At 36.3% G+C, this 57,671-nt stretch carries 52 protein-coding genes (1 of these 52 running past the window's edge); 28 read left to right on the plus strand and 24 right to left on the minus strand.

Annotation, left to right across the window (positions count from 1 at the left end; all coding sequences use genetic code 11):
* Window positions 1-119: 119 nt before the first annotated feature.
* A complete protein-coding gene (locus tag H6F62_RS12385; protein WP_137908670.1) occupies window positions 120-566 on the minus strand; it encodes an SRPBCC family protein in 447 nt (148 codons plus the stop codon).
* A gap of 346 nt (window positions 567-912) precedes the next feature.
* On the opposite strand from H6F62_RS12385, the gene H6F62_RS12390 reads away from it, so the two are divergent.
* On the plus strand, window positions 913-1,224 hold the full coding sequence (locus tag H6F62_RS12390) for an RNA-binding protein (protein WP_137908671.1): 312 nt from the start codon (window positions 913-915) through the stop codon (window positions 1,222-1,224).
* 810 nt (window positions 1,225-2,034) lie between these two features.
* Window positions 2,035-2,877: a tetratricopeptide repeat protein gene (locus H6F62_RS12395; RefSeq protein WP_137908672.1), complete on the plus strand. Its 843-nt coding sequence runs from the start codon at window positions 2,035-2,037 to the stop codon at window positions 2,875-2,877.
* Between the two features lie 114 nt (window positions 2,878-2,991).
* Here the strand turns inward: H6F62_RS12395 and H6F62_RS12400 are convergent, their stop codons facing one another.
* From H6F62_RS12400 to leuC, 7 genes are all read right to left on the minus strand, one after another.
* Complete coding sequence (locus H6F62_RS12400; protein WP_028084734.1) at window positions 2,992-4,164, minus strand: TRC40/GET3/ArsA family transport-energizing ATPase; 1,173 nt, start codon at window positions 4,162-4,164, stop codon at window positions 2,992-2,994.
* Window positions 4,165-4,207: 43 nt separating this feature from the next.
* Window positions 4,208-4,600 (minus strand): DUF2358 domain-containing protein, encoded by a 393-nt coding sequence (locus tag H6F62_RS12405; RefSeq protein ID WP_137908673.1) that lies wholly within the window; start codon window positions 4,598-4,600, stop codon window positions 4,208-4,210.
* Between the two features lie 41 nt (window positions 4,601-4,641).
* Window positions 4,642-5,127, minus strand: a complete 486-nt coding sequence (locus tag H6F62_RS12410; protein ID WP_137908674.1) for a hypothetical protein — start codon at window positions 5,125-5,127, stop codon at window positions 4,642-4,644.
* Between the two features lie 215 nt (window positions 5,128-5,342).
* Window positions 5,343-5,906, minus strand: coding sequence for a hypothetical protein (locus H6F62_RS12415; protein WP_137908675.1), 564 nt, complete (start codon window positions 5,904-5,906; stop codon window positions 5,343-5,345).
* Between the two features lie 141 nt (window positions 5,907-6,047).
* A complete protein-coding gene (locus H6F62_RS12420; RefSeq protein ID WP_236097154.1) occupies window positions 6,048-6,515 on the minus strand; it encodes an EVE domain-containing protein in 468 nt (155 codons plus the stop codon).
* Between the two features lie 128 nt (window positions 6,516-6,643).
* Window positions 6,644-7,252, minus strand: coding sequence for a 3-isopropylmalate dehydratase small subunit (gene leuD, locus H6F62_RS12425; protein WP_137908676.1), 609 nt, complete (start codon window positions 7,250-7,252; stop codon window positions 6,644-6,646).
* Window positions 7,253-7,719: 467 nt separating this feature from the next.
* Entirely contained in the window at window positions 7,720-9,123 is a 1,404-nt protein-coding gene (gene leuC, locus H6F62_RS12430) for a 3-isopropylmalate dehydratase large subunit (RefSeq protein ID WP_190372179.1), read from the minus strand.
* Between the two features lie 129 nt (window positions 9,124-9,252).
* Between leuC and H6F62_RS12435 the strand changes: the two genes are divergently transcribed.
* The 6 genes from H6F62_RS12435 (at window position 9,253) to H6F62_RS12460 (ending at window position 15,314) form a co-directional block, all read left to right on the plus strand.
* A complete protein-coding gene (locus tag H6F62_RS12435; protein WP_028084741.1) occupies window positions 9,253-9,933 on the plus strand; it encodes a response regulator transcription factor in 681 nt (226 codons plus the stop codon).
* A gap of 105 nt (window positions 9,934-10,038) precedes the next feature.
* Entirely contained in the window at window positions 10,039-11,349 is a 1,311-nt protein-coding gene (locus H6F62_RS12440; protein WP_242025998.1) for a HAMP domain-containing sensor histidine kinase, read from the plus strand.
* 118 nt (window positions 11,350-11,467) lie between these two features.
* A complete protein-coding gene (locus H6F62_RS12445; protein WP_190372181.1) occupies window positions 11,468-12,442 on the plus strand; it encodes a sodium-dependent bicarbonate transport family permease in 975 nt (324 codons plus the stop codon).
* Between the two features lie 62 nt (window positions 12,443-12,504).
* Window positions 12,505-13,128, plus strand: a complete 624-nt coding sequence (locus tag H6F62_RS20540; protein WP_199306429.1) for a hypothetical protein — start codon at window positions 12,505-12,507, stop codon at window positions 13,126-13,128.
* 70 nt (window positions 13,129-13,198) lie between these two features.
* On the plus strand, window positions 13,199-13,873 hold the full coding sequence (locus tag H6F62_RS12455) for a carbonic anhydrase (protein ID WP_028084745.1): 675 nt from the start codon (window positions 13,199-13,201) through the stop codon (window positions 13,871-13,873).
* A gap of 148 nt (window positions 13,874-14,021) precedes the next feature.
* A complete protein-coding gene (locus H6F62_RS12460; RefSeq protein ID WP_190372182.1) occupies window positions 14,022-15,314 on the plus strand; it encodes a proton extrusion protein PcxA in 1,293 nt (430 codons plus the stop codon).
* Between the two features lie 31 nt (window positions 15,315-15,345).
* Here the strand turns inward: H6F62_RS12460 and H6F62_RS12465 are convergent, their stop codons facing one another.
* Together H6F62_RS12465 and H6F62_RS12470 are read right to left on the minus strand one after the other, a co-directional pair.
* Window positions 15,346-18,681, minus strand: coding sequence for an Eco57I restriction-modification methylase domain-containing protein (locus tag H6F62_RS12465; protein WP_190372183.1), 3,336 nt, complete (start codon window positions 18,679-18,681; stop codon window positions 15,346-15,348).
* A 68-nt stretch (window positions 18,682-18,749) separates the two neighbouring features.
* Entirely contained in the window at window positions 18,750-19,331 is a 582-nt protein-coding gene (locus tag H6F62_RS12470; protein WP_137908700.1) for a Uma2 family endonuclease, read from the minus strand.
* A 253-nt stretch (window positions 19,332-19,584) separates the two neighbouring features.
* Here H6F62_RS12470 and petE point away from each other — a divergent pair, with 253 nt between their 5' ends.
* Both petE and H6F62_RS12480 read left to right on the plus strand, forming a co-directional pair.
* Window positions 19,585-20,004: a plastocyanin gene (gene petE, locus H6F62_RS12475; RefSeq protein WP_137908679.1), complete on the plus strand. Its 420-nt coding sequence runs from the start codon at window positions 19,585-19,587 to the stop codon at window positions 20,002-20,004.
* 141 nt (window positions 20,005-20,145) lie between these two features.
* Window positions 20,146-21,027, plus strand: a complete 882-nt coding sequence (locus H6F62_RS12480; protein WP_190372184.1) for a TauD/TfdA family dioxygenase — start codon at window positions 20,146-20,148, stop codon at window positions 21,025-21,027.
* Between the two features lie 41 nt (window positions 21,028-21,068).
* Here H6F62_RS12480 and H6F62_RS12485 read toward each other — a convergent pair whose 3' ends face one another.
* On the minus strand, window positions 21,069-22,577 hold the full coding sequence (locus H6F62_RS12485; protein WP_137908681.1) for a UbiD family decarboxylase: 1,509 nt from the start codon (window positions 22,575-22,577) through the stop codon (window positions 21,069-21,071).
* Between the two features lie 167 nt (window positions 22,578-22,744).
* On the opposite strand from H6F62_RS12485, the gene H6F62_RS12490 reads away from it, so the two are divergent.
* The gene (locus H6F62_RS12490; RefSeq protein ID WP_190372185.1) at window positions 22,745-24,112 is read left to right on the plus strand and encodes a hypothetical protein; all 1,368 of its coding nucleotides are present in this window, start codon (window positions 22,745-22,747) and stop codon (window positions 24,110-24,112) included.
* A 133-nt stretch (window positions 24,113-24,245) separates the two neighbouring features.
* Window positions 24,246-24,764 (plus strand): DUF29 family protein, encoded by a 519-nt coding sequence (locus H6F62_RS12495; protein ID WP_137908683.1) that lies wholly within the window; start codon window positions 24,246-24,248, stop codon window positions 24,762-24,764.
* A gap of 74 nt (window positions 24,765-24,838) precedes the next feature.
* Here the strand turns inward: H6F62_RS12495 and H6F62_RS12500 are convergent, their stop codons facing one another.
* The 4 genes from H6F62_RS12500 to H6F62_RS12515 all read right to left on the minus strand — a co-directional run bounded on the left by H6F62_RS12500 (window position 24,839) and on the right by H6F62_RS12515 (window position 29,784).
* Window positions 24,839-26,206 (minus strand): DUF2330 domain-containing protein, encoded by a 1,368-nt coding sequence (locus H6F62_RS12500; RefSeq protein ID WP_190372186.1) that lies wholly within the window; start codon window positions 26,204-26,206, stop codon window positions 24,839-24,841.
* A gap of 9 nt (window positions 26,207-26,215) precedes the next feature.
* Window positions 26,216-27,031, minus strand: coding sequence for an RnfABCDGE type electron transport complex subunit D (locus H6F62_RS12505; RefSeq protein WP_137908701.1), 816 nt, complete (start codon window positions 27,029-27,031; stop codon window positions 26,216-26,218).
* A 205-nt stretch (window positions 27,032-27,236) separates the two neighbouring features.
* Window positions 27,237-28,478, minus strand: coding sequence for a murein transglycosylase A (locus tag H6F62_RS12510; protein WP_190372187.1), 1,242 nt, complete (start codon window positions 28,476-28,478; stop codon window positions 27,237-27,239).
* Window positions 28,471-29,784, minus strand: coding sequence for a proton extrusion protein PcxA (locus H6F62_RS12515; protein ID WP_190372188.1), 1,314 nt, complete (start codon window positions 29,782-29,784; stop codon window positions 28,471-28,473). The genes H6F62_RS12510 and H6F62_RS12515 overlap by 8 nt, the downstream gene beginning before the upstream one ends.
* A gap of 58 nt (window positions 29,785-29,842) precedes the next feature.
* On the opposite strand from H6F62_RS12515, the gene H6F62_RS12520 reads away from it, so the two are divergent.
* Complete coding sequence (locus tag H6F62_RS12520; protein WP_190372189.1) at window positions 29,843-31,984, plus strand: recombinase family protein; 2,142 nt, start codon at window positions 29,843-29,845, stop codon at window positions 31,982-31,984.
* Window positions 31,985-32,294: 310 nt separating this feature from the next.
* Here the strand turns inward: H6F62_RS12520 and H6F62_RS12525 are convergent, their stop codons facing one another.
* Window positions 32,295-33,611, minus strand: a complete 1,317-nt coding sequence (locus H6F62_RS12525; RefSeq protein WP_137908687.1) for a tellurite resistance TerB C-terminal domain-containing protein — start codon at window positions 33,609-33,611, stop codon at window positions 32,295-32,297.
* 65 nt (window positions 33,612-33,676) lie between these two features.
* Entirely contained in the window at window positions 33,677-35,023 is a 1,347-nt protein-coding gene (locus tag H6F62_RS12530; RefSeq protein ID WP_137908688.1) for an ATP-binding protein, read from the minus strand.
* A gap of 598 nt (window positions 35,024-35,621) precedes the next feature.
* Here H6F62_RS12530 and H6F62_RS12535 point away from each other — a divergent pair.
* The 3 genes from H6F62_RS12535 (at window position 35,622) to H6F62_RS12545 (ending at window position 38,606) form a co-directional block, all read left to right on the plus strand.
* The gene (locus tag H6F62_RS12535) at window positions 35,622-36,860 is read left to right on the plus strand and encodes a phosphotransferase (protein ID WP_190372190.1); all 1,239 of its coding nucleotides are present in this window, start codon (window positions 35,622-35,624) and stop codon (window positions 36,858-36,860) included.
* 65 nt (window positions 36,861-36,925) lie between these two features.
* Window positions 36,926-38,026, plus strand: a complete 1,101-nt coding sequence (locus tag H6F62_RS12540; protein WP_137908690.1) for a T3SS effector HopA1 family protein — start codon at window positions 36,926-36,928, stop codon at window positions 38,024-38,026.
* Between the two features lie 130 nt (window positions 38,027-38,156).
* A complete protein-coding gene (locus H6F62_RS12545) occupies window positions 38,157-38,606 on the plus strand; it encodes a thioesterase family protein (protein WP_137908691.1) in 450 nt (149 codons plus the stop codon).
* Between the two features lie 51 nt (window positions 38,607-38,657).
* Here the strand turns inward: H6F62_RS12545 and H6F62_RS12550 are convergent, their stop codons facing one another.
* The 3 genes from H6F62_RS12550 to menA all read right to left on the minus strand — a co-directional run bounded on the left by H6F62_RS12550 (window position 38,658) and on the right by menA (window position 41,946).
* A complete protein-coding gene (locus H6F62_RS12550) occupies window positions 38,658-39,980 on the minus strand; it encodes a 2-succinylbenzoate--CoA ligase (protein ID WP_190372191.1) in 1,323 nt (440 codons plus the stop codon).
* The gene (locus H6F62_RS12555) at window positions 39,965-40,942 is read right to left on the minus strand and encodes an o-succinylbenzoate synthase (RefSeq protein ID WP_137908693.1); all 978 of its coding nucleotides are present in this window, start codon (window positions 40,940-40,942) and stop codon (window positions 39,965-39,967) included. The genes H6F62_RS12550 and H6F62_RS12555 overlap by 16 nt, the downstream gene beginning before the upstream one ends.
* A 104-nt stretch (window positions 40,943-41,046) precedes the next feature.
* A complete protein-coding gene (menA, locus tag H6F62_RS12560; RefSeq protein WP_190372192.1) occupies window positions 41,047-41,946 on the minus strand; it encodes a 2-carboxy-1,4-naphthoquinone phytyltransferase in 900 nt (299 codons plus the stop codon).
* A gap of 365 nt (window positions 41,947-42,311) precedes the next feature.
* Between menA and H6F62_RS12565 the strand changes: the two genes are divergently transcribed.
* On the plus strand, window positions 42,312-43,727 hold the full coding sequence (locus H6F62_RS12565; RefSeq protein ID WP_137908695.1) for an isochorismate synthase: 1,416 nt from the start codon (window positions 42,312-42,314) through the stop codon (window positions 43,725-43,727).
* Window positions 43,728-43,836: 109 nt separating this feature from the next.
* Here the strand turns inward: H6F62_RS12565 and H6F62_RS12570 are convergent, their stop codons facing one another.
* On the minus strand, window positions 43,837-45,162 hold the full coding sequence (locus H6F62_RS12570) for a glutamate-5-semialdehyde dehydrogenase (RefSeq protein WP_137908696.1): 1,326 nt from the start codon (window positions 45,160-45,162) through the stop codon (window positions 43,837-43,839).
* Window positions 45,163-45,347: 185 nt separating this feature from the next.
* Window positions 45,348-45,614, minus strand: a complete 267-nt coding sequence (locus tag H6F62_RS12575; RefSeq protein WP_137908697.1) for a hypothetical protein — start codon at window positions 45,612-45,614, stop codon at window positions 45,348-45,350.
* A 564-nt stretch (window positions 45,615-46,178) separates the two neighbouring features.
* Between H6F62_RS12575 and gvpA (H6F62_RS12580) the strand changes: the two genes are divergently transcribed.
* The 8 genes from gvpA (H6F62_RS12580) (at window position 46,179) to H6F62_RS12615 (ending at window position 51,660) form a co-directional block, all read left to right on the plus strand.
* Complete coding sequence (gene gvpA / locus H6F62_RS12580; RefSeq protein WP_015080752.1) at window positions 46,179-46,394, plus strand: gas vesicle structural protein GvpA; 216 nt, start codon at window positions 46,179-46,181, stop codon at window positions 46,392-46,394.
* 95 nt (window positions 46,395-46,489) lie between these two features.
* Window positions 46,490-46,705, plus strand: coding sequence for a gas vesicle structural protein GvpA (gene gvpA / locus H6F62_RS12585; RefSeq protein WP_015080752.1), 216 nt, complete (start codon window positions 46,490-46,492; stop codon window positions 46,703-46,705).
* A gap of 201 nt (window positions 46,706-46,906) precedes the next feature.
* The gene (gene gvpC, locus H6F62_RS12590; RefSeq protein ID WP_137907518.1) at window positions 46,907-47,587 is read left to right on the plus strand and encodes a gas vesicle protein GvpC; all 681 of its coding nucleotides are present in this window, start codon (window positions 46,907-46,909) and stop codon (window positions 47,585-47,587) included.
* Between the two features lie 333 nt (window positions 47,588-47,920).
* The gene (gene gvpN, locus H6F62_RS12595; RefSeq protein WP_137907519.1) at window positions 47,921-48,979 is read left to right on the plus strand and encodes a gas vesicle protein GvpN; all 1,059 of its coding nucleotides are present in this window, start codon (window positions 47,921-47,923) and stop codon (window positions 48,977-48,979) included.
* Between the two features lie 234 nt (window positions 48,980-49,213).
* A complete protein-coding gene (locus H6F62_RS20995) occupies window positions 49,214-49,951 on the plus strand; it encodes a gas vesicle protein (RefSeq protein ID WP_236097093.1) in 738 nt (245 codons plus the stop codon).
* Between the two features lie 122 nt (window positions 49,952-50,073).
* A complete protein-coding gene (locus tag H6F62_RS12605) occupies window positions 50,074-50,541 on the plus strand; it encodes a gas vesicle protein K (RefSeq protein WP_137907520.1) in 468 nt (155 codons plus the stop codon).
* 46 nt (window positions 50,542-50,587) lie between these two features.
* Window positions 50,588-51,346 carry a GvpL/GvpF family gas vesicle protein gene (locus tag H6F62_RS12610; RefSeq protein WP_137907521.1) on the plus strand — a complete coding sequence of 253 codons (759 nt, stop codon included), beginning with the start codon at window positions 50,588-50,590 and terminating at the stop codon, window positions 51,344-51,346.
* 11 nt (window positions 51,347-51,357) lie between these two features.
* On the plus strand, window positions 51,358-51,660 hold the full coding sequence (locus H6F62_RS12615; RefSeq protein WP_137907522.1) for a gas vesicle protein GvpG: 303 nt from the start codon (window positions 51,358-51,360) through the stop codon (window positions 51,658-51,660).
* A 224-nt stretch (window positions 51,661-51,884) separates the two neighbouring features.
* Here H6F62_RS12615 and H6F62_RS12620 read toward each other — a convergent pair whose 3' ends face one another.
* Window positions 51,885-52,229, minus strand: coding sequence for an Atg14 domain-containing protein (locus H6F62_RS12620; protein ID WP_242026000.1), 345 nt, complete (start codon window positions 52,227-52,229; stop codon window positions 51,885-51,887).
* 130 nt (window positions 52,230-52,359) lie between these two features.
* Here H6F62_RS12620 and H6F62_RS12625 point away from each other — a divergent pair, with 130 nt between their 5' ends.
* Genes H6F62_RS12625 through H6F62_RS12635 form a run of 3 tightly spaced genes read left to right on the plus strand, consistent with a single transcriptional unit; the run spans window position 52,360 to window position 56,879 of the window.
* Complete coding sequence (locus H6F62_RS12625; RefSeq protein ID WP_137907524.1) at window positions 52,360-53,040, plus strand: GvpL/GvpF family gas vesicle protein; 681 nt, start codon at window positions 52,360-52,362, stop codon at window positions 53,038-53,040.
* A gap of 40 nt (window positions 53,041-53,080) precedes the next feature.
* Window positions 53,081-54,955, plus strand: a complete 1,875-nt coding sequence (locus H6F62_RS12630) for an ArsA family ATPase (protein ID WP_174782814.1) — start codon at window positions 53,081-53,083, stop codon at window positions 54,953-54,955.
* 58 nt (window positions 54,956-55,013) lie between these two features.
* Complete coding sequence (locus H6F62_RS12635) at window positions 55,014-56,879, plus strand: AAA family ATPase (protein WP_137907525.1); 1,866 nt, start codon at window positions 55,014-55,016, stop codon at window positions 56,877-56,879.
* A 375-nt stretch (window positions 56,880-57,254) separates the two neighbouring features.
* Here H6F62_RS12635 and mazG read toward each other — a convergent pair whose 3' ends face one another.
* Window positions 57,255-57,671, minus strand: the 3' portion of a protein-coding gene (mazG, locus tag H6F62_RS12640; protein ID WP_190372193.1) for a nucleoside triphosphate pyrophosphohydrolase. The gene runs 384 nt beyond the window's last position; 417 of the gene's 801 nt are visible here — the last part of the coding sequence; the start codon falls outside the window, past its right edge; its stop codon occupies window positions 57,255-57,257.

Below are 57,671 nucleotides of genomic sequence, written 5' to 3' on the forward strand. Positions count from 1 at the left end.
TAGATTTGGCTGCTGCTGATGTTGCTCCTGTTGCTTTAACTGCTCCTGCAATCAACGGTTAATAACTAGAGTCTAGTTAAATAAAAAACGCTCTCCGCAAGGAGGGCGTTTTTTTGTGTTCACTTTTCACATTCGCGTTTAGTTATATAATGACGATAGCGAAACATGACTTCTAACTGTGCTTGTACTAACCAACCACTCATAAGTTCCACTCCATTACCTCCAGGCATGGCATAGGTAATATGATCAGTTAATCTAGTTTTGCCGTTTTCCTCCGTAAATTCATGACGATGTATCCAGGACTCAAAAGGTCCAGATATTTGTTGATCACTAAACAGACGATATTTTTCATAGTCTGTGTGACGTGCTAACCAAGTTAAGGGTAAAATGCCCAGAAAAAGACGAAATTCTGTAATTGCACCGGCTTCTAGTCCTCCTTCACGTCTGACTACTTGTACAGGTTGCCAAGGTGGGGTGAGTAACTGTATTATGTCTGGCCTTTCATGAAATTTCCAAACTACTTCTACTGGTGCGTTAATGATTGAGGAATGTTTAAAGTGCAACATGAACAAAAAACCTAAAATTTAGCCTGTAGCCTAAACTGCTGAAAATAACGAAAATAGATGGTTATTGTGGCTCTAAATTCATTAAAATAAGTATAATGAGAGAATGCTCAGAATATCTTATGCTGCGATCGCTAATTGTGAAGTGAAAAAATCTTTGATAAATTTCTTTGATAAATTTTTTTAATTTTCTGAGCTAAATATCCATTTTTTATGTGATAATGGGACTTGAGAAGTAATTCGGTAGACCACGTTTGTTTTTAGTATTGATAGGATTTTTACCTTTGGTATTTACAGACTTTTCTCCGAAATCTAAATCTCTACACTCTTATGATTTTGGAGACAGTCTATGTCGATTTATGTGGGTAACCTCTCTTATGAAGTTACCGATAACGATTTAAACGGAGTTTTTGCAGAGTATGGCACTGTAAAGCGTGTCCAAATACCTACCGACAGAGAAACAGGCAAGGTTCGTGGTTTCGCTTTTGTAGAAATGGGTACAGATGCGGAAGAAACAGCAGCCATTGAAGCTCTTGATGGTGCTGAATGGATGGGACGTAATTTGAAAGTAAACAAGGCTAAACCCAAAGAAGATCGTGGTTCTTTTGGTGGTGGTGGTCGTGGAAACTATGGTGGTGGTGGTGGTCGTAACCGCTACTAGTATCTATAGAGTTCAGTTAGAAAAATATTCCCCTCTAGGATAATTAAGTTTACCATTAGCTCAGGTATTTATTCCTGAGCTTTTTTAATGGAAAATTTTCTAGTTAGCTGTTTTGAAACCATTTTACCGAATAGGGTACAGAAATAATTTCCCTATTTGGCTGAAAATTGCCGTTAAATGATATAAAAAGGGGTATTTTGGCACATTGGCAGCAGTTATTAACAAAAGTCATTATAATAATGAGCAGCACTTGCTGTGCATTATTGGTAACAAAATGTTACTAGCGATGTAATCACAAAATATTTTGGAAACATTATTCTGTAAACTGACTAGCTATGAAAAACTGTCAAGACTAAGTTTCAAGAATTGGTAGATTTGGTAAAAAATCAAGGGATTGATTTAGTTAGATTTGACAATTATTTTAACGTAAAATATTCGGAAAAATTTGAGAGTAAATATTGATGAAAATACCTAAGGGAAAATAAACCCTAAAAATTAAGAATATTAAGAATGTGAGGAGGATTAATATTAATAATATTCAAATATAAATACTTGTACTGGTATGAAATTTTTTCTAAAAATGCTAATAAAATTGACAGAATTATCAGCGATAGTTTAGTAATACTATAAATGTAGATATAAAGGATAATATTGTCAACATTTATTAATATCGGGTGATTAGCTGAATAAAATTATTTACCAATCTGATCATTTAGATTTCATTTCATCAAAAAGCTAAAATATTGCAGAAGTAAGTAAGCAATTTAGTAAATGATTTACTCCAAGTAAAATGGCGATTTATAGTAAATTATGAAATGGCAGTTATTGACACATAAACAGCGACAGATAAACCGAGCATTGACTATAGCAATGCTTACGATTTTTAGTGGGATAATTTGCCTTGCTTGTAGTAATAATCAAGATATTTTAGTGACAGAAAGAGCAGCAACTACCCCAAATCCAAAGATAGGAAAAACATCCAAATATGCAGAATTTTATGTTCAGGGACAAACTCAACACCTGAAAGGTAATTCTCAAGCGGCCATTGCTGCCTATAGTAAATCAATTAGTCTTAATCCTGAATATGCACCAGCATTTAAAGGTCGGGGATTGGTTTATTTTGATACTGGTAATAAAGAGGGAGCGATCGCCGATTATAATCAGGTATTACGTTTAAATGCTAATGATGCGGAAGCTTACAATAATCGTGGCAATGCCTTTTCATCTATTGGGGATTATAGAAGAGCGATCGCCGATTATAATCAAGCTATTAGTATCAAGCCTAAATCTGCGGAATTTTACAACAATCGAGGTAATGCTCGTGGAAACCAAGGTGATAAAAACGGAGCTTTAGAGGACTATACTCAAGCAATTCGGATCAATCAAGAATATGCTGTAGCTTATAACAATCGTGGCAATGCTTACGCAGCCAGGGGAGAACAGCAAAAAGCAATATCCGATTATAATGAAGCAATTCGTATTAATCCTAATTTTGGTTCTGCTTTTAATAATCGCGGTAACGCCTATGCTGCAATTGGAGATAAACGGGGGGCATTAAAAGACCTACAACGGGCAGCAGCTATTTTTGACAAAGAAGGAAACAAAGACTTATATCAACAAGCAATGAAGAACATTGAAGAATTGGGACGATAATTGAGATTTCAGGACTTACGTAAAACAAAAGTAGAGATAACTCATATTTTTATTGGATAAATAAACAGATACCCGACTTATTTAAAGAGTCGGGTGTCTAAAAATTTAGACGCTTCAAGCAAAGCGAATTTTTAGATAATCATCTTCCATTTTTGCCCCTGCTGGTTGCAGTGCGGCCAAAGCTTGAGGTAATACCAAATTACGGCGATGATTACCAATAGTGATGTTTAACTCATCTCCAGTTTTTTTCAGTTGAATTTGACTTTTAGGAATGTTAGGTAAATACAGTTCTAAACTGTATTGGTTTTTGTCTTGGACAACTCTGATTGTAGTTTCTTGATAATAAACTTGAGTTGGATCTTCATCTTTGTAGAGGGTTTCTTTCAGCCTTTCCAAAGCTGGTAAACCACACAATTCTTCAGAGTATAGAGGTACTTCTTTGACTGGAAGAGGTAAGAAATTATCATGAATTTCTTGACGGTATTGTTCTTGATTTTCCTTCCACCGTTGGAAAAAAGGATCTGTTACTTCTTGGGGAATAATTCGGTTAGCAATCACTAAATCTGTGGCTACATTATACAAACTTAGATAGGCGTGAGCGCGAAGAGATTCTTTAATTACCATTTTTTCAGGATTCGTCACCAGACGCACAGAGGTTTGAGTATTGTCAGTTAAAACTTTTTCCAAAGCTTCAATTTGCTCATAAAATTCATAGGGTGCGTCCATTACCTCTTTATCTGGTAAAGAAAAACCAACAATGGGTCTAAAAATAGGTTCTACAAGTGGTCTGAGGGCAACGGAAATATTTTGGAAGGGTTTGTAAAAACGACGCATATACCAACCACCAACTTCCGGCAAACTTAACAGTCTTAATGCTGTACCAGTGGGGGCGGAGTCAATAATTAAAACATCATATTCTCCTTCATCATAATGACGTTTCATTCTCACCAAGCCGAAAATTTCATCCATGCCCGGTAAAATCGCCAATTCTTCCGCTTGTATGCCGTCTAAACCCCTGGCTTGTAAAACTTGGGTGATATAGCGTTTCACAGCCCCCCAATTACCTTCTAATTCTTGCAGTGCGTCTAATTCCGCACCCCACAAATTAGGACGCACGAGACGGGCATCATGTCCTAATTCTATATCAAAGCTGTCGGCCAGGGAGTGGGCAGGGTCTGTACTTAAAACCAATGTCCGATAGCCCAGTTCTGCACAACGGAGTCCAGTGGCTGCGGCCACGGAGGTTTTACCCACGCCACCTTTCCCTGTCATTAAAATTACTCGCATCAATGATTCCTTACTGCCTGAAGTTTATTTACATTTATTTACATTATGATGGTTTTTTCAAAGAAATGAAATGCTGCTTAATTACGTCTAAACGAGAGCAGTACCAATAGTCAATATGAGAAACAATTAAACCGTCAGCATTCAAACGTAATTCACTCCAGCCAGAAACGGAAATATAAGGCTTCCAAGGTAGGGGAGAATTCCAACTCATAGTCCATTCAGTTTTAATAATTTCTTCCTGAGATTGGATGTTATGTAAATCCAGTTTAAGATTGAGGAAAAAAGTCTGAATAAATTTAATCATCCATTTGTAAAGTTCCAGTCCTCGAAACTTAAAAACAGCATCTTGAAAATAAACATCTTGGGCATAAATGCTGTAAGTTTGATTGACAGGAAATCTTTGATAATCAGCTTTGAGGGTTTCTATAATATCCATAAATTGATGTTGTGCTGGTGTTGATCATAGAAAATGGTATATTACTTGTTGATGAAATTACCGATTACAGACTGTAGTTTTACTCTAGCATAATCTCTTTCTTCCACGGGTAAACGGGATAAAGCAAATTCAAAATCATCCAGTTTCTCGGTAATAGCATTAACCAGTTCTTTTTGACCTTCTGCGATACTAAATCCAGATTTTTCTAACTCAATTTTTCCATTCCCTAAAGTTAAACTATTTTGGTTATATTCTTCTAAAGATTTTAACTGATTTTCTGCTTCAGGGCTGATCATTTCTGATTTAGTGATGTCTATGATCTCTTCAGTTGTATACTCTAAATCAGCCTGTGCTGCTTTTAATAACTGCGCTGCTTCTTTAATCTTTTTATATGCCACTTGTTGCATGATTTTTTTCTGTTCTAAAAGCAAAGATAATTCTTTTTGAGAATCGAATAAAGCTTGTTGCTGCTCTTCAATTTTAGCTACTTGGTTTTTGATTTGAGTTTGGATTTGTGCAAGGGTCATGATCTAGATTCTGGAAATGATGTTTAAAAAAATTTTGAGAAGTCAAATTCTCTCCTCAACATTGGTAAATTATTGACGGTCAAAGCCTCAATTATTGCTGGTAATAGACTTGTGTAATCTGCCTTTCTAATTCTTAATTGTGAATTGACGGCGTTAGTAATAAATAGCAGGAAATAGAAGTTCTCAATAGATATTCTATTTCCTTGTTACTGCAATTACATTTCCTGCCAAAGACCTTCTAATTGTCGTCTCCAAGCCGCTAAAACCTCCTTTCGTCCTTGGGGATTTTGGTCAATATCTCCTAATAATCCTTCTGCATAAAAACGGTCTAGATTTTGCATAGTAGCTTCTAGAGATTGTCCCTGTTGTTTCGCTGTTTTAATAATTTCGCGGATACGAACTTCTACCAAATTATTGAAAACATCATTTACACCAGTTTGATGTAATGATATCAGACGAGCGATCGCATTAGTAAAATCTGCATTACTCAAAGTGCCACTATTATGCTGGAACACTCCCCACACTACCCCATCATAAACGGCGTAGCGTGTTTCTTGAGTATCATCAAAATTAGCCTCTAGAAACTGCGTGAGAAATGCTGTAGCCTCTTGTAAGGGCATAATTGGCAGTAATACCCGCAACCAAGTATGATCTTCTGAAAGTAGCACCAATAATCGAAAATCAGTAGTTTCTACTTGCCAAGAACCAGGGGCTATAGATTTTACAACTTCAACGCTAAATAACTCCGTTAATGTACCCGCTATTTCTTCTGGTGTCATAATTATTTGTGAACTTTAGATCTAGGTTAACGCTTTTTGGGTAGATGAATTATATTTTTTATCGAACCACTCCAGGCACAGAGGACACAGAGAGCGGCAGGGGATGCTAATATCTTTTTTTTTAGGCTTTTTTTAGGCTCTCTAAATATCCCTTCCCATTTCTAAAATCCTAGTTGCCACTGATTCCATGATAGGATTTACTGATAAACGATTACCTTTTTTGACTACTAATAATTCATCATCTTTAAATTTTGTTTTGAGTGTTGATAGTGAAATAGGATAATTAAAAACTTCTACAAATTCCACTTTCACAGTTTGCCAACGGGGAGATTCAGGAGTTGATTTAGCATCATAATATTTACTGTTAACATCAAATTGTGTCGGGTCATTAATATCTGTTTCAACTATCCGCATTAAGCCAAAAATTCCTGGAGGTTCAGCATTAGAATGATAGAAAAATGCTAAATCTCCTATTTGCATTTGTTTGAGAAAATTACGCGCTTGATAATTACGTACACCGTCCCAAATAGTCTCACCTTGCCGTTGTAAATCAGTAATACTATAAACTGATGGTTCTGACTTCATTAACCAATAATTAATTTTATTCATCTCATAACAATTAACTCAATATGACCAAAAAATATGACCCAAAATTCCTTTTCCACCTCTTTTCTCCGTGTCCTCTGTGCCTGGAGTGGTTCGATAAAATACAACCTCAGAGACAAAAAAAGCGGCGACTAACTCGCGGCCAAATTGCCCCAAGCAATATAAGGTAATTTGGCCGCCGTTGCTTTTACCTGTTGAGCATTTGCTACCAACTGTCCGCAAGCGTCCCATGTTCCACTAATAAAGGCACTTCTTGTGCCTTCACTCATGACAACCGAGGCAGTAAAATCACCAATTTCCACTTGCAATTTTTCCAAATCTATGGTAACAACTTCTTGAGGATTGGCGATAACTAATTCTTGCAGTTGTTTAACTACCTCTGCTTCAGCCGTTACGCATGGTATCCCCATGGCTACGCAATTACCAAAGAATATCTCCGCAAAGCTTTCACCAATGAGGGCTTTGATTCCCCATTTGGCCAGGGCTTGGGGTGCGTGTTCCCTTGACGAACCACAGCCAAAGTTGCGGTTAACTATGAGGATATTTGCCCCTTGGTATTGGATTTGGTCAAATGGGTGTTCACCGTTTAAGGCTTTTCTGTCGTCCACAAATACCCCCTCTCTTAGGTCGTCAAAGGTAATGGCTTTTAAGTAGCGGGCGGGTATAATTCGGTCGGTATCTATGTCGTTACCAAGTAGGGGAACGGCTTGACTGGATATTTGTTTTACTTCACTTACCATAATTAATTAACCACGAAGGGACGAAGGACACAAAGGAATATCTGGGACTCAATTCTGGTTTGGGCGGGCAAGATGCCCACCCCACAAGATTTTTCAGAGTTTGAGAGAGATTTTTTTGGGACTCAATTCTGGTTTGGGCGGGCAAGATGCCCACCCCACAAGATTTTTCAGAGTTTGAGAGAGATTTTTTTGGGACTCAATTCTGGTTTGGGCAGGCAAGATGCCCACCCCACAAGATTTTTCAGAGTTTGAGAGAGATTTTTTTGGGACTCAATTCTGGTTTGGGCAGGCAAGATGCCCACCCCACAAGATTTTTCAGAGTTTGAGAGAGATTTTTTTGGGACTCAATTCTGGTTTGGGCAGGCAAGATGCCCACCCCACAAGATTTTTCAGAGTTTGAGAGAGATTTTTTTGGGACTCAATTCTGGTTTGGGCAGGCAAGATGCCCACCCCACAAGATTTTTATTTTATAATAAAGCCCGTACGTCGGCAATTTCCCCTTTTATGGCGGCGGTGGCTACCATAGCCGGACTCATGAGTAAGGTACGACCGGAGGATGATCCTTGTCTACCTTTGAAGTTGCGGTTGGAGGAGGAGGCGCTGATTTGTCTCCCTTGGAGTTTGTCGGGGTTCATGGCTAAACACATGGAACACCCTGGTTCTCTCCATTCAAAACCGGCTTTAACAAAGATTTTATCTAGTCCTTCGGCTTCGGCTTCTTTTTTGACTCTTTCTGAACCGGGGACAACAAAGGCTTTGACTCCCGCAGCAACTTGCCGACCTTGGGCGATTTTGGCGGCTTCTCTTAGGTCGCTTATACGTCCGTTGGTACAGCTACCTATGAAGCAAACATCTATTTTTGTTCCTTGGATGGGTTGTCCGGGATATAGATTCATGTAAGAATATGCTTCTTCGGCTATTAAGCGGTCTTCTTCTAGCAGTTCTGCGGCTGTGGGAATTTTTTCATCTACGCCAATTCCTTGACCGGGTGTAATTCCCCATGTGACTGTGGGGGGGATAGCTTCGGCATTAAATACTACGATATCGTCATATTCGGCATCGGGATTACTACTCAGGGATTGCCACCAATTTAGGGCTTTTTCCCAGTCTGCACCTTTAGGGGCAAAGTCTCTATTTTGTAAATAATCATAAGTAATTTTATCGGGGTTGACGTATCCGCATCGCGCCCCACCTTCGATGGCCATGTTACAAACGGTCATCCTTTCTTCCATGTTCATTTGGGCAAAGGTTGTACCAGCAAATTCATAAGCGTAGCCTACACCTCCTTTAACCCCTAGGGTACGGATAATATGTAATACTACGTCTTTGGCGTAAACTCCGGGTTTTAAGTTACCGTTAACTTCGATTTTGCGGACTTTTAATTTTGATAGTGATAGGGTTTGGGAGGCTAAAACGTCTCTAACTTGGCTTGTACCTATACCAAAAGCGATCGCTCCAAACGCGCCATGACTTGACGTATGACTATCACCGCAAGCGATGGTCATGCCCGGTTGAGTTAGTCCCAATTCGGGAGCAATGACATGAACTATACCTTGATTCCCTGAACCAATATTGTAAAATGTTATGTTATGTGCTTGACAATTCTTTTCTAATGCTTGGATCATTTCCTCGGCCATGTTATCCACGAAGGGACGGGCTTGGTTTTCGGTGGGAACAATATGATCTACTGTGGCTATGGTTCGCTGCGGAAATAATACTTTTAAATCCCTTCCTTTCAGCATGGAAAAGGCCTGGGGACTGGTAACTTCATGAATAAGATGTAGTCCAATAAATAGTTGTGTTAATCCTGATGGTAGTGTACCAACAGTATGTAAATCCCAAACTTTGTCAAATAGAGTACCCTTGCTCATAGATCAATTTATATTAAAGGAGTCGAATTTTTGATTGTATCAGAAAATAGACTGCTTCAAGATCCTATAAAATTAGATAATTTATTGTTTATTGTGTCAAATATTGTATCAAATGTAGACTGAACAAAGATGCGAATTTTGTTAGTTGAAGATGAACCGGGAATCGCCCAATTTATCAGTCAAGGACTCAAGGAAATGAGTTACGCTGTAGATGTTGCTCACGATGGTGAAGAAGGTAAGCAATATGCGTCTTGTGCTGAATATGATATCATTATCCTAGATATCATGCTCCCCAAGATTAATGGGTTAAAGCTATTAGGAGAATTTCGCAGTCAAAAAATTAAAACTCCAGTTTTATTACTGACAGCAAGGGATACTATAGAAGACCGAGTACAAGGATTGGATCAAGGTGCTGATGACTACTTAGTTAAACCTTTTGCATTTTCGGAACTTCTGGCGCGTTTGCGAGCTTTACAACGTCGTCCCCCCCTAAAATTCAATCACATTTTACAAGTTGGGGATTTAACTATGGATGTGGTTAAAAGAGAAGTTAAACGTGGAGGGCGTTTGATTCAATTGAGCGGCTTAGAATTTAAACTTTTAGAATATTTGTTACGTAATTCTCATTCAGTGCTTACCCGTACCCAAATCGGAGAACACGTCTGGGATTTTGACTTCTATAGTGATTCTAATGTGGTTGATGTATATGTCGGCTATCTAAGACGGAAAATAGACCGAGGTTTTGACCAGCCACTACTTCATACAGTCAGAGGAGTAGGATATTGTTTAAAGTCTGATCCTGTGAGTTAATTTTGAGTTAATTTTGAGTTAATTTTTATGTTTTTTTGGAGATCTCATAAAAGTACCATGAGGATACGTCTAACCGCATGGTACATAATACTTTTTGGGCTAACTATGATATTTTTTGATATCTATTTATATATTCGATTTCAACATAGTTTGCTCAATCAATTAGATACAACCTTACAGATTGCTGCTGCTGAGGCTTTTATGGAAGTCCTGGAAGTAGACGGTAATCCCACTTTGAGGATCATAAAGCAGTCGGAAAAAATTACTCATCGGTTCGCGGCCGCTGGTTTTGTCGTCCAGTTAGTTTCACCGCAAGGTGAAATATGGGGTGGTATTGGTAAATACCAAGATTTACCACGGATGAGAGAAATAAAACCGGGTTATACCAACGTTACTGTAGACAATAAAACCTGGCGAGTTTATACTCAATCATTGGGTTTATCTCCAACAACAGGTTGGTTGCAGGTCGCCCAATCCCTGAAACCAATTTCTACAGCATCAGAAAACCTGCTGGCTTTGATTCTGTTTAGTTGTCCTTTGATTCTCTTATTTGCAGCATTTGGCGGCTTATTTTTAGCTGAACGGGCTTTACGTCCTATTGATCGGATTATCTGTACTGCACAAGCAATTGGTCCAGATGATTTTACTCAACGTATTAACTATCAAGGTTCAGTAGATGAAGTAGCACGATTAGCTGTGACTATAGATAGGATGTTGGATCGGTTACAAGCCGCATTTGAGCATGAAAGACGTTTTACAGCCGATGCCTCCCATGAGTTACGCACACCTCTAACGGTGATTAAAGGGCAAATTGGTGTGACTTTAAGTAGATCTCGGACTGTGGAAGAATACGAAAGTACTCTGCAACAATTAGAAGGAGAGGTTGATCGCTTAATTCGTCTTGCTAATGGGTTACTTTTCCTCACTCGTTTAGATCAAAGCGAATCCGAATACCAATTGAGTTTAAATAATTTTGATTTAAGCGATTTACTAGAAGTTTTAATAGAGCAAATTTATCCTTTAGCAGAGGTTAAAAATATTAATATCAGTGCAAGCATAGAACCCTCACTTGACATTACTGGTAACTCTGACCACTTAATTAGCCTGTTTTTAAATTTACTGGATAATGCCATTAAGTACACTCCCCCTGAAGGTAATATTAAGGTTAAAGCATATCTGGAAAAAGAACAGGTAACAATAAATATTATGAATACAGGTAAAGGAATTGCAGCAGCAGATTTACCCCATCTGTTTAAACGATTTTACCGTGCAGAAAGCGATCGCTCTGGGAATAGAGGGGGATCGGGATTAGGATTAGCGATCGCTTATGAAATTGTGCGCTTGCATGGTGGTACAATTCATGTCACAAGTCAGCCTAATCAAATCACAACTTTTACAGTAGAATTGCCATCTTAAAAACTGCAAATCCAATTCTAAGAAAATTCTTAATTGCTTCTCATGATTTTCTTAATATTTATGAGGTAACTTAATAAAAGTTGTCAGGTTTTGTAATTTTTAGGAAAAGTGAAATCAAATGGATGGTAGTTTAATCCTATTTAACATTCTCAATCCGCCGGTTTTATTCTTCTTTATGGGAATGCTGGCGGTTTTTTGGAAATCTGACTTAGAAATTCCTCAACCTTTACCTAAATTATTTTCTCTTTATTTACTTTTGTCAATTGGGTTTAAAGGGGGACACGAACTAGCAGATAGTGGGATTAATTTACAAATAGCACTCACTCTCATAGCTGCTATTGTTATGGCTGCCATCGTGCCAGTATACACCTTTTTTATTCTCAAACTTAAGCTTGATAATTATAACGCAGCTGCGATCGCAGCTACCTACGGTTCTATTAGTGCAGTCACGTTTATTACTGCTAGTTCCTTTTTAGAAAAACTGCATATTTCCTACGGAGGACACATGGTTGCAGCATTAGCCTTAATGGAATCTCCCGCCATTATAGTCGGTTTAATTCTGGTGAGAGTCTTTGCCCCAAAAACAGAAGATGAAAAAGAATTTTCTTGGGGAAAAGTGATGCACGAAGCTTTTTTAAATGGGTCTGTTTTTCTCTTAGTTGGTAGTGTGATAGTGGGATTGCTAACGGGAGATAAAGGTTGGGAGAAATTACAACCATTTACTCAAGGAATTTTCTATGGTGTGCTGACTTTCTTCTTACTGGATATGGGATTAATTGCTGCAAAAAGAATTAAAGACTTAAGTAAAACAGGTTCTTTCTTGATTGGATTTTCGGTTTTTATTCCCATTATCAATGCCATCATTGGCATTTTGATATCAAGAGTCCTGGGAATGGGAGAGGGAAATGGCCTTTTATTCGCGGTTTTATGTGCCAGTGCTTCTTATATTGCTGTTCCAGCAGCCATGAGATTAACAGTTCCCGAAGCTAACCCCAGTCTCTATGTTTCTATGGCTTTAGCTTTAACATTTCCCTTCAATATTATTGTCGGTATTCCTCTGTATTTACAAATCATTAAATTGGTTGGTGTATAGTTCAATTTTCCAGTTTTTTCATCAAAAATCCATGCTTATAACATCCAAAATAAGTATCAGTTATGCCAACTGTTAACCGAGTAGAAATCATTACTAGCACCCTGGAAATTCCCGAATTATCAAAGATTCTAGACTCAGACAAAGTGGCTGGATATACATTGATAGAAAACCTTTCTGGTAAAGGAGACAGAGGTTCTTGTTACAACGATTTAGGTCGAGAATTTAGCAACAGTTATATTTCAGCTATTTGCAAAAATCAGGAACAATTCAGCTACTTAATAGATAGTATTCTACCTATCTTAAAAACCATTGGTGGTTTATGTTTAGTCACTCAAGCTGAGTCAATTGGATCAGATCAAACTTCCGAACAAATAGATTTAGTCAGCGATATCATGCAAGAAGTCAAGAAAATAGAGATCATCATAGATACCTCTTGGGTTGAAGACACTACCAAAATTTTAGATAGTGTTGCAGTCTCTGGATACACAATTATTAAAGATACCTCTGGTAAGGGTGATAGAGGTTCATCTTGTCCCGATATCGGCTGTTCATTTAGCAATAGTTATATTATAACAGTTTGCACAAATGAAAGACAATTAAACAGTTTAGTACAGAAAATTACTCCTCTGCTAAAGAAATTGGGAGGTGTTTTTTTAGTGACAGAAGCTAAATGGGTTAATCACTAAATTTTGGCAACCGCTATGATGTGGCAGCTATTAGGTCAAGAACAAAAGTAAAATAACCATGAATTCCACAATGCCAATTAAAAGAATCCTGAAAGGGCTTAACGAATTTCAGACAAACTATTTTACTATTCATCAGGAAATGTTTCGTCAATTATCTGAAGGACAAACCCCTGAAATTCTCTTTATAACCTGTTCTGATTCCCGCATTGATCCAAATTTATTAACACAAACCAAACCGGGAGAGCTTTTTATTATCCGCAATTTGGGTAATATTATTCCCACCCATGGTAGTCATAATAGTAGCGAAGGTGCGGGAATTGAATATGCTGTTTCTGCTTTAAACATTAAACATATTATTGTTTGTGGTCATTCTCACTGCGGTAGTATGAAGGCACTCCTACAATTAAATAGTTTACCTGATGAGATGCCTTTAGTTTACGACTGGTTAAAAAGTCATGCAGAGTCTACTCGTCGTCTTTTACGAGAAAACTATCAGGAATATGATGGAGAGACGCTATTAAAAATAGCTGTGGAAGAGAATGTTTTAACTCAAATTGAAAATTTAGAAACCTATCCCGTAATTCGTTCTAAATTACACGGTGGTAAACTCTCTCTTCATGCTTGGGTTTATCAAATAGAAACCGGGAAAATCGTTGCTTATGATGCTAATAATCGTAAATTTGTTACTCTTGCTTCTGACTCTTTTCCTGTTCCCGACCCTTTAGCTTGTTTACAATCTGGGTAATCTCTGAGAAAATGTAAAAATGTATATTTTTATAGGTAGATCAATAATAGTCCTCTCTTCCCTTGCGGGGAGGGGGTTGGGGTGAAGTCATTCTATATTATATTATTATCTACCTACTTTTTGACGAAATAGGACATCTACCGGAAATATGAAAAACTACATAACTCCCACGAAATCAGATCAGCTAGTTGATAAAAATAATGGTTTTTTTGATAAAAGTAATCAATGGTTATTTAACACATCTGAAAGAGCATTAGAACAGGCCTATCAATTAGCATTAAAAATTCAAGATATTGAATTGCAACATTTTGGTGGTGAGAAAGTTTCTGCTCAGTCAGGGAAGTATAGCCAAAATGTATTAGATTGTTTCCAAACAGATGTGGAAAAATATTTGAATACAATCAAAATCAAAATTACACAATTTAAAATCAGTCGCTTTTTTATAAAAAACTCTAATTACACCTTTTTAGATAAACTCAAGTTAATTGACGAAGTAATCACAAGATACAATGATTCAGATATTGAAATATCTACATCTAAAATCGTAGATTCTCATCAAAAACCGATAATTTCCAATGTGAAATATGAAGAACCAGGTTTAAAAAAATCATCTCAAATAAGTTTGGCTAGTATTGAACCTGTTACTCATAAAACTGGAATTTTTCCCAGATCCATTGGTAGAACGATTAGGAAAATTACAAATGATATGAGTCCGGCTTCTGAAGAAGAGTTAGTCAGGAATTTTCAAGCTTCCCGTAAAACAACGAGACGAGCTATAAATTTTCTCCTGTTATTAATAATAATTCCTCTTTTGACTCAAGAAATTTCCAAACAATTTTTCATATTTCCTGCGGTAGAACATTTTCGCAGTGCTGAAAGTACACCTATTTTTCTTAACTGGGAAATGGAAGAGGAAGCACTAAAAGAATTACAGTCTTTTGAAGAGGAATTAAGGTTTGAAAAGCTTTTAAAACATTCTCCTGATATTTCTCCAGAAGCTATGGAAGCAAAAATCTCATTGAAAGCAAATGAAATTGCTAAAGATTTTCAACATAAAAGTAATAATGCGGTTGCAAATGTTTTTGCAGACTTATTAGGATTAATTGCTTTTACGGTTGTTATATTAACAAATAAAAAAGGGGTGGTAGCAATTAAAAATCTCCTGAATGAGATTATCTATGGTTTGAGTGACAGTGCTAAAGCATTCATCATTATTTTATTTACAGATATTTTTGTGGGATTTCATTCCCCACATGGTTGGGAAGTCATTCTGGAAACTATAGCAAATCATTTAGGTATTCCAGCAGATAGAAGTGCGATTTTCCTGTTCATTGCCACATTCCCTGTTATTCTAGATACCATATTCAAATATTGGGTTTTCCGCTATCTCAATCAAATATCTCCTTCAGCAGTAGCAACACTTAAAAATATGAATGAGTAAAGAGTCTTCACAGGTAACTTGAAACAAGGACTTAAATAGGCATTCTTGGAGGTGCTGTTTTCCACATTAAATCAATTTCTTCTGCTGTGAGTTGATAAGCTTGATTAATTAAATCAGAAAGACGCTGTTCTAATTTTACAGTTTCGTTTTTGCGGCTGTTAATTTCGGGAACATAATCATTATATGCTTGACGTAAAGCTGTAAAAGCTGGTATACTTAAAGGGTCTGAAGATTTTTTGGCGTTTTTTTGTTTGGGCATTCTTTTTCTCACTTCGTCTACAAAGTCTGGAAATTCCAAAGTAGCAAAGTCTTCTAATTTATTGCCCAGTTTCTCAATTTTGTATTCTATTTGCAACCAGTCGAGAACATCTTTATAAACTTGTCTGTTGATTTTGGTAATTTCAATTAACCGGGTGACAATTGCTTCTACTTCTGCGCGAGTTTCTTCTGTGGGTTGGGCAATGGGTAGGGTTTCCATTAAATAACCAACAGGGTTTAAAGCCTCATCTTTCATGTGTGGTAAATATCTCCAATTATACCACCATATAAGGGGGGAATTTAGACTAGCTAATACCCATAAATCAGAGGTAGGTAATATAGAAACTGCATTATTGCTGTACATTGAATCAGTGTCAAAGCTAAACCTTGAATGAAATGCAATTCCTTGTATAAATATCTTTGCTTGTTCAAATTTTTCATAAAAAGCACATGATCGTAATTCCCACCAGTAATGACCTTTATCTGAACGCTTACAGAGTTTATCTTCAAATTGTTTTAGGTGTTCATATAAGGACGGGAAATGGAGGTTAAAATTTTCTTCTGCTGTATGTTGATCTTGACTCCATAACCATGTAAAATCACTACTAGACTTAAGTAATATAATCCATAAATTTTGATAATCTGCAACCCATCTACTAATATCCTGACCTCTTAAATAAGGCTTAATAATCTCTGCACATTTTGGGTCAGCTTGAACCAACTTGTTCTTAGTAGCATTATCTATGAAAAATGCTTCATTAAAACCTGTTTTTATTCCACATATCGGTTTAACTCCAGCAAACTCCTTTAAGGGAACTCCTACCCGTTGAATTTTCCGCATTAAATCATCAACCGCAGGAGGTTCTAAACTCCAAGCATGAGCAGAAAACCGCGACCAAGGAATAGTAAAACTGTTTTCTGGATTTTGCACATATTGAATGAGGTTAATATTTTTCAACTCCCCACGAGGAACAGCACAAACTAAAACTGATTTATTCTCATTGTCTGTATTTGAAACTTCAGATTTCCTGGCAGCAATAATACAGGGAAATGTATCCGCGTCTTCAAAAATTGGTGCGTGTCCAAAATCAATAATTTGTTCAAACACACTGGACTGACAAAAAAACCGTCGCAAAGATTCACCATAACCAGAACGTAACCATTTATTAGTGACAATATAAGAAATAATTCCTGCTGGTTTAAGCAGATTTAAACCTTTTTCATAGAAATAAATATAAATATCTGCAACTCCGTCATAAGTTTGATAATTTTCCTGTAAATAAGGTTTAAATGGTGATAATAACTCCTGACGAATATAGGGAGGATTTCCAATAACAACATCAAAACCACCGTCAGCAAAGATTTGAGAAAATTCACTTTCCCAATTAAATGGTAAATCTGTGATTTTTGCATCATTAATGATGGAATTACCGATTTTAATATTATCATCCAAATAAGTTAGAGTTTTTCCCTGAGTTGCGGTTTTTAACCACAAAGATAACTTAGTAATTTCTACCGACTCAGGAGACAAATCAACCCCAAATAGATTATTACTAAGAATAGTCTTATCTAATTCAATATTTTCTAAAGTCTCATATTTTAAAAATCGCAAATTATCATTAACTCGTTGATATTGACCTGCAAAATAATCAAAAGCAGCAATTAAAAACGCACCAGAACCACAAGCAGGGTCAAGAACTCGCGTTTTTACTAATACCTCATCTCGGTAACTTTGCCAAAATTCAATTTCCCGTTTTTGATTTTCTGCTGTATCTATAAACTCTCCTATTTTTAACCGTTGTCTTAATTCATCTTCGCGTTTTTGTAAATATCCACCAATTGCAACTTCAACAATATATTGAGTAATATAAGCGGGAGTATAGAATACGCCTAATTTTTTCCGTTTACCCTGTTTTTTATCAAATTCCTGTTTAGCAACATCAGCTTTTAATTCTTCTAAATCTGTAATTGACTGCTCAAAAATTCGTCCTAAAATATCTACGGAAACTTCCGAATCAAAATCAAAACGGGTTAATTGTTGCAGTTGACCACACAAAGAATCAGGAATATCTAATAGTTGATCTAAAATTGGATCATGTTGAAATAAACCACCATTATAACCGGGAATTGGGGGATCTTCATTACCTTGGTCAACCCAACGAAAAACGGCCTTATAATTTTCCCAAATTGGTCGAGGATGATAAATATCTTTGTTATTATAGGCTTTGCTAATTGTCTTTTCGGGTAATAATCCCCTATCTTCACAAAAAGCAATAAATAAAATTCTGTCTAATGTTTTTTGTGCTTTCTCAATTAATACTTGATCACGATTAGGAATATGCAATTTACTACCAAAACGAAACCGGAAATCTTTAACTATATTTAATCTAACTTGTTTATATTCCTCATAAAGTTGTTTAGTAATGTCCTCTTGTGCTTCTTCAGAAGTTACTAACAACCTGTCAATGGTAGATATATCTTTAATTGGTAAAAAGTTTTCTCGACAAAGCAGTAAATAAAATCTTTTAAATTCCTCAAAATCCGCTAAATTAGTTAATAAAAACTGTTCATAATAAGCGGGAGTTTTATTAGTATGATATAATCGTAATTCTCGATAATTAGAAACGATAATCCAATGACAATCAGGAGTATAATTAGCATAGCGCCAACCCTGATCAACAGCGGATTCTTTTCTCCCAGATGCGGGTCTATCTAAATCATCTTTTGTCCCTTTTAATTCAATTGGTGCAACAACTTTACCCTGTAATTTTACCTTTCCTTTGTTATTTTCTGTTGCGGTAAAAAAGCCCACAGCAGCATCAGCAGAACCCCCACCGTCAGCTATAGTTTGTTCTGCGTGAATTTCCCAAACTTTACCACCACCTGTAATAATGGAAGAGTAACCTAAGACATTTTGAAAGATATCTTTGAGAAAATCACCATGTAAAGAAATCTCTTTGACTTGGTTAAGAGTACCTGAATTTAAAGCCTCAACCCATTTGATGATAATTTGGTGACGTTGTTTTAAATCTGAAGGAAATTTAAACTTAACCAAAGCATTTTTTAATGACTTTTTCTGGAATAAAGCTTTAGAAAGTTGTTGACTCATAACTTTAATTTCTCAATATATATCATCATGTAGATTCCACACTTTCAAGAATCCGGGTATTTGGGTCATCATTTTTGACAAGGGGGTAACATATCAGATAAACTAATTTGTAAATCAGGAAACTCTAAAGCTGAGACTATTCCATCTTCCCCAATAATTACCTCACTTTCATAACCATTTTGAGTTGGGTTTCTAAAAATGTGTAATTCACGTTTTACCACATCTAGTACCCAATAATCTTTAATCCCTGCTAAAGAGTAAGCTTTAGCCTTAGTTTCACAATCTAATTTTAAACTACTATCGGCAACCTCAATAATTAAATAAACTTCTGATGGTGTAGGATGATGATCTGCATAGTCCAAAGGATCAATTTTCACGACGGAAATATCCGGTTCTGGTTCAGACCTATTATTTAATTTTACAGGTTCTTGACTAGATACCCAAGCACGATTTTCTAATCTTTTTTTGAATAAATAGTCTGTTCTTACCACTGCTGAACGGTGCGCTGTTCCTTTTGCAATCATCCAAATAATTCTCCCATTTAAAAGTTCCACTCGTTCATCTGGGGCAAAAATACCCGCTTCATTCATGCGGTGATATTCTTCCACCGTCCACAAACGCAATTCTAGATTTGTTTCTGTACTTTGCATAGCGGCTTTAATCACTTTGAGGTGTTTATGTTCACTTGTATTTAATCTAATTCTATCTTTGAGAATATAAATTCGCAGCAGGTAAGCGGACTCATAAAGTCTGACTTACAAACATCTTACCGCTGTCCGATCGCCAAAATATGGCTGCTGATGATGATTAACAAAAATAAATCTATGACAAGTTGTCATATTTGGCGTTAATTGTATTTAAAATGGGATGAGAACAATAAAAATTATTTCCGAGGACAGAAGTATGAAATCTATAGCAGCAACTTTGCGACGTTTGAGCCTAGCTGTATTGACAGTTATTGTAATTTTTGGTAGCTTTGCTGTGTTTACCCCCACTGCATCTGCGGAAACATATACAGTTAAGCTGGGTACTGATAAAGGTGCGTTGGCTTTTGAACCCAAGAAATTGACTGTTAAGCCCGGTGATACAATTGAATGGAAGAACAACAAAGTTCCTCCCCACAACGTTGTCTTTGATGCTAACAAGAATCCTGATAAAAGTGCTACTTTAGCAAAATCTTTGTCCCACAAGAAGTTATTAATGAGTCCTGGACAAACCGAAACCACGGTTATTCCTGCTGACGCTACTCCTGGTGATTACACCTTCTATTGCGAACCTCACCGTGGTGCTGGCATGGTTGGTCACATCATTGTTGAAGGCTAATATGTAGCTACAAACCATCCCTGTATATTAACGGGGATGGTAAAAGCAATCCTGATAATAGACAATCAAGACACAAAAATACTTTTATAATTATTGTAGATAAAAATTAGTTGACTTTTAGATCAAAGTTTTTTATTTAATATGAATTTAATTACACAGCCAATTTCTGAAAAAATCGGACAGCAAATTATTAGCCAAGACGATAAAAGTATTTTGGAAATAGACAGAGAAGAAATTATTAGTCTATTTAAAGAATATGGAGTTTTACTATTTAGAGGATTTACTGCTGATACTGAAATATTTAAAGAATTTAGTAATTTATTCAGCAATAATTTTTTAGATTATGCAGGTGGTGCTTTTAATAGAAGGGTAATTAATGATGATAAGACCATTTTAAGTGTTAATGATTTCCAAACAGAGATTAAATTACATGGAGAAATGTACTATCAAAAGAATATTCCCTTGATGTTGTGGTTTTTTTGTGCTAATCCCGCTGCAAAAAATGGTGAAACAACGGTTTGTGATGGTAGACAATTTTTTGCAGAACTCAGTCATTCAACTCAAGAATTATTCAGTCAAAAGCGGCTAAAGTTTACTGCGAAAATGAATAAAGAACAGTGGCAAAAAAAATATAAAATTGATGATATTAATGAATTAGAACAGATGTGTAAAACGAATGATACACACCTGACTATATATGAAGATCAATCAATTCTCTTTGAATATATTTGTCGAGTAGTTATTCCTAGCAGATGTGGAAAATATCAGGTTTTTATTAATAGCCTTTTACCAGCAATGCAGTTAAATCCTGATGTTCTGAAGTTTGATGATGATTCAGAAATTCCTGATGAACTTATGGATGAATTAAATGGAATTGCTGAGAGAATTACTACCAATATTGACTGGAAAAAAGGAGATATTTTAATGATTGATAATACAAGAATAATGCACGGTAGAAGGTCTTTTAAGGATGAAACAAGAGAGATTTATATCCGGTTATGTTCTCCAAATTTTCAATTTTAAAATAATACTCCCCTTCTGACAAAGAAGGGAAAGTTTAGGTATTACTTCATATCATAACCAAACAAGTTAGGGTCAACCTCTCCTAATTGTAAATCAGCTAAACCGTATTCTTGCCAACGTCTTTCCACCATGGCGGCTACACGAGGATCTGACTTTAAGGGTGAACCCCATTCATGTTCGGTTTCTGGAGGGATTTTTGTAGTGGCATCTATACCCATTCTCCCACCTAAACCGAGTTTTTCACTGGCAAAATCTAAGGTATCAAAGGGAGTATTAGGTAAAATAAATACATCTCTGGTAGGATCTACTTTAGAACTAATTGCCCAAACCACTTGACGAGGATCTCTAACATTGATATCCTTATCAACTACAATCACAAATTTCGTGTATGTAAATTGTGGTAACGCACTCCAAAACGCTAAAGCCGCCCGTCGTGCTTGTCCAGGATAAGCTTTGTCTATGGAGATAATCGCAGCTTTATAACTCAAGGCTTCCATGGGTAGGAAGAAATCAACTATTTCTGATACCTGTTGGCGTAAAATCGGGGTGTAAATCCGATTCAGAGCGATCGCCATCATTGCTTCTTCTTTTGGTGGCAGTCCGCTAAAGGTGGTAAGATAAACTGGGTCTTTGCGGTGTGTCATACACTGAAACCGCACCAAAGGGGAATCCTCCACACCGCCATAATATCCCATGTGGTCGCCAAATGGTCCATCAGGTAAAACTTCCCCCGGTGTAATTGTCCCTTCCAAAACAAACTCAGAATCTGCGGGAACTTCCAAATCTACAGTTTTACACCGGGCTAAGTTGACCCCAGAACCGCCGTACAATCCAGCAAATAACCACTCTGATAAATCCACAGGAATGGGTGTGGCCGCAGCCATAATGATTAAAGGATCTACACCCAGAGCGATCGCTACCTCTAACTTTTTACCACGTTCTGCGGCTTTGCGCAAGTGTCTCGCCCCTCCCCGTACTGATAACCAATGTACGGTCATTGTATGATGAGATTGTAGCTGTAAACGATACACCCCTACATTGGGGATTCCCGTCTCACAATCCTTAGTAATTACCAATCCTAGCGTAATAATCTTTCCGGCATCTCCCGGATAAGGACGTATTAAAGGTAACTTATTTAAGTCTAAATCCTGGCCTTGAATTACCACCTGTTGACAAGGGGGAAAAAAGTCCCGTCCCGGTTTGGCTTTCACCACGTCAAATAACACCTTACCAAAATCTATGGCTTGGGAGATCTTTTTTGGTGGTTTGGGTTGCTGAAGCATACTCAACTTCTTTCCCAGGGTTTCCAACTCCTCTGGTTTTTCCATGTTCATAGCCCAGCATATCCTTTCCACAGTCCCCATTAAATTGACCGCAACGGGAAAAGACGCGCCTTTGACGTTTTCAAACAGTAACCCTGGACCACCTTTTTGCAGCATACGGTTGGAAATTTCCGCAATTTCCATATCTGGGTCAACTAAAGCCGAAATTCGCTTTAATTGTCCTCTTTCTTCTAGAATTTTTATGAATCCCCGTAAATCTCGCGCCATGGTTTTGTTTTTATGAAGAAGTGTAAAGCTATTTTTATCTTAGTCTTGATTTGGATAAGTTGACTTCTTAGTACAAATATACTATATTGAGGAAAAGAGGGATTTTGCTCACGCACAGACGCAAAGAGAGAAATCCGGTTTTTAATTGATAAAAGTTAGGGGGTTTTATGTTGAAGTTAAATAACAAGATTTCCCTGTTAGAACTTATCCAAATTTTATCAGCATATCGTCAAAATATCATTTTGAATTTACATAATTTAAAGGAAGATTATCAAAGAACTGGTATTAAGCGAGTCAGGGGTATAAGGGATATTAACGGTGATTTGATTACTCCTTATTTAGAAACTCAAGATATCTATGGTGGTGATTTTGTGCAAATGGGTGTATTTGCTATAAATCGCAATACTGCTACTATTAATATGTTGGTAAGGCGGAAAGTTAAGCTGGTAAAAGTTGAGGATAATAGAGATATTATCGAAGTTGGGGGGTTGCTGGCTAATGACTTGGATAATTTTAATAATTATACCATTGTTAAAGATGGAAAACTTCACGTTTCCAGTTTAAATATCAAAATCAGTAACAAGAAAGTATTTGATTTATTGCAAGCTAAAGATGTAATTACTGCTGATAAATTTGATTTCAATTGTGAGTATACAATTAGGTTAGATAATTTACCATTAGTTCCCGTTAATATCAATTTTGGTAATCTTGATGGGTTGTTTAATCAAGTAGCAGAAATCAAAGTTCTTACCAGTATTCTATCTGCTTATTTACGCCATCAATCTGATGTATTTGTCAGTGATCAAATAGAGGAATTAAAACAAAATTATTTGTCAAAAAACCTGTATTTGAACTTCCCGACAACTCAAGAATATGCAAATACAATTGAGACTCATACTAGTTATAAAATTGATTTTGGTAATCAGGATATTCTCAACTTGAGTAAATTATATGCTGCTAACCAATTTTTAGGGAGGAGATATGAAGTTTATGACCAAGAAACTGGAGAGATATTTGCTAAACCAACCTTAGAAATGGGTTTAAATCAAAATATCGCTTTCCGACAAAAAGCCATTACTAGGAGAATGAAACTAACTAAAGTTGATGATTTGATGAAACCGATTTTTGATGACTTTTTGGGAATTAAAATCAATGGGAAAATAGGGGAAATTCTCAATCAAGTCGGTGATGACAGTTTAGCCTTGTTATTATATGGTAAACATGATGGTAAATTAGTCAATAAAGAAGACTTAATTACAGCAATGACAACAGCTTATAAAAAATTGGTAGCAGTTGTTGAGCAAATTTATCAACAAAATATTTCTTCCTTAGTATTTTATATTGGTGTCACAGGACATTTACCCAATAAAATCACAGCTAAAGCCATGACTGCTGAGGAATTAGCTGCTAAATATCCCCATTTACAATTTTCCAAACATGAACAGAAAGGAACATTTTACGAAATTGGAAATACCATTATTAGCGTTTATCCGCAAACAGAATATTACAGTAAAAAGTCATTAGCAGTTAGTTAATTGATCTTATAGAATCTCATAGCCAACCCGAATCAGAAGGAATATAAGGTTAATATTTGTCTAATGTATGTTATCATCAATAAATATTGTGAATGTATTGTGACTGTATTGTGACTGTGAGGTTAATAAAGCAATGACACAGGAATTAATAGACCTCAGAAATAGTATTTTAGAACAGCGTTACAGTGACGCTTTAGCCATTGTAGATGAGTTAGAGGGAATGGGTAGACAAGCGATTTTCAGAAACATTCAATCTTTTTTAGTAAGATTGATGATTCATTTAATTAAAAATCATGTAGAAAACCGATTAACTAATTCCTGGTCAAATTCAATTCGCAGTTCAATTAGAGAAATTAAAAAAATCAATCTGCAAGATAATAAAACCTCTTACTATATTAAGATAAATGAGTGGCAGTTAATATTAGAAGATGAATTTGAAGAAGCTATTCGAGAAGCCAGTGATGAAGTAATGAATGGTATTTATAGTCCATTTCAACTAACAGAAATGGTTGATAAAATGCAGATTATAAATCAATCTCAAATTCTGTTAAACTTGACATATAATTACTCAATCAAGGAATTACCAGCAGTGATTGATAATTATTTAACTCAGTTACCTGGTGGTGAAGATTGGAAATTAGGGAAAAGATGATTAATATTCCCGACTTCATTATCAATTGTCAGGTATTGTCAGGTAACGTAAGTAAAGTCACCTGACATCTAAATTTACAACCTTAGCCAAGATAAGAAATTATCCCACCAAGAATTAGAGATATTTCCCATAGATAATTTCATTTTTTGGCGAATATCTTGAATATTCCAGTTGGTAAGTCTAGCTAGATTTTGAGCTTCTTGTTCAAATCTCCGTCTTAAAGAACTTTTATATCTTCTCCCTGCACTACATTTAACCTTACCTGTGAATGGGTGTTGTAAAATATAACGTCCTTGAAAAGAGTCTCTTTGAGCAGTTTCTTGAAAGATCAAATCTTCAGGAAATTTATTTCTAGTATAGCGGACGTGCAAGCGAGTAATGAAAACACTACTACTGGGAAAACGAGAACGAAAACCCGGAGCTATGGGGCTATTACTATCACTATTATCATTCAACCAAAAAACACCGGCTTGTTTTAATTCTTCATTATTGAGTGGTTCAGCAGCACAAGGATCACAAGTACTCATATCCCAAGCATATTCTAAAAATCCGACTTTTTTATCTTCTTTGGTGTAGGAATTTTGGAACATGGATTTATAAAAATCGCCAAATTGATTTTTCACAAACACGGGAATATTCACATCTGAAGGAACTTTAACCGTGCGATAATTAGTAATTTCTGCCTGTCCTTTAGGTGAGAGAATATAAATGATTAAATCCTGTTCTTTAGTAGCGTTAACCATTCCTAAACGAATGGGTAACATAAATTTCCGTGATTCGTAGGAAATTTGTAAAGGACGCAGGAATTGATAACCTGATTCGGCAAATTTATCTAAATTGACTTTAGCAACAAAGAATTTCATCGCTGAACGAATGTAGGGTTTGAGTAATTCCTTTGCACCTTGAGGAATTTTATAACCATTGCGATTTAACCAAGTTTCTAAGCCACCAGATTCTTTAGCACTGAGGATAACAATATCATATTCACCAACATTAAATTTGGCTTCAACAGTTACACCCAAACTGCTATCTTTATTCGTACTACTATCTGATCTGGCTGCGTTTTGCATTGGTCGCATCTCGTTTATTTTATAAACTGGGGCGCAGGGGTCAGAATCAAAATATTCTACTAATCTTGGGGCGCTAAAAGCATCTAATCTTTCAATAATTTTTGGTTCAGCTACACGAACTTGTTCTTTTTGTAATACTGTGGGAACAGGAACAACAATCGCAAAATCTTTAACATCACCTTGAAAATCGTTAGCCATGGTTAAAACCGTGCGATTTCCGTCTCTAGCAAGTATGACTTGAGAAGCTTGGTTATAGAGTTTTGTATCGGCTTTAGCCACATAAAACCCACAAAAAGCCCAAGCTGTAGGCGCGAAACACAGCACTGCTAAAAGTGCAGATACTAAGGGCATAAATAGGCGAAGTCTTTTCATTTTGATGCCTTAATTAATTTTCAATTCTGCTTTATTCCACCAAGAAAATCTAGGGCTAAACCAAGATTTATCTAATAAAATAGTCAAGGGTGCAAGGGCAAATAAAGCCCAAAAAACAGCGGTAGAGAGAAAGAAATAATTCCGCAAAATAAACGTTAATAAAGCAATACATACCGCCCAGATTATTCTACTAATACGGGCGTTGGGAATTGAACGAGGATCTGTTACCATAAACAGAGAAAATAACACTAAAGATCCACTCATTAAATGATGAAAATAAACATCCCATGTCCAACCTAACCAAATATTTCTCACGGCTGCTAAGAGGGAATAAGCACCTAGAAAAGCAGCGGTAGTGTCCCAACGACCAACGCGCTGTAAAATCATTCCTCCAGTCCCTGCAAATAATAGCGCGTACCACCATTCTTCCCCCCATTGTCCTGGGGAAACCCAAGCATCATTAGTGAAGCTAAGAACAGCAATAATGCCAAAATTAGCAGGATTAAAAAAATGCTTTTCCCCATATTGAAAGATAAATTTACTTGCTATGGCTGCAAATCCAGCTAAGGCCATGGTTGGCCAATGATCAACCCGTAATAATAAACTTAGTCCCAAAGAGGTAATGAGGGGACTACGAATATTAATTGGTAAAATTCTGCTTTGGGATTTAGTGATCAATGAAAAGATAATTTGTGTTATTATGCAGGAAGCGATCGCTACACCAATAAATTCTGGATGTAATGTCCAGTCTCGCGTGAAAACGCCTAAAATCAGAAATAAACTCAGAAACAGAATTTGATAATCTCGAACATCTTTGAATAATATCATCTTCATTCCACTGATTACTCACAGCTTTTCTTCTAGTTTAAATCACTGTTGTCATAAATTAGGTTGTTGTTACAGTTTTTGTAACAAACGGGATTTATACAGGGGATATGGAATCAACGAACCACTCCAGGGACGCAGAACACAGAGAAATGGGGGGGAGGGATATTTTGCGTAAGTCCTGTAGAAGTCGGGAATCTAAAAATTACGGTTTTAATAATAGATAAAATAATTGTCCATTGCTGACTGTCACCCCCGCTCTTTCTCCCGCAGCTTCACCTGTTCCTAAAAAGTAATCTACCCTCCCTGCTCCTTTAATTGCGCCCCCTGTATCTTGATCTAAAACGTAACGACTCACCAGCCGATATTCGATTTTATTACTATTATTAATATAGGGAAAAGGAGCGCGAATTAATGCTAAAGCCCCTGGAGGCATTAATGATTTATCTGTAGCAATAGAACGCTCTGGAGTTAGTGGTACACTAATAGAACCTTGGGCTGGTTTTCCGTAGGTTTCTCGAAAAAATACAAAACTGCGATCGCGCGGAATATAAATATTCAAATCCTGGGGATATTTGCGGAAATAGTCGAGGATAATTGGCATATTTAACCCTTCTAAAGGTAATTTACCATCATCAACTAACGACCTTCCTAAACTTCTATAATTATAAGCTGTATCACCAGCATAGCCTATGGTTGTTTGTGTTCCATCTGTTAATTTAAGTTTGGCTGAACCTTGAATTTGAATCATATAAGGTTCAAGACGATTTCTCAACCAAAATAATTCTAATCCTTTTAATTTTCCCTTTCCACCTTGTAAACCATCTGCACCTTCTAATTCTAATCTAGTAGGATGGGGTTTAGCCCAAGATTCTAAATCAGCGGGATAGCGATAAACAGGATAACGAAACTCTTTTGTTGGTTGACGACTGGCTAAATATACAGGTTCATAATAAGCGGTAAATAAAACCGTTCCTTTATTATCTCTCCCTACAGATTGATAAAAAACAAATTCTTTTTCGATAGCTGCGTGTAGTTCTTGAGCCGATTTTGTGGAAATCAACAATTGACGAAATCTTTGCAAACTTTGATCAACTCTTTCTCTAGTAATTTCCGATTTTTGATAAGCCATAATCGCCTGTTCTGTTTGCAAATATTTCAGGCTATAATCTATAGACTGTAATAATGCTTTTTTATCATCATAAGTTGCTTGATCTAAACAGGAAATATCCTCTTGACAGCAAGTAACTGGTACTCTAGGAACAAGTACAGGTAACTTATTTGGCTCTGAATTTACTAACGGTGGTAAATTCCATTTTGCTAACCGACATTCGGGGGGACTAAGTTCTTGATTGGGGAGTGGTTTTATCCCCACAATTAAACTGGCCATAAATACAGGTAAACTAATAGTAATATTAGTAATATTGGCAAAATGCTGGCTATTCATTCATGTTATGGTAGGTAGCAACCGCAGAAGGTGAAATTCGATTTAAATACCGGAAAATCCAATATTTGAATATAGTATCTAAAATCACGGGAAATGTGGCAATAAATAAGAAAATAAAATCACGATTAGCCGCTAATCCCCAATGTCGTGATATCCCTTCTAAAAGCACTTCCCAACCGTGGGGAGAGTGAAACCCAACAAAAACATCGGTAAATAAAATGATAATAAATGCTTTAGCACTATCACTTAAACCATAGACTACGTTATCAATAAATTCTTTGAGTACAGCAATATCAGATTTACTAATTAGTAACAACACTGTGAAACTAATTACCGCACAAATATCAGCAAATACATTTTTAATTGCATTATCACTTTCTTGACGAAATTCCTCTTTTACTTCCTCTGCTTTCTCTTTGATCTTCTTTTCTAATTCTTCAGATCCCAGAGGAGGTGCATTACTAATTAATGCTTCAAATTTAATTCTTTCTTCAAACCTTTGTAATTTTAATAATCCTTCTTCTTCCATTTCTGCATTTAAGAAAACTTCCACTTTTTCTGCATTGCGGAAATGTTCTACTAATGGTCCAACAATTACAGCTTTGGAAACTTGATGAGTCAGGAGAGGAACGATAATAAGTAGCAGTATAAAGCGAATGGAGATAATACTTCTTTTTTGTGCTTGACGAAAATTTCTAACTACGTCCTGCTCAGAACCCGGATCTAATTCTACTTGTAGTCGAGTGATAGTATTGAAAATTGAGCGGGGTAAAATTCCTGTAGTATTAGCTTTTCCTTTTCTGATATTTTGGTTAAATTTACTTGGTGTTTTGGGTGTGAATGCTTGAGAATTAACTAAATCTGCGGGGACTTTAACCGGTTGAGAATTGGGATTTTCATAATTTTTGTATATATCATTATTATTGTATTTAGAAGTAACTTGGTCAATAAATTCTAGTTTCTCTAAAATTAATGCTGGGCTAGTATATTCTATACCCACTTTCATGGCGGCTTTTTGCTTAGATTCATTAGCCAACCACTGACTCGCTTTAAACTCCGTCAGCCGCATTTGTACCGTTTTTAATAACTTTTGCAAATCTGTCTCAAAATAATCCATGACACTACTACTGTAGGTGGTAGACTCGGAATCTATTTTGTTACCATGGAAATGTTTTTCTTCAATTCCCTGGATTTTTATAGCTGCTTGATAAGCTGCTTCTAAAGAACGCTCTGGTGTCAGTAGATACCATCTGTAAGCAGCTAGTAAAAAAGGGTATATTTTTTGTTTAAACACAGTATTTTTCATTGAGACCATGATCTGGCATTATCTACTAAACTATTAAACTTAAATTAACCTAAAAGATATGGTTTCTTCTATTTGGATTTTTGGTACTAGTCGCAGTGGTAAAACTACTCGCTTGCTAAACCAGTTTAGTGCTTGGTTGCAAATAAAAGACAGTAAGTTGTCCAATTTATTTGACAACCCTATAAATCCAACTGCAAATTTACACCAAAGAGAACTAGGTATTTTATTACTAGCTGCTAATGATGACAACAGACGAGAATTAGCTGATAGAGTTACTACTTTGACCTTGGGAAAACATCCTATTCGCGTCAAAACAGCCTTGGGGTTTTTTCAAGATGAGGTAATTTTATTTTGGCCATTATTAATTGATTTATTGTCAATAAAAGCACAATTTCCGGTCAGATTACATCCAGAAACGGAACAAGAATTAGCGACAAAACTCTGGAGTTCCCATTTAAACTCAGATATTTTGCGGCGTGTCGGTATAAATGAGCATCGTTTAGTTAGACGAATACTGGATTTATGGCAATTAGCAGCTTATGGCGGTGTATCCTGTGAACATATTCCCCAAATATTGCACAGTGGTATAGCAGATAATTCTATCAATTTAGAACCGGAATTTTTGGGTTCTTTACTACTAAATTGGCGAAATTGGTGTTTGGAACGGGGTTTATTGACTTATGGGCTAATTACCGAGCTATATAACCAGAAATTATTAACTCATGGTGACTATCAGCAGCATCTCAAGCAACGTTATCAGGGTATCATAGCAGATGATGTGGATGATTATCCGGCGATCGCTGCTAATTTATTTGAATTTTTGTTAAATACTGGCACTGTGGGAGCATTTAGCTACAATTGTGACGGGGCGGTGCGCTGGGGTTTGGGGGCTGATCCTCAGTATTTATCCAGATTAACTAAATATTGTCAAGTAGAGAATTTAACTAAACCACATCCCCATAGTTTGGGATATTTTCTCACTGATCAAATGGTAGAATTGGTAACACAGCCCATGACAATGTTGAGTTTACCAAGTTCTGTACAGCCTATGCAAACCACTTCCCGCGCCGAGCTATTACGTCAAATAGCCCAGATAATAATTCATGGGGTGAAATCCGGGGAAGTAGGGGCAGATGAAGTAGCAATTATTGCACCGGGACTAGATGCGATCGCTCGTTATACCTTAGTAGAAATATTAACTAAACAAAATATTGCAGTAGAATCACTTAATGAACAACGCCCATTAATTAGTTCCTCGGTTGTGAGAGCTTTACTGACCTTAATAGCTCTAGTTTATCCTGGTTTGGGGCGTTTAGTAGATAGGGACGCTGTGGCGGAAATGTTAGTTGTTTTAAGTCAATATCAAACTCCAGACGGGGAGGAAAAAGAATTTCATCATTCTAGAATAGATCCGGTGCGGGCTGGGTTAATAGCAGATTATTGTTTTGTTCCCCACCCCCACACACCCGATTTATTATCAGTGAAAACCTTTGAACGTTGGGATAGAATTGGTTATATTGCGACTCAGGCTTATGAACAAATATTACAATGGATTGTCCAACAGCGGGAGCAATATCACCGGCGACTTCTCCTCACTCCCATTTTTCTCTTATACAAAGCCATTCAAGACTTTGTGTGTAAGGATAAAAATCCTTCATATCAGGAGTTAGCAGCATTAAGAGAACTAATAGAAACTGCTCAACATTATTGGGAAATAGATACTCGTTTAAAAGAAACCGATTCCCTATTACTTTCACTGCATACGCCAGAAACACTTAGCATGACTATTGCAGAATTTATTCAACTGCTGCAACGAGGAACAATTACTGCAAATCCTTATCCGGTGCGTTCTATCGGTAACAATAGAAAAACTGTAACTTTAGCGACTATCTTTCAATACCGCGCTAGTAAAAAAAATCACCGCTGGCATTTTTGGTTAGATATTGGTTCACCCCTGTGGGCAAAAGGTGGCGCGGCTAGTTTATTTGGTGCTAATTTATTTTTACAGCATAGACTAGGAAAACCTTGGACAGCAGCAGATGAACAATTAGCCGAAGAACAAAGATTACAAAGAATTATCGCCGATTTACTGGCGCGTGTGTCTGATAAACTCTATTTGTGTCACAGTGATTTAGCTGTAAATGGACAGGAGCAAATAGGACTTTTGTTACCTTTGATTTATGCTTGTGAAGTGGTGTAAATAATTAAAACATCACATTTTTACGATAAAATACCGAAATACTAACCTATCCTCCCCAAGTCCTATAATACCATAATTAGCGTACCAGCAACCTCTGTATTTTTAATCGTATCCTTGTTTTATACTTATTTTTGTTTTATTTGTGTATACAGAGTTTATTAGGTTTAATTTAAAAATATTGAAATATATTGAAATCAAATTTACAAGCTAAATTTTGCTGCATTATTATCCTCTAAACTGCTATCTTTACCCGCAGTCGTAGAGTTAAAATTAGCACCATGAATTAATTCTAATTCACTTAATTTCAGATTTATGAATATTTGCTAATCATTGTTTTGACATTTAGTAAGTGTTCTTCAATAATTTCGGGAATTTCGGTATTGGTTTCAATGATTGATTTACCAATGGTTTTATTAGCGATTTCATTGATAGCATCAATTAAGAGATTAGGCGTGGTAATATTAGCTTCAGCGATTTGTTTAATAGTCTCTTGGGGGTTATCTTTCTCCAATATAGCTTTTAAGACTTGGATTTCATCAGCTGGCAGATTTTCTAGTAAATTATCCCATGCTGTGGGTAAATTGTTTGGGTGATCATGTTCCGTATCAATTATATCTATATCTAATGGTTGCAGTAATTCATCAAAGGGAAATAACTCTACATTATTGTCTTGATTATCGGGTAATGTTTCCGAATTAGAATTAATTGTTTCCACTTGGATTAATTCCCAAATTTGATTTTGTAATAAATCCCTTTCCTCTTGTAATAGGGAAATTTGATTTTGCAATTGATTGATTTCAGATTGTTGTTCTAATGTCTTGATTTGTAAAGTATTGATGCTATTTTCTAGATTATTTCTGCTTGTGGTTATTTGTGTTAGTAAATCGTTTTGTTGGTTAATCTCCATCTCTCGATTTTGAAATTCTATTCGCAGTTCATAAAGTTTTTCCTCTAGTTGCGGTTTGAGTCTTTCTAGCAAAATTAGATCATTTTCTAGTTCTTTTTTTTCTTGTTTGAATGTATCAATTTGAGTTTGGATTTGGTTGATTTCCGCGCGAGATACGTTACAATTCAGTTCTAATCTTCGCTTTTCTATACTCAGATTATTGTAACTATTATTCAGTTCTATATGACTATTTTCTAAGTCATTAAATTCATTTTTAAGATTATGAACTTCAGATTCAATTTGCTTCTTTTGAGCAGCAAATGTACCTATATCTCGATGTAAACTATCCCTTTGATTACGACAATCTCCAATTTGGTTTTCTAGTTGTTGAGTTTCTGTATACAATAAAGTTTTATATTCTTCTAATTGCGCTATTTCTCTGAAAATGCGGGATTTTAATGCTTCCAAATCCCGAATACGTCTCTGCAAAGAACCAACTATCTTCAATTCATCAGTTCGTCGGCGTTTATCAACAAGAAATGCGGCTGAATATGTTGCTAAAACTGTTATTATACCGGAGAGAAAAGCTTTAGAAAAATCCCAGTTGGGGACAAGAATTAAACCAAAACTTACACTAAAAGCAGCTATTGCTAGTACGACTTGATGACTCACTATTGCTGGTGGCATTTTGCGAGGTCTTAGTGTAGTCAAATTGTGAGCATGATTAGTAATTAAAGTCATTATTCCTCTTGGTTTGTAAATATACAGTTATAATTTTGCTGAGATTGGATGATTGGAAACCTTGATCATAACTCTGTAATTAGATTTTTATTTTCACCAAATACAGCTAAATCTGCTTTTAAAAAGTCAATAAACTGTCTTGCTGTTCTACCTGAACGTCCATGATGACGAGTTGCCCATTGTAAAGCTTTATATTCTAAATCTTCGGGAGCAATACTGATGTTTTCTGCTAGGTGCTGGACAATTTGTAAATAGGTTTTTTGATCTGCTGCTTCAAAGGTTAATGTGAGACCAAAGCGATCGCTAAAAGACAACTTTTCCTCCATTGTATCCCATCCATGAACTTCATTGTTATCCTTGGGCGCTGGTCTATCCGTGAAAAATTCCCGGATTAAGTGCCGACGGTTAGAGGTAGCATATACAACTACATTTTCTGGTCTAGCAGTTACATTTCCTTCTAAAACTACTTTCATCATTTTAAAGGCATCATCATCTTCTTCGAAGGATAGATCATCGACAAAGATAATGAATTTCTGGGGAACTCCCCGCAACTGTTCGACAATTTTCGGTAAATCTGGTAATTCTGACTTAGAGACTTCTATTAACCGCAGCTTTCTATGACTATACTCATTTAATAAGGCTTTGACTAAAGAAGATTTGCCCGAACCACGACTACCATAAAGTAATACGTGCAGTGCTGTTTCTCCTGACAATAAAAACTCTGTATTTTTCACTAAAGCATCTTTTTGCCATTCGTAACCTACCAAGGTAGACAGTCTCACTGTATCCGCATAAACAATGCCCACTAGCTGACCATTTTGCCAACGAAAAGCATGGTATTGAGCAAATAAACCGCTACCATGTTGCCCATAATAAGCAGCTAAATCTTCTACAGCATCACCCCAATTTTCTAAATGGGAAATAAATGCCATTATATCCGTTTCTATGCCTACTGTTTCCGGTTCTCGATACCAGACCACAGGGGAAATGGGTAAATGAGTGGCAATTTGCACCCACTCGCTTAACACTGCACTGTTACATTCATACAAACTTTGTAATACTTGTAAATCATGACGGACAGCAGCTACTAAAGCTGGAGGTAATTTGCTAAATTCCTGCTGTTGTGCCAATTTACTAAAAGCATTATCCGCCATCAGAATTTGCTTAATTAGGTATTCTTCCCAAGTTTGATGACCGCTGGTTAAAGCTTGGAAATAAATACCGTAGGCTTGCAGGCAATCCCGCCCGTCTGCATCAGTGTAACGGATGGTTTGTAATAAGTTCAGAAAACTTTTGCCTACGTCGCCTTGTAGTACAGATTGGTACAGTAAAAGGGAGGCGGCTTGGCGTTGCAGAAATTGAACTGCTGTATAAGATGTAGTATTTGCGGTCAGCATTGCTAGATGATCCATCAATCAAATGGGTAAATTGTCTCTGACAATGAATTTAAGTATACTACGTAAATAAAATCAGGACTAAGGGAATCTCAAAAAAATAAATTATCCCATTTTGTGGCATGGGCTTCTAGTCCCCCGGTTTTAAAAGTAAGTTAAAATACTCATCAATCACGATACAAAACTTATGCTTACAGGAGGAAAAGTATAACCATTTGTATATTAAAGTAGAAAGTAGGATATTACAGTAAACTAATACTTGTTACCAGTAGGATAAATTGCTAACATATATACAGAAAATATGGACTACTAACAACTGTAAGTAACCGTTGTTTTTCCTGGATATGTATTACCAATTGTTTAGGGAATAGTCATGTTATTATTCAAGCTGCAAAGCTCTACTACAGACATTGTAAATATTTTATAGTTTCTTCCGTAGACTTGAAAGCAAAAATAGCTAATATTGCCATTTTGGCAGGTCTTTATAGCACAGATGGGATATTAGTAGATAGTAGCAATAGTTCGGACATTTTTAGTATTAACGAAAAACTGCTACAGTTATCCCAATCTTGATCGCAGGAATTCTTTGTCCATTTAAATAACTAGGAAATAATTCATGTTATCATCACTATCTTCTCAAAATGTGATCCAATACCTACAACAGGCAGGGCTATGTAGCCCTGATGATGGCAATGTAGATAAGTCTGTATTGCCAGAAAATAACCATAAAAATTGGAATTTACTGGTAATGCTGGCAGATAATCGCCAACTGCTGATTAAACAAGAACGAAAAATTAATCATGATTTTAGTTCTCATGAACTCTTTAATGAGTGGCTATTTCACCAGTTATTAGAAAAATTTCCAGTAATTGGTAATGTTGGTGCGATCGCATCATCATTACTACACTTTGATCAGGAAAATTCTATCCTTGTGCGTAGCTATTTAAGCGAATATGTGGAACTAGAAAGATTTTATCAACACAGTAGTATCTTTCCCACAGAGATTGCCAGCGCGATTGGTACTACGTTAGCAGGGTTACACCGAGCCACGTTCAATAAACTTGAGTATCGTGATTTTATGTCCACTGCTCCCGCAGGACAATTTCGCTATAATTTTTACAATCCCGTTCAAGGACTCCCATCAATAAATCCAGAAACATTTGGTATAATTCCCACTGAAGCGTTACAATTTCATCTTCTTTATCAACGTTACGAAACTTTAGAATTTGCTATTGCTGATTTAGCATATCAATGGCAATCATGTTGTTTAACTCACAACGATTTACAATTAAACAATATTTTGGTTCATTCTCGATCGCAACAACTAGATAATTGTTTAATCAGATTAATTGATTGGGAAGCTTGTGGTTGGGGAGATCCAGCTTTTGATTTAGGAACTCTATTAGCAAGTTATTTAAGAATTTGGTTATCCAGTTTAATAGTAGATCCAACATTAGAGTTAGAAGAATCTTTGAATTTAGCCATGATTCCTCTAGAGGTATTACAACCTTCAATCCAAGCTTTAATCCGGGCTTATCTTCATGCTTTCCCCATGATTTTAGAATATCATCAGGACTTTATTGTCCGGGTAATTAAGTTTGCAGGTTTAGCATTAATTCAACAAATTCAAAACATAATTCAATGCCAAAAATCCTTTGATAATAGGGACTTATGTAGGCTCGAAGTTGCTAAAAGTCTTTTGACTATTCCTGAGCAATCAGTATTAACTATTTTGGGGATATCCGAATCCGAAATTTTTAAATCTTTAGCCAGAATTCAAAAACTCCCTCAACCCCATAAGGAACAAAAATTAGTCCGTCTTTATTACGAAAAAACTCGCCTACGCGGTTGTTAGTAATATTCATCTTTTCTTTTGTTTACAGATATACTTTTCTAAAGTTTGAGGTGCAAAGACAGTTAATGCTCGATGATTCTAATAATCACAATCAAATTGTAAATTCATTATTCGATATTGCCAGTAATATCCAGATTCAACCTAATTTCTGTATTTACCACCCCAATTATCAACCTTTTGCTTTACCCGCTAATATAGCAAATAGGTTTCAACAAAACTCATCTTCTTTAAAACACAAGTATTTGAACATACTTCTCAGAAATTTTCTCTATGGTATTTATTATAATGGTTCACTGCAAACAGTTTTAGCATCTAATAATACTCATAATGATTGCCAATCTCAGCTAAATTTCTCAGAAAATAACAGTTTAGGTGTAGATATAGATTTCTATGAACAACTACATCATAGTAATCATGGTACAGGCCATTATGAACCCAATTGGCAGATTTTGAGAATCGAACCTGATGGCAGTATGGCCGTTAAAAAAGATGGTTTAACACTATATATTGAACCAGACTGTCATCTAAAATCTCCAAGGAAGTCCTCTAAAATTGGTAAATTAATATCAATATGGATGCCTAAAAATCGCCTGCAAAATGGCTGTTATGTAGCAGTAAGTAACTTGGGAATGGCAAACCAAGATAGACAAAATAATGATTTAGGAGTAGGACGAATTTACTTTAATTTTACATCAGCCGGAGCAATCATTTTCATGGAAAGCTTAACACAAGCATTAAATAATGCAGCTATTTGCTTTAGTTTTCATGTTCTTTATAATCCCGCTGTCTATGGGCGTTATGATGCAGGTGTCCTGCATTTTGCACGCCAAAATTACCCCACAATTAGGAATATTCTTCAAGAGATTTATCAAGAACATCAAGCTTATTTTCAGCCAGAAATTCCCCTATTTACTAAATTCCTAGCACCAGGATTAGGGTTAGCAGAAGAACCATATCAAAATCAAAAATTTGCCCCTCAAGAAAGTTTTGGTATGAACCGTTGTCAAATTGTCGCCAATGCTTTATTAGAATCTTGGCAAAAAGGTAAAAATGCTCTTGAGGAAAGAATAGAAATCATTAATCAACACTTTGCACAAAATTTAATTGATATGCACCATCCCTATCTTAACCCTGCTTCTGAAGATATTTATCAGCCTTTAAGCTGATTGTATCAAGAATAATTAACCGCAGATTAACGCAGATCAAGAATGATAAATTTGTGAAATTTATTATTCTCTATGGTTGATCAGGATTATAATTATTTATTGTAGCAGATTTAATTTTAGGAAATTAAACATGGCTTTTACATATTACTACACTGTAAGATTTCAAGATACTGATGCTGCTGGAGTAGTTTATTTCGCTAATGTTTTGAGAATTTGTCATGAAGCTTATGAGGCTTCATTAGCAGCTTCTAGTGTTAATCTTAAATCATTTTTTACTAATCCGTCTTTAGCTTTTCCTATTGTTCATGCTAATGTAGATTTTTTACGTCCTATGTCTTGTGGTGACAATTTAGTGATTAGTTTGTTACCAGAAAAAATAAATTTAGATAAGTTTGAAATTACCTATGAAATTATGGTAGATGAGGTAATGGTTGCTAAGGCAATTACTAGGCACGTTTGTATTAATGTTAGTAGTAGAGTTAAGCAGGAATTACCACATTATATGAATAATTGGTTGGAAATCAACCGCACAGACGCAGAGAGCGCACAGAGAAGAAGATCCAGGTTAGAGTTTATGTGATCTTAGCATATAAATCCCCGACTTCTTGGAAGAATTCGGGGTTCTTAAGTATTATGTTTTTAGAAAATCCTCAGCTATTTTTTGCAGCTGTTGACGGTTAATTTTACCTTGGTTGTTACGGGGTAATTTGGCTAAGGAAATCCAATGTTTGGGAATTTTGAATTGACTCAGTTGATTTTTTAGTTGGGTTTGGATTTCTCTATGGGAAATATTTTTATCTTTGGGAATATAAATGGCTGTTAATGCTTGTCCCCAATGTTTATCAGCTATCCCAATTACACAAACATCAATTACCATTTGAGTTTTTCTAATCGCTGTTTCAATTTCTAGAGGGTAAATATTTTCCCCACCTGTAATTATTTTGTCGCTATTTCTGCCAATAATATGTAAATAGTCTTGATTGTCTAAAAAACCCATATCATCAACTACAAAATTATTTCTATTTTCCCATATTTGTGGATAATAACCTAATGCTAATGATTTACTTTGAATATTTATATTTCCTGGTTGATTATCAATGATGATTTTAGCATGAGGAAGAATTTTCCCACTATTAAATTTACCTTTTAAAAATTCATCAGGTTTCAGAGTTGCAATTTGAGAAGCGGTTTCTGTCATTCCATAGGTAGGTGCTAATCTAATTTGATGAAATCTCGCTTTTTCTAATAGTTCTTCCCAAGGTGGCGCACCCCCTAAAAAAACAGTAGCAAATTTTGATAGCCATTGGGTTAATTCTGGATTTTGCAGGAGTTTTTGTAATTGGGTGGGAACTAAAGATATAAAAAATTCTGCTGGGTTAATATTTGGTATTTCACAAGTTTCTAATTTCTTAGATGTGGTAATTACTAGTTTACCTCCCGTTGTGAAAGAACGCATAAATTGCATTAATCCACTCACATGATACAATGGTAATATACAAAATGAATTAACTGAATTTATGGCAAAATATTCTGTAAATCCTTCCACAGACGCTGTTAATGTTTCCCATGTATGAATAGCAAATTTAATCTTTCCTGATGAACCACCAGTAGGAATCATAATAGTATTATTAATTGGTAATTCATAATTAGTAATTACTGATTTTGAAAAGTTATTTTCTCTTCCTAAAACTAGATCTGGTTGGACTAAATTAAAAACTTGTTCCCATTCATCTTTACCCCAATCTGGGTGACAAAGAAAAACTGGACATCTAGCCGCACAAGCAGCAATAAAACTGGCTATAAATCTCACAGGTGATCTTTCCGCAATCATGATTTTTGGAGTTGACAACTGGGTTAATTGTAAATATAATTCTGTTGCTACCCGTGGTAATTCCTGGCTATGATCACAAATTAGCAAATCATATTTTTGTATATTTTCTAAAAGGTTTTCCATAGATTTTCTAGCCAGTTTAATTCTTGTTCTTTAAAAAGGTGATTAATACCAAAACCAACAGCACGGTTATTTTTAGATAATTCTGCTGCTAATTGTAATGCGGCTTGTCTGCCAATTTCTGTTTCAAATACAGATGAAAATACAACGTCAATTTGATGTTTTTTGCAAAACTCTTTTAACCTAGATGGTGAACCAACTATTCCCGGTTTAATCACAAAAATTCCCACCCAACCTTGTTGAAAACATGATTCTAATTGTTGGAGATTGGCGATAGATTCATCTAAGGCTATAGGTGTAGAATATAAATTACTTAATTCCCGCATTTCTGTAAATTTATCTGCTGGTAAAGGTTGTTCGATAAATTCAATTTTGGGTAAGAATTGATCACACTTTTTTAACCATAATTCAGCTTGTTGATAACTAAGTCCACCATTAGCATCTAAACGTAATTTGGCTGAATTTGGTAAAATGGAAATTAGTAAATCAAATATTTCTAACTCCTTATTTATATCATCAACACCAATTTTCCATTTGAATGTTTTATATCCTTGTTCCCATAAGTTATTCCATTGATTTAAAGCTAATTTTCCCGCTGATAATAAGCCGCTGTAGGTAAGATCTAAATTAGCATCCGGCGATTGGAAATCACGGCTACACAGACGAAACCCACCTGCGTGGGTTGAAGATTCAAAAGCAAATTGACAAGCTGGTAAGTTATCGGGAATAGTGAAAATCATCTCTTTGGTAATTGTTTTTGGAAGTTGATGACAAAAATCTAAAGCTTGTTCTATGGTTTCTGAACCAAACCAAGAAATGGGAGAAATTTCTCCCCAAGTAATATGATTTTTTTCATTAATTAAGCGAATAATTACACTTTCGCGGATTTCCCAAACCCCATGATTAGTAATAATAGGATTTGTGAATTTTTGGCTAAAGTAACGAAAAGAAAATTGATAAATCATTGGGTACTTGCAAATAAAAAAATCCCTGAACCTCTCATTTCTCCGTGTTCTCTGTGTCTCTGTGGTTTTTTCCTGATTCAGATAACTTATTTCCTGAAAGTTCCTTAACCAAATATAAATCCCAAACCCAAAAATAAGCAACTCAAAAAATGAACATTAATAGCGATAAATTTAGAATTACTAACTTTATCTGGTTGGTGATGGGTTTCTAAAACGTGACGACATAATTTCACCGCAAAAGGTAAACTTAAGAAACTTAATAATGTCCAAATTGGGAAAATATTCAAGATGAAAAACAGCAATATTAAAGGATAAATACTAGCAGTAAATCCCACTAAAACCTTTGCACCTGTTTGAGTTCCTAAGCGCACAATTGGAGATTTTTTTCCTGCGGCTATGTCATCTGCAACTTGGTGAAAATGGGAACAAAATAGCACTAAACTGGTAATAATGCCTAAAATTATGGAAGCTGCTAAATTTGTACTAGACCAGGTTTGAGTTTGGCTATAATAGGCTGCACTCATACCCAAAGGACCAAAGGCAAAAAAGCAGAGAATTTCGCCTAAACCTTGGTATCCTAGACGAAAAGGAGGACCTTGGTACATATAGCCCAAACCGCAGCATAATAGAATTATACCGATAATTGTCGGATCTTTTTGTAAAATAGCGATCGCTATTATCCCCAACAAACCCAAACCTAAACACAAGTTTCCCAACCAAAACATTAAGGTTTTATTACCAGTTAAATTCACCAATGAATGATGTTTATTCTCATCAATTCCTGTTTCCGCATCAAATACATCATTACTAATATTTTCCCATGCTAAAATTAAAATTGACGCAGCAATAAACAGAGAAAATATTGTGAGATTAAAAATCCTTGTTTCCCTAAATGCTACAGCCGAACCTACCCAAATCGGCATAATAGCAACACTGTACATTGGCGGTTTAATTGCCGCCATCCATAGTTTACCTTGAGGTGGTGAAATTTGAGTTGAAGTCATCGGTTTTGATTATTTAAATTACCATAATTTTAGTTGTCAATTAAATCTTATAATTTTATCCGGCACTTGACCAGTCATTTTAGATTTGAGATTTGGCTTGTTTATCTGTTTATATCCTACTCTTGTCAGTGTAGTCAATCTAAAATTGTTTAACTTTGGTAAATTACCAAAAAATGCTAATTTTATGATTATAGGTTCACATCCTACAATAAAATCTGCTATCTTGCAACCAAAACAGGATAAACCCCCGAATCACCCTTAGTCTATGCTGGTTAATGGTAACTGAATTATGTTACCTATAGAAATACCATCATGACTTATGACATTTTAGGAAGATAACTTAATAAAAATTAACTTATACATCCATGACCATTTCACCATGTCGCAGCCACACCTTTGTAGACTACAAATACCTAAATCAATTACTATTAGAGGTTCAGGAAAATTGCCGTCGTCATAATAATAGTAAAATTGTGAGTATTCCCCTGGAAATTGGTTTAGTTGATCCTTTGCTGGTTTTCGATAAATTTAGTCAAAAAGATACCAAAAACTTTTATTTTGAAAATAGAAGTAATGGTGAAGCAATCGCAGCAATTGATACTGTAGATAAAATAGAAATTTTTGGTAAAAATAGATTTATAAAATCAGAAGAATTTATCAAAAATTGTCTGAAAAATATAATTTATATTTCTCTGCAAAATCAGACTTTTTCCCAACCTCATTTTTTTTGTACTTTCAGTTTTTTTGACCAGCATGAACAAGCCGATTATCCATTTCCCTCTGCTACGGTTTTCTTGCCTTGTTGGCAAATTGTATTAAAAAATAATTGCTGCACATTAATAATGAATACAATTATTAATTCTCAGGTAAATATTACCAAATTATTAGATAATTTACAAAGCCACTTAGAAATTATTAAGTCCTTGAGAAATTTATCCATAAGTATTGACAAATTTCCCTTAAATTGCTACAGAAAAATTACTAAAAACGGTGATGAATTTAAAAATTCAGTCTCATCAATTTTAGAAATCATTCAATCTCAACATTTAAGCAAAATTGTTTTAGCTGATACCTTGGATGTCAGGAAAAATCATGATTTTAACTTACTACAATCTTTAAATAATCTGCGTCAATTACATCCTAATTGTCATGTATTTTCCAGCAGTAATGGTCAAGGACAAAGCTTTATTGGTGCTAGTCCAGAACGGTTAATTAGTATTCACAAACAACAGTTAATTACTGATGCTTTGGCAGGTTCAGCCCCCAGGGGTAAAACACCTATAGAAGATGCTGCAAATGCTAACAACTTAGTTAATAATACCAAGGAAAAACACGAACATAAACTTGTTCTGGATTTTATTACTCAACATTTATCTCAACTAGGTTTAGTCCCCCAAGTTTTAGCTCCCAGACTCCGACAATTATCTAATATCCAGCATTTATGGACACCAATTACTGCCGTAGTCCCGACTAATATTCATCCCTTACAAATCATTGCTAAACTGCATCCCACACCAGCAGTTGCCGGTGCAGCTAGAGATATTGCTTGTACCGAAATTCGCCGTTATGAAAATTTTGAAAGAGGTTTATATGCAGCACCTTTAGGTTGGGTAGACGCAGAAGGAAATTGTGAATTTATTGTCGGAATTCGTTCGGCTTTAATTGATGGTAATTATGCTAGACTTTATGCAGGTGCAGGTATTGTTGCCGGTTCAGATCCTCACAAGGAATTTGCAGAAGTGCAACTTAAATTGCAAGCTTTATTAAAAGCCTTGGTTTAAAATTTTTATGATTAGCTCCTTCCTGGACTCTCCTCCCGTCACTAGCCACAGAGTCGACAATAAGCATTCCCAGTCAGAGAATGGGAACGAGATTTTAACAATAATATGATTATAAATCCTCATGACTAAATGATTTTGCATTTGCACCGGTGTAAGTTTTGACAATATGTCCATTACCAGACATTTGATATTTATATGTGATCAAACCCTCCAAACCAACAGGTCCACGAGGTGGCATTTGTTGGGTACTAATTCCCACTTCTGCACCAAAACCATAGCGGAAACCATCCGCAAATCGGGTAGAACAATTATGATACACTCCCGCTGCATTTACTAACCCCTGGAAAGTTTCTGCTGCTGTGATATCTTCCGTAATAATCGCTTCTGTATGCCGAGAACCGTAATTATTAATATGGGATATTGCTTCTGTTAAAGAATCCACAATTTTAATGGCTAAAATTAAATCACTGTATTCTGTTCTCCAGTCTATTTCCGTCGCAGCGGCAATATTAGGTAAAATTTTTAAGCTGCGTTCATCTCCTCTTAATTCTACATTTTGTGCTGCTAAAGCTGCGGCAACTTGAGGAAGAAATTCCCCAGCAATACTACTATGAATTAGCAATGTTTCAATGGCATTACAAGCAGCAGGATATTGAATTTTAGAATCTACAGTAATATTAATAGCTTTGTCAATATCCGCTTTTTCATCTACATAAATATGACAAATTCCATCAGCATGACCTAATACCGGAATTCGAGTATTATCCTGCACAAATTTCACAAAATCATTAGAACCCCTGGGAATAATTAAATCTACATATTTATCTAATTGCAACAGTTCTAATATTTCTTCTCTGGTTGTTAACAATTGCACCGCGTCAGCATTAACTCCAGTCTGAGATAATCCTTGTTTAATAGCTTTAACTATCGCTTCACAAGAATTTAACGCTTCCTTACCACCTTTGAGAATTACACCATTACCTGATTTAATTGCTAAAGAAACAATTTGAATAGCCGCTTCAGGACGCGCTTCAAAAATAATCCCTAAAACACCCAAAGGACAAGTAATACGTTTAAGAATTAAACCACTGTCAATTTCTCGATGAATTTGCACCTGACCAATTGGATCATTTAGTTTACCAACGTCTCGCACACCCGCGATCGCATCTCTTAATTTATGTTCATCTAATTGCAACCTTTTATAAAGAGGTTTAGCGATTCCTGCCGCTGTTGCTGCTTGACAATCAGCCAAATTTGCTTGCAAAATATCATCCTTAGCTGATTCTAACCCCTGAGCGATCGCTTCAATCGCTTGATTTTTGTCTTCAGAGGAAAGAAAAGCCAGCTTACTTGCAGCTTGACGAGTTTGTTGAGCGATAGCTTCGCTGGCCGAGGACATCGCACTTAGAGGAGAAGCAATGTTGAGATTAGTCATAGCACCTAAGAGTTTTCAAATGTAGCCACAATTTCTATGTTTATTCCCATCCTATCAATTTTCCCGATGTGCATTTACTAGGTTAATGATCAATCTGATCTGTCAAATAGATTTTGAGGAAAAATTAGCTGAAATAGCTAATTTTTACCCAATTTTCGGAAATTCACCTCATCAAGTTTAGAGACTTAACCTTGTCGAACCCGACGCTCAAATTCTGCGGAAGTTTTTCCAACTACATCCAATGCTAAGGGATATATATCATTATGCTCCTGTTTCAGCCAGCCTAAGAGATTGGCAATCTGAGCATTCCGTAAATCTAAATCAGTCTGAAAAATGATTGAAGTTGCCATCGCTTCAGCATATTGACGTGGATGACCTTTCTGTACAAAAGTATCCACTAAAGCAGTTAAAGCTTCCTGTGGTACATTAGCAGGATTTCCTTCTGTGGACATAATGTTTGAAAAAAATAAACTTAATAAATTAGAGTAATTTATCTAAACAAGTAGATGCCATTAGTAACATTACTTAATTTTCTATATGTCAGGCTAAGGACACTTACGTAAGCTTACTGAAAATAATCTCAACCTATTGACAAAATACATGAAATATGAATTATGCGATCAAAGCATTTAAAGGTGATTTTTCAATAATTTATTAGCCAAGCCTTTGTTGCTTTACCCATAAGCTGTTTATCCCAACTTAATTTCCAAAAGCCTTGTCAAACCTAGCATTATTAATCATTACTATCCTTTATTTATACAAATAGAACATGATAATACTTGATTTTCTGGATCGGAATTAATAATATAATTCAAATAAAATCAGAAATATTATCCAGATTTTCCCAGTAGTACGGATTCGGTAATCATGTGTTTTTAATAGCTTTTTAACTCATAAACTTTACATTTCTTTACAGAAAAGTTCTTTACATCTTCAGAAATCAGTGATATTTATATAAATGTGGGTCGAGCGAAATGCTCAACCAAAAATCAAAACAACAACAAGGACTTAAAACAATGGCAGTTGAAAAAACCAATTCTTCCTCCAGCTTGGCAGAAGTTATTGACAGAATTTTAGACAAAGGTATCGTCATTGATGCTTGGGTTCGTGTTTCCTTAGTTGGTATCGAATTACTAGCAATTGAAGCTCGTATCGTTATCGCTTCTGTTGAAACCTACTTGAAATATGCTGAAGCAGTTGGTTTAACCCAATCCGCAGCAGTACCTGCTTAATTTTAATAACCAGATTTCCCAATTTGGAATAACTATCAAGGTGTAGTTTTGATAGTTATTCATATTTCTAACAACAACAACAAGGACTTAAAACAATGGCAGTTGAAAAAACCAATTCTTCCTCCAGCTTGGCAGAAGTTATTGACAGAATTTTAGACAAAGGTATCGTCATTGATGCTTGGGTTCGTGTTTCCTTAGTTGGTATCGAATTACTAGCAATTGAAGCTCGTATCGTTATCGCTTCTGTTGAAACCTACTTGAAATATGCTGAAGCAGTTGGTTTAACCCAATCCGCAGCAGTACCTGCTTAATTTTAATAACGAATATTCAGAATTAAACATCAATTTAATTCTGATATTGATTCTACTTTTTTTAATTATCTATAGATTTGGAAATCAAGATCTTTCAAAGGATATTACAAAAAAGTATGAATCCTTAAAACATATTCGCTGAAAAAATTGCCAGTGAATGTATTCGATGCCAGTTTACTATTTTATTTTCTGGAGAATTTCATGACTTCTTTAATGGCAAGAATCCAACAAGAGCATCAGTCAATAGCTAAGAAAGTGGCTCAACTAGCTCTAGAAACTAATGAGTTCTTGTCCGCTACCGCAGCGCAAAGACAAGCACAAGCTCAAAAACAAGCTCAAGAATTGCTAGACTTCCACAAAGAACTTCAAGCAACAACTGAGCAGTTCTTATCAGAAACAGCCCAAGCAAGACAAGCACAAGCTCAAAAACAAGCTCAAGAATTGCTAGACTTCCATAAAGACCTTCAGGCAACAACTGAGCAGTTCTTATCAGAAACAGCTAAAGCCAGACTTGCTCAAGCCGAAAAACAAGCTCAAGAACTGTTAGCATTCTATCAAGAACTTCAAGCAACAACTGAGCAGTTCTTATCAGAAACAGCTAAAGCCAGATTTGCTCAAGCTCAAAAACAAGCTCAAGAACTGTTAGCATTCTATCAAGAACTTCGAGCAACAACTGAGCAGTTCTTATCAGAAACAGCTAAAGCCAGATTTGCTCAAGCTCAAAAACAAGCTCAAGAACTGTTAGACTTCCACAAAGAACTTCAAGCAACAACTGAGCAGTTCTTATCAGAAACAGCTAAAGCCAGATTTGCTCAAGCTAAAGAACAGAAGGAATCTCTCGTTAAGTTCCGTCAGGATTTGTTTGTAAGTATCTTTGGTTAATCTATACTCTCAATAATTCAATTTATTGGAGAATAGGGTTACATAATAAAACCCCCAATCTTACAGTTAAAAAACTGGTAAGATGAGGGGGTGATTAATAAAATTCAACAACAACAAGTTTTGGTGTGAGAGTTAGGTAGCCTATATTTATACTGTTTTTCTGTCAGAGTAAACAATTAGTTAGCATTAATGCTCCTAATTTTATAAAAATAGGCATCCTACCTCATCAAACCAATGATATGATATTAGCGCATAAATTTTAAAAAAGCATTATATCATTCTTTTTTTCCCACCCATCTTAATTTTTTCTTAACTGTTTACCATATTCAACTTATGAGCATCACCAAAGTTAATCATAAAAGAGCCGTTCTTCGTCTTCGTCCAGGTCAGTTTGTAGTCACACCTGCTATTGAGCGAGTAGTAATTCGGGCGCTGCGTTATCTCAGATCAGGGTTTCCTATTCACCTACGGGGACCTGCAGGGACAGGAAAAACAACTTTGGGTATGCACTTGGCTAACTGTCTTGACAGACCAGTGATGTTACTGTTTGGAGATGACCAATTTAAAAGTTCCGACTTAATTGGTAGTGAATCCGGTTATACCCACAAAAAATTACTGGATAACTATATACACAGCGTTGTTAAAGTCGAAGATGAATTTAAGCAAAATTGGGTTGATTCCCGTTTAACTTTAGCTTGTCGTGAAGGCTTTACTTTAGTATATGACGAATTTAACCGTTCACGTCCTGAAGTTAATAACGTCCTGCTGTCAGCATTAGAAGAAAAAATTCTCAGTCTTCCTCCCAGCAGTAATCAGCCAGAATACCTGAGTGTTAATCCCCAGTTTCGGGTAATTTTTACATCAAATCCAGAAGAATATTGCGGAGTTCACTCCACGCAAGATGCTTTAATGGATAGATTGGTTACCATTAATATGCCAGAACCGGATGAGATCACTCAGACAGAGATATTAATTCAGAAAACAAACATAGGCCGAGAATCTGCTAACCTAATAGTTAGGTTGGTCAAATCATTTCGTCTGGCCACGGGGGCAGAAAAAACTTCCGGTTTACGGTCTTGTTTAATGATTGCTAAAGTCTGTGCGGATCATGATATTCCGGCTTCAATAGAAGATTTAGATTTTCGAGAAATCGCTATGGATATTCTGTTTAACCGCGCTCAGTTGTCTATTAGCGAGTCCACTGATATTTTTGTGGGGTTGCTTGAGCAATTCTCAGCAGAAGAAATTCAAGTATTAAATGATACTCTTCCTTCTACCGATGAACTTTTGATTAACAATTCCCAGTTTACATCTCAAGAATTAGTTATTCAACCAAATACAGAATTGGCAAATGATATTCCCCAGGAGTTACGCAAAACAGAACAAAATTAGGGTATTAACCTTAGGCAAGAATAGGGTTTTCACTCATATCTTGTTTAAGTCCTGTTCCTTGTAAAAATTAAGTTTGCAACTACCTGGTTAAGCAAAAAAGTGAAGGATGAACGGGAATTCAAAAAGCCTTAAACATAGAGCGCGACATGAGCATAAAAGCTCTATGTTCTTTGCATAAAAATTTTTAGCTTGCAAAGTCAATCGTGTTTATACCATTCAAGAGTTTAATCATTTGTGAATTCTAATCCAACACTGCCTACACGTCATCAAACAAACTCAAGTCGAACTATTAATACATCTACCCAAGGTTCGACTTTAGCGGACATTCTCGAAAGAGTTTTAGATAAAGGGATTGTGATTGCTGGGGATATTTCTATATCTATCGCGTCCACCGAACTGATAAATATTCGGATTCGCTTGTTGATTTCCTCCGTGGATAAAGCCAAGGAAATGGGTATTAATTGGTGGGAAAACGATCCTTATCTCAGCGCTAAGGCTCAAGGTTTGGTTGCAGAAAATGAACAACTTCGGCATCGTTTAGAAACTCTAGAATCCAAACTAAATTTGCTAACATCTTCTAGTAGTCTCAATGAGGAAATTCCCCTACCAACCGATACTAAAGATGATTTTTTCCAAGAGAAGGAAGATAATCTATCACCTTTAGATGCACCGATTGAAGTTCTAGATTTTCAAGCTCAAACCAGTCAAGAAGATTCATCACCTGTAGATACACAAGTGGAAATTATGGATATCCAAGTTGAAGGGAATCAAGAAACTCCATTATCTTTAAACCCAACAATAGAAATTACAGATTTCCAATCAGAAACTAGTGAAGAAACTTCACCGATAGATCTGCAAGTTGAAAGTAATCAAGAAACTCCATTATCTTTAAACCCAACCATAGAAATTACAGATTTTCAACCAGAAAATAGTGAAGAAACTTCACCGATAGAACCAACGATTGACCTTTAACCTCAACTGAAAATGTAGGAGTTATGAGTTATCCACATCTAATTAATCAAAGCTGAGACTTTTAAAACTTTAATAGTCAACTTGTATCAAAGACATTTAAAACTTTAGGTTGCATCATCAAAATGCTTTCCACTCCAGCTGATAACTTCGATGAGTCACTGACTACCGTTTCTAAATCTAAGAATGAAGCCGGTTTAGCCCCTTTGCTTTTGACTGTATTAGAATTGCTGCGTCAGTTGATGGAAGCTCAAGTAATTCGGCGTATGGAAGAGAATTTACTCAGTGAACCTGAATTAGAACGGGCAGCAGACAGTATTCAAAAGTTAGAAGCACAAATATTACATTTGTGTCAGACTTTTGAAGTTGACCCAGCAGAGTTGAATGTAAATTTGGGAGATTTTGGTACTCTTTTACCACAATCTGGCTCTTATTATCCAGGAGAAACTGGTAGTCGCCCTTCCGTACTGGAATTACTAGATAGGCTTTTAAATACCGGAGTTGTTCTAGACGGTGAGATAGATCTAGGTCTAGCTCAACTTGATCTTATTCACGCTAAATTACGATTAGTTCTGACATCAAAACCAATTTAATACTAGTTTATCAGTCCTAATTTTAGGTTTAATTTATTTAAAACTTATGAACACAGATTTGGCTCATAAAAATTTTGGTCTTTATTTGTATGGCATTTTCCCAGACATAATTCCTGAAACTCTTGAGATTAAAGGATTGGATGGAAAACCTGTTCATAGCCAAGTAGTTGATGGGTTTACTTTTTTATATTCACAGGCCTGTCAAGAAAAATATTTGGCTTCTCGCCGTAATTTGTTAGCTCATGAAAGAGTTTTAGAACAAACAATGCATGAAGGTTTTCATGTTCTTTTGCCTTTGCGGTTTGGATTAGTTGTTAAAGATTGGGAAACAATCATGAGCCAACTAATTAATCCTCATAAAGAACAATTACATAAATTGTTTGAAAAATTGGCAGGACAAAGAGAGGTAAGCATTAAAATTCTGTGGGATGCTAAGGCTGAATTGCAAGCCATGATGGAGTCTAATCATGAGTTGAGGCAGCAGCGCGACAACATGGAAGGTAAAAAGCTAAGTATGGAGGAAGTGATTCAAATAGGACAATCAATTGAAAGTAATTTGCAAGCCCGTAAACAAGCTGTAATTGAAGTTTTTACCAGAGAGCTAAATCCTTTGGCTCGAGAGATTGTAGTCAGTGACCCCATGACGGAAGAAATGATTTACAATGCAGCCTTTTTGATTCCCTGGGATAGTGAACCTCTCTTTAGCGAACGCGTTGAAGCAATTGACAAGAAATTTGGTACTCGCTTGCGTATTCGCTACAACAATTTTACTGCCCCCTATACATTTGCCCTGCTTGATTCATAGGAGTTATGACGATGCTGACGCAACTTTTGCTATTGCCAATCATGGGTCCACTTAATGGAGTTGTCTGGATTGCAGAGCAAATCCAAGAACGGACTAATACTGAATTTGATGCTCAAGAAAATTTGCATAAACAATTATTAAGTTTACAACTTTCTTTCGACATTGGCGAAATTTCTGAAGAGGATTTTGAGATTCAAGAAGAAGAGATTCTTTTGAAAATTCAAGCCTTGGAAGAGGAAGCACGCTTGGAACTAGAAGCTGAACAAGAGGAAGCACGCTTGGAACTAGAAGCTGAAATTTACACCAATAATTGACACATATAAGCATCTTGTTACACTATAGGTGACGGGACAGAAAATATATCTCCCCCTCTACCGGATTTAATCCCCTAAAGATACGGTAATTACGAATTGGGAATTATACTATAACTAGTACAATATTCAAGTAGAGTTTAAGGCGATCATAAAAAAACCCGCATTAGCGGGTAAATTGTTGAAGATGTATTCATATTTTGCCAAATTGATCAAGATGTCGGATTTTAATATTCAATCTCAAAGGTTTGGTAATTATTCGATTCAACAAAGGTGTTTGGACTCACTATGTTTTGAGTAGCACTAGGCTGAGGTTGACGCAATTTTTTAATCGTTTTCTCTGTATCCTCTATCTGGCCATTAAGGATGTCCAACCGCTGTTGCAATACATTAGTCCGTTCCTTGATATAACATAGTTCTCTCTGAATACGTTGCTTTTCCGTCACCATTTTATAAAGCTCTAATTGACTTGAAGCATCAGATTGATTTCTGGGCATGGTACTAACTTTAGCTCTGATAATACCGGGATTGCGAACATTTCTCATGAAAAATACCTGAATATTTCCTAGCATTATAACTAAGTTTTTGTTATTGTAAATCCCTAAATTATCGAGGTATAGATGAAAAAATTTATTCGGTATGGCAATGAATATGAATCTTAGGTAATTAATACCAGCAAATATTTTTATCTAGGTAAAATATATGGAATTAGAAAATTTCTACACTTATGCTTTTTTAGAAATACCCAGATTTCCCTTGGTTTTGCCACAAGGTGCTGCTAGTCAAGTAATACTGATTAATGGTTCGGGAATGTCGGCTATTGTTGAGCGAGGAATATCCTTAGAATCATTTCAAAATAATGATGAAAAAATTATCCAGATGGCTTTATCTCATGATCGAGTGATTTGTGAACTTTTTCAACAGGTTACGGTTTTACCCTTGCGTTTTGGAACTTGTTTTACTTCCACAAACAACTTACTAAATTATTTAGAATCCCATAGACAAGAATATCAAGACAAACTAGAAAAAATCAATGGTAAAATTGAATTTACTTTAAAATTAATCCCGCGGACGATGGAAGAACCGGCAGTATTGGAAAGAGGAGGTAGGGATTATTTTTTGGCTAAAAAACAACGCTATCAAGACAAAAATAACTTTAGCATTGCTCAAGCTACAGAAAAACAAAATCTGATTGATTCAATCACTAAAGTCAATCAATTACCACTTGTTATTCAGGAAAAAGAAGAAGAAGTAAATATTTACCTATTGGTTAATTCCCAAGATAAAACTTTGCTTTTAGAACAATTTTTAAATTGGCAAAAAGCCTGTCCACGTTGGGATTTACTTTTGGGAGACTCTCTTCCTCCGTACCACTTTATTTAATGATTATTTATTAGTCTTTTAGTGATTTATTAAGTTTATTATGAACCAGTACGACTCATTTCATTTAATCATGTTTAGTGGTAAGGGTGGAGTTGGCAAAACTACCACTTCTTGCACTTTTGCTCGTTATTGGGCAAAACAGTTCCCGGAAGAAACAATTTTGTTACTTTCTACAGATCCGGCACATTCTTTAGGAGATGTATTACTGACAGAAGTGAAAGATTATGCTTCACCATTAACAGATTTGCCTAATTTAAGTGTTCAGGCTTTAGATGCTGAAAAACTGCTATTAGAATTTAAGGCCAAATATAGCAAATTTTTAGAAATACTGGTTGAGCGAGGAAGTCTAGCTGACGGACAAGATTTAGCCCCAGTTTGGGATTTGGACTGGCCTGGTTTAAACGAATTAATGGGATTACTAGAAATCCAACGTCTACTATCTGAAAAAAAAGTAGACCGCATAGTAGTTGATATGGCTCCTTCTGGTCATACCTTAAACCTGTTGCGATTGGAAGATTTTTTAGATGTGATTTTAAACTCATTAGAGTTATTCCAAAAAAAGCATCAGGTGATCACAGAAACTTTAACCGGACGTTATACTCTTGATGAAGTTGATGACTTTTTAGCCGATCTAAAATTTCAATTAGCGGAAGGTAGACGACTACTACAAGATGATCAATTTACAGGTTGTATAGTTGTTGCGGTTTCTGAACCTATGTGTTTTGCGGAAACTGAGCGATTTATCGAAAGTTTAAAAACCTTAAATGTTCCCTATGGTGGCATAGTAATAAATCGAATTGTCAGTGATTCATCTATAGAGCCAGATCGCTATGCCGAACAGCAAAGCTTTATCAATAAATTCTTGAAAATTTCTCAAAATAAACCCGTTTTCATAGTACCACAACAGCAATTCGCACCATTAGGGGGGTTAGCATTAGATAATCTAGCAGCACAAATTCAATATATTGATCATGTGGAACTCGCTGCTCCACCACCAATTCAATGGCCGACTAAAATTCCACCTAGCTTTACTGACTTTGTAGCCGAAGGCTGTCAACTAATTGTTGTCGGTGGCAAAGGAGGAGTTGGTAAAACCACGGTGTCAGCAGCCATGGCCTGGGCTTTTGCTAATCGTTATCCTGATCAAAAAATTCGCGTAATTTCCATAGATCCTGCTCATTCCTTGGGAGATGCTTTTGGTGAAAAATTAGGACATGAACCAAAATTATTAGCTCCTAATTTAACTGGACAGGAAATTAATGCTGAGAAAATATTAGATCAATTTCGTGCCGATTACCTTTGGGAATTGGCGGATATGATTAGTGGTGAAGGAACAGAAGCAGACGCAACAATAAATATTGCCTATCTTCCAGAAGCTTGGCGGCAAATTATGTCTCAAGCTTTACCAGGTATTGATGAGATGCTATCCCTAATCACCATTATGGATTTATTAGACAGCAACCAGCAAGATTTGATTATTCTAGATACAGCACCCACAGGTCATCTTCTGCAATTTTTGTCAATGCCAACTGCATTAGGAGATTGGTTATCTTGGATATTTAAGCTGTGGATGAAATATCAGAATGTCCTGGGTCGAGTTGATTTCATTGGCCGGTTGCGAAGTCTGCGCCAACAAGTTGTTAAAGCTCAAAAGAAATTAAAAGACCCAAAGCACACCCAATTTGTGGGTGTAATTCAGGCAGAATCTGCAATTATAGCTGAACACATCCGCTTAACGGAATCTCTCAAAACTATAGGAATTCAACAGCGTTATGTGGTACAAAATCGCTACACTCAAGATGTAGAGATTGAGAGCAGTTTGTTTTCACAGCAAACAATTATTCGCTTACCTAACTTACCCAGATCCGTCGAACCCATTGCCAGAATTAAAGCTGCTGCCGATCTTTTATTTTAAGTGGATAATATAGTCAAGAAAAAATGGTTTTTTTAGAGTCAATTTTTGGAGGAATGTGATGAGTGATTTATTCAAGGGATTCGAGCAGTTATTAGAACTGGTAAAAACTCTCGAAGAAAAATCAGAAAACGGAGAAATCAAAACCAATGTCCAGTTTAACTCCCGCCCATTAAGCAGTATTCCCAGAACAGGAAATATCCCCCGTAGCAGTAATATGGGGGGTAATATGGGTAATATGGGGGGTAATATGGGTAATGACGTGGGTACAAGTCGGATGAACACTCAATCCCCCCCGGCTTCTGGTGCAGGTCCCTCAGATCCAGTTGTTCCTCCCGATCCTACTTCAGGTATTGCTCTTAAAGATATCGGTGGACTGAGCGAAATTCTTAAAGAACTCAAAGAACTGGTTGCTATTCCGTTAAAACGCCCTGACCTATTGGCTAAATTAGGACTAGAACCCACCCACGGCGTATTATTAGTTGGTCCTCCAGGCACCGGTAAAACTCTCACAGCCCGGGCTTTGGCTGAAGAACTGGGCGTTAACTACATTGCTATTGTTGGTCCTGAAGTCATCAGTAAATATTATGGTGAAGCGGAACAAAGATTGCGCGGTATTTTTGAAAAAGCCGCCAAAAATGCTCCCTGTATTATTTTTATTGATGAAATTGATAGCCTCGCTCCAGACCGCAGTGCAGTAGAAGGGGAAGTTGAAAAGCGCCTCGTTGCCCAATTATTAGGCTTAATGGATGGTTTTTCCCATAGCCCAGGGGTGATTGTTCTCGCAGCTACCAACCGCCCTGACCATCTTGATCCAGCCTTGCGAAGACCAGGACGATTTGACAGGGAAGTTCAGTTTCGCATTCCTGATATCAACGGACGTAAAGAAATTCTGCAAATTCTCACCCGTTCTATGCCTTTGGATAACACCGTTGACCTCGATTTTATCGCCGAGCGGGCGGTGGGATTTGTGGGGGCTGATTTGAAGGCTGTTTGTCAAAAGGCGGCTTATAGCGCCCTCCGTCGTCAAGTTCCTTCTATAGAGGTGCAAGCTCCTGAAAACATGACGGTTACTCAAACTGATTTTTTACAGGGACTAAAGGAAATCAAACCGGCTGTGCTTCGTAGTGTGGAAGTTGAAGTTCCCCAAGTTGCTTGGGATGATATTGGTGGTTTAGAGAATATTAAGCAAACCCTGCGAGAATCTGTAGAAGGGGCGCTACTTTATCCAGAACTTTACCTACAAACTAAGGCTATTGCTCCCAAGGGGATTTTGCTATGGGGTCCTCCGGGAACTGGTAAAACTTTATTAGCCAAAGCTGTGGCTTCCCAGGCCAGGGCTAATTTTATTGGTGTCAATGGACCGGAATTACTAACCCGTTGGGTGGGTGCGAGTGAACAAGCAGTGCGGGAATTATTTGCTAAGGCTCGACAAGCAGAACCCTGTGTTATATTCATTGATGAAATTGATACATTAGCTCCAGCAAGGGGAAGTTACAGCGGTGATTCAGGCGTGAGTAACCGGGTAGTAGGGCAATTATTAACTGAATTGGATGGTGTAGAGGCGGGTGCAAGTATTCTGGTTATTGGGGCTACAAACCGTCCTGATGCTCTGGACTCAGCGTTATTACGGGCAGGTAGGTTAGATTTACAACTTAAAGTAGATTTGCCTGATTTAGCTAGTCGTTTAGATATTTTGCAGGTCTATACTGAGGGACGACCATTGTTAGATGTGAATTTAACATATTGGTCTGAAGTCACAGAAGGTTGGAATGGCGCTGATTTAGTATTGCTGTGTAATCAAGCTGCTGTGGAAGCTATTCGCCGTTTCCGAGCGCAAGGACAGACAGATCCTGCTGATATCAGAATTACTAATGATGATTTTCAATATTCTCATCAGGTTTTAGTCAGTCAACGTCATGCTTAGTTAGATTCTCGCTGTTACCCCTGGCTGCAAGGAATTTGTCCGGGGGGCGGAAAGCATAGAAAAGTAAGTACAAGGGACATACTACTGGTAATTGTTTTCAGCGTCGCTACAACTGGATAGAATTGTTATGAGTTGATTTAGCGATCGCTTTACAGCAGTTTCGGATATTATAAGTTACAGATATTAATGATAAAAATCTTGTGGTGCGGGCATCTTGCCCGCCAAAGTGTACCTCACCCTTATGGTAATCCGCTTTATTGAATTTAGTTATTGATTGTGCTTTTGAGTAGCAACTAGCAACTAATTTGCAAAATCAGCATTAGACAACTCCAAAATAAGGTTTCTGAATAACGCATATTTAAATTTACCTGATGTCTAATGACCAAGTTGGGCTTTAGCCTGTTGCCACAGGGCATCTAATTCTTCTAAACTATAATCTGTCAACGGACGTTCAATCACATCCTCCATTTTTTGCAATCGTTGAATAAATCGCTGACTTGTCCCTTGTAAACCCGCACTAGGATCAAGTTTATGCCATCTGGCAATTTGAATAATGGCAAATAGTAAATCACCTAATTCGGATTCTTGTCTTTCTTTGGTTTCTTCAGCTAAAGCCTGTTGAAATTCCCCTAACTCTTCATGAAATTTGCCCCAAACTTCATCTACATTATTCCACTCAAAACCAACCTGAGCAGCTTTTTCAGATATCTTCATGGCCGCATTTAAGGGGGGAAGACTACGACGATAACGATTTAATTTATGACTGAGTTTTTGCTCTTCTACAGTTTCTCC

The sequence above is a fragment of the Anabaena sp. FACHB-1391 genome, assembly GCF_014696755.1.
Lineage (GTDB): Bacteria > Cyanobacteriota > Cyanobacteriia > Cyanobacteriales > Nostocaceae > Dolichospermum > Dolichospermum planctonicum.

What these genes read in the sequence shown, in the direction of transcription:
- H6F62_RS12385 (WP_137908670.1), bottom strand. Translation starts at nt 566, where the DNA reads ATGTTGCACTTTAAACATTCCTCAATCATTAACGCACCAGTAGAAGTA.
- H6F62_RS12390 (WP_137908671.1), top strand. Translation starts at nt 913, where the DNA reads ATGTCGATTTATGTGGGTAACCTCTCTTATGAAGTTACCGATAACGAT.
- H6F62_RS12395 (WP_137908672.1), top strand. Translation starts at nt 2,035, where the DNA reads ATGAAATGGCAGTTATTGACACATAAACAGCGACAGATAAACCGAGCA.
- H6F62_RS12400 (WP_028084734.1), bottom strand. Translation starts at nt 4,164, where the DNA reads ATGCGAGTAATTTTAATGACAGGGAAAGGTGGCGTGGGTAAAACCTCC.
- H6F62_RS12405 (WP_137908673.1), bottom strand. Translation starts at nt 4,600, where the DNA reads ATGGATATTATAGAAACCCTCAAAGCTGATTATCAAAGATTTCCTGTC.
- H6F62_RS12410 (WP_137908674.1), bottom strand. Translation starts at nt 5,127, where the DNA reads ATGACCCTTGCACAAATCCAAACTCAAATCAAAAACCAAGTAGCTAAA.
- H6F62_RS12415 (WP_137908675.1), bottom strand. Translation starts at nt 5,906, where the DNA reads ATGACACCAGAAGAAATAGCGGGTACATTAACGGAGTTATTTAGCGTT.
- H6F62_RS12420 (WP_236097154.1), bottom strand. Translation starts at nt 6,515, where the DNA reads ATGAATAAAATTAATTATTGGTTAATGAAGTCAGAACCATCAGTTTAT.
- leuD (WP_137908676.1), bottom strand. Translation starts at nt 7,252, where the DNA reads ATGGTAAGTGAAGTAAAACAAATATCCAGTCAAGCCGTTCCCCTACTT.
- leuC (WP_190372179.1), bottom strand. Translation starts at nt 9,123, where the DNA reads ATGAGCAAGGGTACTCTATTTGACAAAGTTTGGGATTTACATACTGTT.
- H6F62_RS12435 (WP_028084741.1), top strand. Translation starts at nt 9,253, where the DNA reads ATGCGAATTTTGTTAGTTGAAGATGAACCGGGAATCGCCCAATTTATC.
- H6F62_RS12440 (WP_242025998.1), top strand. Translation starts at nt 10,039, where the DNA reads ATGATATTTTTTGATATCTATTTATATATTCGATTTCAACATAGTTTG.
- H6F62_RS12445 (WP_190372181.1), top strand. Translation starts at nt 11,468, where the DNA reads ATGGATGGTAGTTTAATCCTATTTAACATTCTCAATCCGCCGGTTTTA.
- H6F62_RS20540 (WP_199306429.1), top strand. Translation starts at nt 12,505, where the DNA reads ATGCCAACTGTTAACCGAGTAGAAATCATTACTAGCACCCTGGAAATT.
- H6F62_RS12455 (WP_028084745.1), top strand. Translation starts at nt 13,199, where the DNA reads ATGCCAATTAAAAGAATCCTGAAAGGGCTTAACGAATTTCAGACAAAC.
- H6F62_RS12460 (WP_190372182.1), top strand. Translation starts at nt 14,022, where the DNA reads ATGAAAAACTACATAACTCCCACGAAATCAGATCAGCTAGTTGATAAA.
- H6F62_RS12465 (WP_190372183.1), bottom strand. Translation starts at nt 18,681, where the DNA reads ATGAGTCAACAACTTTCTAAAGCTTTATTCCAGAAAAAGTCATTAAAA.
- H6F62_RS12470 (WP_137908700.1), bottom strand. Translation starts at nt 19,331, where the DNA reads ATGCAAAGTACAGAAACAAATCTAGAATTGCGTTTGTGGACGGTGGAA.
- petE (WP_137908679.1), top strand. Translation starts at nt 19,585, where the DNA reads ATGAAATCTATAGCAGCAACTTTGCGACGTTTGAGCCTAGCTGTATTG.
- H6F62_RS12480 (WP_190372184.1), top strand. Translation starts at nt 20,146, where the DNA reads ATGAATTTAATTACACAGCCAATTTCTGAAAAAATCGGACAGCAAATT.
- H6F62_RS12485 (WP_137908681.1), bottom strand. Translation starts at nt 22,577, where the DNA reads ATGGCGCGAGATTTACGGGGATTCATAAAAATTCTAGAAGAAAGAGGA.
- H6F62_RS12490 (WP_190372185.1), top strand. Translation starts at nt 22,745, where the DNA reads ATGTTGAAGTTAAATAACAAGATTTCCCTGTTAGAACTTATCCAAATT.
- H6F62_RS12495 (WP_137908683.1), top strand. Translation starts at nt 24,246, where the DNA reads ATGACACAGGAATTAATAGACCTCAGAAATAGTATTTTAGAACAGCGT.
- H6F62_RS12500 (WP_190372186.1), bottom strand. Translation starts at nt 26,206, where the DNA reads ATGAAAAGACTTCGCCTATTTATGCCCTTAGTATCTGCACTTTTAGCA.
- H6F62_RS12510 (WP_190372187.1), bottom strand. Translation starts at nt 28,478, where the DNA reads ATGAATAGCCAGCATTTTGCCAATATTACTAATATTACTATTAGTTTA.
- H6F62_RS12515 (WP_190372188.1), bottom strand. Translation starts at nt 29,784, where the DNA reads ATGAAAAATACTGTGTTTAAACAAAAAATATACCCTTTTTTACTAGCT.
- H6F62_RS12520 (WP_190372189.1), top strand. Translation starts at nt 29,843, where the DNA reads ATGGTTTCTTCTATTTGGATTTTTGGTACTAGTCGCAGTGGTAAAACT.
- H6F62_RS12525 (WP_137908687.1), bottom strand. Translation starts at nt 33,611, where the DNA reads ATGACTTTAATTACTAATCATGCTCACAATTTGACTACACTAAGACCT.
- H6F62_RS12530 (WP_137908688.1), bottom strand. Translation starts at nt 35,023, where the DNA reads ATGGATCATCTAGCAATGCTGACCGCAAATACTACATCTTATACAGCA.
- H6F62_RS12535 (WP_190372190.1), top strand. Translation starts at nt 35,622, where the DNA reads ATGTTATCATCACTATCTTCTCAAAATGTGATCCAATACCTACAACAG.
- H6F62_RS12540 (WP_137908690.1), top strand. Translation starts at nt 36,926, where the DNA reads ATGCTCGATGATTCTAATAATCACAATCAAATTGTAAATTCATTATTC.
- H6F62_RS12545 (WP_137908691.1), top strand. Translation starts at nt 38,157, where the DNA reads ATGGCTTTTACATATTACTACACTGTAAGATTTCAAGATACTGATGCT.
- H6F62_RS12550 (WP_190372191.1), bottom strand. Translation starts at nt 39,980, where the DNA reads ATGGAAAACCTTTTAGAAAATATACAAAAATATGATTTGCTAATTTGT.
- H6F62_RS12555 (WP_137908693.1), bottom strand. Translation starts at nt 40,942, where the DNA reads ATGATTTATCAATTTTCTTTTCGTTACTTTAGCCAAAAATTCACAAAT.
- menA (WP_190372192.1), bottom strand. Translation starts at nt 41,946, where the DNA reads ATGACTTCAACTCAAATTTCACCACCTCAAGGTAAACTATGGATGGCG.
- H6F62_RS12565 (WP_137908695.1), top strand. Translation starts at nt 42,312, where the DNA reads ATGACCATTTCACCATGTCGCAGCCACACCTTTGTAGACTACAAATAC.
- H6F62_RS12570 (WP_137908696.1), bottom strand. Translation starts at nt 45,162, where the DNA reads ATGACTAATCTCAACATTGCTTCTCCTCTAAGTGCGATGTCCTCGGCC.
- H6F62_RS12575 (WP_137908697.1), bottom strand. Translation starts at nt 45,614, where the DNA reads ATGTCCACAGAAGGAAATCCTGCTAATGTACCACAGGAAGCTTTAACT.
- gvpA (WP_015080752.1), top strand. Translation starts at nt 46,179, where the DNA reads ATGGCAGTTGAAAAAACCAATTCTTCCTCCAGCTTGGCAGAAGTTATT.
- gvpA (WP_015080752.1), top strand. Translation starts at nt 46,490, where the DNA reads ATGGCAGTTGAAAAAACCAATTCTTCCTCCAGCTTGGCAGAAGTTATT.
- gvpC (WP_137907518.1), top strand. Translation starts at nt 46,907, where the DNA reads ATGACTTCTTTAATGGCAAGAATCCAACAAGAGCATCAGTCAATAGCT.
- gvpN (WP_137907519.1), top strand. Translation starts at nt 47,921, where the DNA reads ATGAGCATCACCAAAGTTAATCATAAAAGAGCCGTTCTTCGTCTTCGT.
- H6F62_RS12605 (WP_137907520.1), top strand. Translation starts at nt 50,074, where the DNA reads ATGCTTTCCACTCCAGCTGATAACTTCGATGAGTCACTGACTACCGTT.
- H6F62_RS12610 (WP_137907521.1), top strand. Translation starts at nt 50,588, where the DNA reads ATGAACACAGATTTGGCTCATAAAAATTTTGGTCTTTATTTGTATGGC.
- H6F62_RS12615 (WP_137907522.1), top strand. Translation starts at nt 51,358, where the DNA reads ATGCTGACGCAACTTTTGCTATTGCCAATCATGGGTCCACTTAATGGA.
- H6F62_RS12620 (WP_242026000.1), bottom strand. Translation starts at nt 52,229, where the DNA reads ATGCTAGGAAATATTCAGGTATTTTTCATGAGAAATGTTCGCAATCCC.
- H6F62_RS12625 (WP_137907524.1), top strand. Translation starts at nt 52,360, where the DNA reads ATGGAATTAGAAAATTTCTACACTTATGCTTTTTTAGAAATACCCAGA.
- H6F62_RS12630 (WP_174782814.1), top strand. Translation starts at nt 53,081, where the DNA reads ATGAACCAGTACGACTCATTTCATTTAATCATGTTTAGTGGTAAGGGT.
- H6F62_RS12635 (WP_137907525.1), top strand. Translation starts at nt 55,014, where the DNA reads ATGAGTGATTTATTCAAGGGATTCGAGCAGTTATTAGAACTGGTAAAA.